Source organism: Streptomyces sp. NPDC085460 (assembly GCF_044541975.1).
Taxonomy (GTDB): Bacteria; Actinomycetota; Actinomycetes; order Streptomycetales; family Streptomycetaceae; genus Streptomyces.
On sequence record NZ_JBITTO010000007.1, the window covers coordinates 218,298 to 275,968 of the forward strand.

At 74.4% G+C, this 57,671-nt stretch carries 43 protein-coding genes (2 of these 43 cut by a window edge); 22 read left to right on the top strand and 21 right to left on the bottom strand.

Going from position 1 to position 57,671, the window contains the following annotated elements; translation table 11 throughout:
* Nucleotides 1–496, top strand: the 3' portion of a protein-coding gene (locus ACIGHB_RS19875; RefSeq protein ID WP_399914675.1) for a maleylpyruvate isomerase N-terminal domain-containing protein. Its footprint begins 383 nt before the window's first position; 496 of the gene's 879 nt are visible here — the last part of the coding sequence; the start codon falls outside the window, past its left edge; the stop codon is at nucleotides 494–496.
* 27 nt (nucleotides 497–523) lie between these two features.
* Here the strand turns inward: ACIGHB_RS19875 and thpR are convergent, their stop codons facing one another.
* On the bottom strand, nucleotides 524–1,108 hold the full coding sequence (thpR, locus tag ACIGHB_RS19880; RefSeq protein ID WP_399914677.1) for an RNA 2',3'-cyclic phosphodiesterase: 585 nt from the start codon (nucleotides 1,106–1,108) through the stop codon (nucleotides 524–526).
* 286 nt (nucleotides 1,109–1,394) lie between these two features.
* Nucleotides 1,395–2,447: a hypothetical protein gene (locus ACIGHB_RS19885; protein ID WP_399914679.1), complete on the bottom strand. Its 1,053-nt coding sequence runs from the start codon at nucleotides 2,445–2,447 to the stop codon at nucleotides 1,395–1,397.
* Between the two features lie 136 nt (nucleotides 2,448–2,583).
* On the opposite strand from ACIGHB_RS19885, the gene ACIGHB_RS19890 reads away from it, so the two are divergent.
* Complete coding sequence (locus ACIGHB_RS19890; RefSeq protein ID WP_399914681.1) at nucleotides 2,584–2,955, top strand: PadR family transcriptional regulator; 372 nt, start codon at nucleotides 2,584–2,586, stop codon at nucleotides 2,953–2,955.
* On the top strand, nucleotides 2,952–3,521 hold the full coding sequence (locus ACIGHB_RS19895; RefSeq protein WP_399914683.1) for an HAAS signaling domain-containing protein: 570 nt from the start codon (nucleotides 2,952–2,954) through the stop codon (nucleotides 3,519–3,521). Before ACIGHB_RS19890 ends, ACIGHB_RS19895 begins: the two co-directional genes overlap by 4 nt.
* 15 nt (nucleotides 3,522–3,536) lie before the next feature.
* Here the strand turns inward: ACIGHB_RS19895 and ACIGHB_RS19900 are convergent, their stop codons facing one another.
* The 5 genes from ACIGHB_RS19900 to ACIGHB_RS19920 all read right to left on the bottom strand — a co-directional run bounded on the left by ACIGHB_RS19900 (nucleotide 3,537) and on the right by ACIGHB_RS19920 (nucleotide 11,053).
* Nucleotides 3,537–3,710, bottom strand: coding sequence for a hypothetical protein (locus ACIGHB_RS19900; protein ID WP_360320288.1), 174 nt, complete (start codon nucleotides 3,708–3,710; stop codon nucleotides 3,537–3,539).
* Between the two features lie 18 nt (nucleotides 3,711–3,728).
* Entirely contained in the window at nucleotides 3,729–5,201 is a 1,473-nt protein-coding gene (locus tag ACIGHB_RS19905; RefSeq protein WP_399914685.1) for a GH1 family beta-glucosidase, read from the bottom strand.
* An 87-nt stretch (nucleotides 5,202–5,288) separates the two neighbouring features.
* A complete protein-coding gene (locus ACIGHB_RS19910) occupies nucleotides 5,289–6,380 on the bottom strand; it encodes a DUF1996 domain-containing protein (protein WP_399914687.1) in 1,092 nt (363 codons plus the stop codon).
* A 41-nt stretch (nucleotides 6,381–6,421) separates the two neighbouring features.
* Nucleotides 6,422–8,581, bottom strand: coding sequence for a discoidin domain-containing protein (locus ACIGHB_RS19915; protein WP_399915028.1), 2,160 nt, complete (start codon nucleotides 8,579–8,581; stop codon nucleotides 6,422–6,424).
* Nucleotides 8,582–8,860: 279 nt separating this feature from the next.
* Nucleotides 8,861–11,053 (bottom strand): discoidin domain-containing protein, encoded by a 2,193-nt coding sequence (locus ACIGHB_RS19920; RefSeq protein ID WP_399914689.1) that lies wholly within the window; start codon nucleotides 11,051–11,053, stop codon nucleotides 8,861–8,863.
* A 190-nt stretch (nucleotides 11,054–11,243) separates the two neighbouring features.
* On the opposite strand from ACIGHB_RS19920, the gene ACIGHB_RS19925 reads away from it, so the two are divergent.
* A complete protein-coding gene (locus ACIGHB_RS19925) occupies nucleotides 11,244–12,263 on the top strand; it encodes a LacI family DNA-binding transcriptional regulator (protein ID WP_399914691.1) in 1,020 nt (339 codons plus the stop codon).
* A gap of 145 nt (nucleotides 12,264–12,408) precedes the next feature.
* Here ACIGHB_RS19925 and ACIGHB_RS19930 read toward each other — a convergent pair whose 3' ends face one another.
* Genes ACIGHB_RS19930 through ACIGHB_RS19945 form a run of 4 tightly spaced genes read right to left on the bottom strand, consistent with a single transcriptional unit; the run spans nucleotide 12,409 to nucleotide 17,000 of the window.
* Complete coding sequence (locus ACIGHB_RS19930) at nucleotides 12,409–13,776, bottom strand: GH1 family beta-glucosidase (RefSeq protein ID WP_399914693.1); 1,368 nt, start codon at nucleotides 13,774–13,776, stop codon at nucleotides 12,409–12,411.
* A 35-nt stretch (nucleotides 13,777–13,811) separates the two neighbouring features.
* Entirely contained in the window at nucleotides 13,812–14,696 is an 885-nt protein-coding gene (locus ACIGHB_RS19935; RefSeq protein WP_399914695.1) for a carbohydrate ABC transporter permease, read from the bottom strand.
* Nucleotides 14,689–15,681 (bottom strand): sugar ABC transporter permease, encoded by a 993-nt coding sequence (locus ACIGHB_RS19940; protein ID WP_360320264.1) that lies wholly within the window; start codon nucleotides 15,679–15,681, stop codon nucleotides 14,689–14,691. Before ACIGHB_RS19940 ends, ACIGHB_RS19935 begins: the two co-directional genes overlap by 8 nt.
* A gap of 11 nt (nucleotides 15,682–15,692) precedes the next feature.
* The gene (locus tag ACIGHB_RS19945; RefSeq protein ID WP_399914697.1) at nucleotides 15,693–17,000 is read right to left on the bottom strand and encodes an ABC transporter substrate-binding protein; all 1,308 of its coding nucleotides are present in this window, start codon (nucleotides 16,998–17,000) and stop codon (nucleotides 15,693–15,695) included.
* A 171-nt stretch (nucleotides 17,001–17,171) separates the two neighbouring features.
* On the opposite strand from ACIGHB_RS19945, the gene ACIGHB_RS19950 reads away from it, so the two are divergent.
* Entirely contained in the window at nucleotides 17,172–18,578 is a 1,407-nt protein-coding gene (locus ACIGHB_RS19950) for an ROK family protein (protein WP_399914698.1), read from the top strand.
* A 53-nt stretch (nucleotides 18,579–18,631) separates the two neighbouring features.
* Here the strand turns inward: ACIGHB_RS19950 and ACIGHB_RS19955 are convergent, their stop codons facing one another.
* Nucleotides 18,632–19,399, bottom strand: a complete 768-nt coding sequence (locus tag ACIGHB_RS19955; protein WP_399914701.1) for an NPP1 family protein — start codon at nucleotides 19,397–19,399, stop codon at nucleotides 18,632–18,634.
* 763 nt (nucleotides 19,400–20,162) lie between these two features.
* Here ACIGHB_RS19955 and ACIGHB_RS19960 point away from each other — a divergent pair.
* The 11 genes from ACIGHB_RS19960 to ACIGHB_RS20010 all read left to right on the top strand — a co-directional run bounded on the left by ACIGHB_RS19960 (nucleotide 20,163) and on the right by ACIGHB_RS20010 (nucleotide 38,386).
* The gene (locus ACIGHB_RS19960; protein ID WP_399915030.1) at nucleotides 20,163–21,089 is read left to right on the top strand and encodes an endonuclease/exonuclease/phosphatase family protein; all 927 of its coding nucleotides are present in this window, start codon (nucleotides 20,163–20,165) and stop codon (nucleotides 21,087–21,089) included.
* Nucleotides 21,090–21,666: 577 nt separating this feature from the next.
* On the top strand, nucleotides 21,667–23,565 hold the full coding sequence (locus ACIGHB_RS19965) for a BTAD domain-containing putative transcriptional regulator (protein WP_360320249.1): 1,899 nt from the start codon (nucleotides 21,667–21,669) through the stop codon (nucleotides 23,563–23,565).
* A gap of 163 nt (nucleotides 23,566–23,728) precedes the next feature.
* Nucleotides 23,729–25,975, top strand: coding sequence for a TOMM precursor leader peptide-binding protein (locus tag ACIGHB_RS19970; protein ID WP_399914704.1), 2,247 nt, complete (start codon nucleotides 23,729–23,731; stop codon nucleotides 25,973–25,975).
* Nucleotides 25,965–27,896, top strand: a complete 1,932-nt coding sequence (locus ACIGHB_RS19975) for a TOMM precursor leader peptide-binding protein (RefSeq protein WP_399914706.1) — start codon at nucleotides 25,965–25,967, stop codon at nucleotides 27,894–27,896. Before ACIGHB_RS19970 ends, ACIGHB_RS19975 begins: the two co-directional genes overlap by 11 nt.
* A 60-nt stretch (nucleotides 27,897–27,956) precedes the next feature.
* Nucleotides 27,957–29,603 (top strand): nitroreductase family protein, encoded by a 1,647-nt coding sequence (locus tag ACIGHB_RS19980; protein WP_399914707.1) that lies wholly within the window; start codon nucleotides 27,957–27,959, stop codon nucleotides 29,601–29,603.
* 10 nt (nucleotides 29,604–29,613) lie between these two features.
* The gene (locus ACIGHB_RS19985) at nucleotides 29,614–32,409 is read left to right on the top strand and encodes a lantibiotic dehydratase (RefSeq protein ID WP_399914709.1); all 2,796 of its coding nucleotides are present in this window, start codon (nucleotides 29,614–29,616) and stop codon (nucleotides 32,407–32,409) included.
* Nucleotides 32,397–33,518, top strand: coding sequence for a lantibiotic dehydratase C-terminal domain-containing protein (locus tag ACIGHB_RS19990; protein WP_399914711.1), 1,122 nt, complete (start codon nucleotides 32,397–32,399; stop codon nucleotides 33,516–33,518). Before ACIGHB_RS19985 ends, ACIGHB_RS19990 begins: the two co-directional genes overlap by 13 nt.
* Nucleotides 33,515–34,618, top strand: coding sequence for a peptidase M50 (locus tag ACIGHB_RS19995; protein WP_399914713.1), 1,104 nt, complete (start codon nucleotides 33,515–33,517; stop codon nucleotides 34,616–34,618). Before ACIGHB_RS19990 ends, ACIGHB_RS19995 begins: the two co-directional genes overlap by 4 nt.
* Nucleotides 34,619–34,665: 47 nt before the next feature.
* Nucleotides 34,666–35,673: an ABC transporter ATP-binding protein gene (locus ACIGHB_RS20000; protein ID WP_360314991.1), complete on the top strand. Its 1,008-nt coding sequence runs from the start codon at nucleotides 34,666–34,668 to the stop codon at nucleotides 35,671–35,673.
* Between the two features lie 2 nt (nucleotides 35,674–35,675).
* Entirely contained in the window at nucleotides 35,676–36,431 is a 756-nt protein-coding gene (locus ACIGHB_RS20005; RefSeq protein ID WP_360314993.1) for an ABC transporter permease, read from the top strand.
* The gene (locus ACIGHB_RS20010; RefSeq protein ID WP_399914716.1) at nucleotides 36,428–38,386 is read left to right on the top strand and encodes a TOMM precursor leader peptide-binding protein; all 1,959 of its coding nucleotides are present in this window, start codon (nucleotides 36,428–36,430) and stop codon (nucleotides 38,384–38,386) included. The genes ACIGHB_RS20005 and ACIGHB_RS20010 overlap by 4 nt, the downstream gene beginning before the upstream one ends.
* Nucleotides 38,387–38,456: 70 nt before the next feature.
* On the opposite strand, the gene ACIGHB_RS20015 is transcribed toward ACIGHB_RS20010, so the two are convergent.
* Nucleotides 38,457–38,627, bottom strand: a complete 171-nt coding sequence (locus ACIGHB_RS20015; RefSeq protein WP_030757923.1) for a thiazolylpeptide-type bacteriocin — start codon at nucleotides 38,625–38,627, stop codon at nucleotides 38,457–38,459.
* Between the two features lie 167 nt (nucleotides 38,628–38,794).
* On the opposite strand from ACIGHB_RS20015, the gene ACIGHB_RS20020 reads away from it, so the two are divergent.
* The 6 genes from ACIGHB_RS20020 (at nucleotide 38,795) to ACIGHB_RS20045 (ending at nucleotide 50,297) form a co-directional block, all read left to right on the top strand.
* On the top strand, nucleotides 38,795–40,024 hold the full coding sequence (locus ACIGHB_RS20020; protein ID WP_399914718.1) for an amidohydrolase: 1,230 nt from the start codon (nucleotides 38,795–38,797) through the stop codon (nucleotides 40,022–40,024).
* A gap of 371 nt (nucleotides 40,025–40,395) precedes the next feature.
* Complete coding sequence (locus ACIGHB_RS20025; RefSeq protein WP_399915033.1) at nucleotides 40,396–42,228, top strand: ricin-type beta-trefoil lectin domain protein; 1,833 nt, start codon at nucleotides 40,396–40,398, stop codon at nucleotides 42,226–42,228.
* A gap of 32 nt (nucleotides 42,229–42,260) precedes the next feature.
* Nucleotides 42,261–45,350, top strand: a complete 3,090-nt coding sequence (locus ACIGHB_RS20030; RefSeq protein ID WP_399914720.1) for a glycoside hydrolase family 3 N-terminal domain-containing protein — start codon at nucleotides 42,261–42,263, stop codon at nucleotides 45,348–45,350.
* Nucleotides 45,351–45,458: 108 nt separating this feature from the next.
* Nucleotides 45,459–46,907, top strand: coding sequence for an argininosuccinate synthase (argG, locus tag ACIGHB_RS20035; protein WP_360315002.1), 1,449 nt, complete (start codon nucleotides 45,459–45,461; stop codon nucleotides 46,905–46,907).
* Nucleotides 46,908–47,118: 211 nt separating this feature from the next.
* The gene (locus tag ACIGHB_RS20040) at nucleotides 47,119–48,681 is read left to right on the top strand and encodes a FadD3 family acyl-CoA ligase (protein ID WP_399914723.1); all 1,563 of its coding nucleotides are present in this window, start codon (nucleotides 47,119–47,121) and stop codon (nucleotides 48,679–48,681) included.
* The gene (locus ACIGHB_RS20045; protein ID WP_399914724.1) at nucleotides 48,678–50,297 is read left to right on the top strand and encodes a flavin-containing monooxygenase; all 1,620 of its coding nucleotides are present in this window, start codon (nucleotides 48,678–48,680) and stop codon (nucleotides 50,295–50,297) included. The genes ACIGHB_RS20040 and ACIGHB_RS20045 overlap by 4 nt, the downstream gene beginning before the upstream one ends.
* A 68-nt stretch (nucleotides 50,298–50,365) precedes the next feature.
* Here ACIGHB_RS20045 and ACIGHB_RS20050 read toward each other — a convergent pair whose 3' ends face one another.
* The 8 genes in view from ACIGHB_RS20050 to hsaD are tightly spaced (at most 45 nt apart) and all read right to left on the bottom strand, a layout consistent with a single transcriptional unit that may run on beyond the window.
* Nucleotides 50,366–51,280, bottom strand: coding sequence for an alpha/beta hydrolase (locus tag ACIGHB_RS20050; RefSeq protein ID WP_399914726.1), 915 nt, complete (start codon nucleotides 51,278–51,280; stop codon nucleotides 50,366–50,368).
* Nucleotides 51,277–52,041: a glucose 1-dehydrogenase gene (locus ACIGHB_RS20055; RefSeq protein WP_399914728.1), complete on the bottom strand. Its 765-nt coding sequence runs from the start codon at nucleotides 52,039–52,041 to the stop codon at nucleotides 51,277–51,279. The genes ACIGHB_RS20050 and ACIGHB_RS20055 overlap by 4 nt, the downstream gene beginning before the upstream one ends.
* Nucleotides 52,038–52,841 carry a glucose 1-dehydrogenase gene (locus tag ACIGHB_RS20060; RefSeq protein WP_399914730.1) on the bottom strand — a complete coding sequence of 268 codons (804 nt, stop codon included), beginning with the start codon at nucleotides 52,839–52,841 and terminating at the stop codon, nucleotides 52,038–52,040. The genes ACIGHB_RS20055 and ACIGHB_RS20060 overlap by 4 nt, the downstream gene beginning before the upstream one ends.
* Nucleotides 52,838–54,508, bottom strand: coding sequence for an FAD-dependent oxidoreductase (locus ACIGHB_RS20065; protein ID WP_399914732.1), 1,671 nt, complete (start codon nucleotides 54,506–54,508; stop codon nucleotides 52,838–52,840). The genes ACIGHB_RS20060 and ACIGHB_RS20065 overlap by 4 nt, the downstream gene beginning before the upstream one ends.
* A gap of 45 nt (nucleotides 54,509–54,553) precedes the next feature.
* Nucleotides 54,554–55,423, bottom strand: coding sequence for a MaoC/PaaZ C-terminal domain-containing protein (locus ACIGHB_RS20070; protein ID WP_360315016.1), 870 nt, complete (start codon nucleotides 55,421–55,423; stop codon nucleotides 54,554–54,556).
* Complete coding sequence (locus ACIGHB_RS20075) at nucleotides 55,423–55,905, bottom strand: flavin reductase family protein (protein WP_360315020.1); 483 nt, start codon at nucleotides 55,903–55,905, stop codon at nucleotides 55,423–55,425. The genes ACIGHB_RS20070 and ACIGHB_RS20075 overlap by 1 nt, the downstream gene beginning before the upstream one ends.
* Nucleotides 55,893–56,786, bottom strand: a complete 894-nt coding sequence (locus ACIGHB_RS20080) for a VOC family protein (RefSeq protein ID WP_360315022.1) — start codon at nucleotides 56,784–56,786, stop codon at nucleotides 55,893–55,895. The genes ACIGHB_RS20075 and ACIGHB_RS20080 overlap by 13 nt, the downstream gene beginning before the upstream one ends.
* 37 nt (nucleotides 56,787–56,823) lie before the next feature.
* On the bottom strand, nucleotides 56,824–57,671 hold the 3' portion of the coding sequence (gene hsaD / locus ACIGHB_RS20085) for a 4,5:9,10-diseco-3-hydroxy-5,9,17-trioxoandrosta-1(10),2-diene-4-oate hydrolase (protein ID WP_399914735.1). The gene runs 22 nt beyond the window's last position; the window shows 848 of its 870 coding nt (coding positions 23–870); its start codon lies off the right edge, out of view — the gene reads right to left on this strand; the stop codon is at nucleotides 56,824–56,826.

The window sequence follows — 57,671 nt, forward strand, 5'->3', positions numbered from 1 at the left end:
CTCGGCGGGACTCGCGCCCGACACGCCCGTGCCCGCGCCCTGGTACGGGCCCGGGCGGACCGTCCCGCTCGCGGCGGCGACCGGTCTGATGCTCAGCGAGACCCTGGTGCACGGGCTCGACATGGCGCGCGGCATCCGCCGGCCGTGGGCCCTCGCGCCCGAGGAGGCGTCCCTGGTGATCGGGCAGGCGATGGTGACGATGATGCCGCTCGCCCTCGAAGCCGAGCGGGCGAAGGGGGTACGGATCGCCTTCGACCTGGCACTCAAGGGCGGTCCGCGGCTCGCCGTCGTGGTGGAGGACGGCGCCGCGACCGTGACCCGCGATCCGGCGCCGCGCCCGTACGACTGCCGGATCACGGCGGACCCCGTGGCGTTCCTGCTCGTCTCCTTCGGCCGCGTGCCGGTCTGGAAGGCGGTCGCCCTGGGCCGGATGCGCGCCGGCGGCCGCAGGCCGTGGCTGGCCACCCGCCTGAACCGCCTGATCACGGCGCCTTGATCACGGCGCCTCGATCACGGCACCCGCTCAGGCCCCGCCCGCGAACCGCCACGATTCCATGTCCCGGTAGCGGGCCGGGGCCGGACCCCGGGCGTAGTCGCTGCCGACGAGGTGCAGCCGGGCGGTCGGCCAGGCACGCCCGGCGAAGCCGTCGAGCACGCCGGCCGCGTCCGGAACGCTGGTGAGGTCCCCGCGCCGGGCCCGGGCCAGGGTCAGGTGCGGGCGCAGCGGGCGCCCCTCGTAGGGGATGCCGGTCTCCTTCACCAGGGTGCGGACGTCGTCGGCGAGCCGGTGGAGACCGGGGACGTCGCCGGCGATGCCGCTCCACAGCACCCGGGAGTCGAAGTGCCCGCCGCCTTCGAGGGACAGGTCGAGGGGGCGGCGCGCGGCGGCGAGCTCCGCGAGGGGGTCGCGCAGCAGGGGCACGGTGGCCGTGGGCAGCTCGCCGAGGAAGGCGAGCGTGATGTGCCAGTCCTCGATGCGGTTCCAGCGCATGCCGGGGTGGGCCGCGTAGGCGGGTGCCAGGGCGCGCGCGAGTTCGTCCTTGGCGTCGTCGGGCGGCGCCAGGGCGATGAAGACGCGGATGGTGGCGGGCTGGATCGAGTCGTTCACACGTCGATTCGTACCGTGCCGCCCCCGGAGCCGTGCGGGCGGGTCCCGGTAGGCGGTGAGTACGGGGCTGGTGCGGGGCCGGTACGGGCCGGTACGGGTACGCGGGATGGTGCCGGTCGGCGTACGGGCTGGTGCGGAGCCTGCGCCGGGACGGTACGGAGCCGGGGACGGGGCGACCCCCGGGTCCGGGGCGGTACGGAGCCGGCACCCGACCCCGTACCGTCCCCGTACCAGCCTCGTACCGCCCCCGCCCCGCCCCCCCGTACCGGCAGTCAGCCCCTGCGGTTCACCAGTCGCCGTCCGCGATCGGCGTGCCGGGCGGGGGCGGCGGCGGGCCGAGCGGCTTGATCTGGGACGGGGAGGGCGGCGTCCACGGGTCGAGGTCGTCGCCCAGCCACTCGCCGACGGGCTTCACGTCGGCGAGGGTGCCGGAGGGTGCGAGGTCGGTGCCGTCGGTGTCGAAGTAGTCGTACCAGGGCAGGCCCGCGCGCGTGTAGGCGGCACGGTCGGCGGGCGACGGCGGGGGCTCCTCGCCGGTGATGCGGCGCCACTCGGGCGGGGTCACCAGGTGGACGAAGACGCGGGCCTCGGCGGTGTCGGACCAGTCGCGGGCCGGCCGGTCGTCCTGGTACACCTCCTGCCGCATGGAGCCGCCCGCGCCGATGCCCATCGCGGCCCCCGCCGGCGGCGCGCCCGCCGGCGCGGCCATGGGCATCGGCGGCGCGCCGCCGTAGCCGAACGACGGCGCGGGCGGCGGGCCCGCGGCCAGGCGCCTGGCCCGCTCCTCCGCCTGGCGCCGCTGCTCCTCGCGCCAGGCGGCGCGGGGCTTCGGGGCGAGCGGGAACGCCTGCAGCTGGAGGCCGCCGACGGTCTCCTCGCCGGTGACCTGGCCCTCGACGGTGGCGCCCATGCCGAGCGGGACGGCGACGAACTGGCGCACCGTGCCGTGGCCCGAGTTGATGCCGTCGAGCCACGGCTGGCGGGGCAGCACGACGTAGTTCTGCGGGCGCCGGGAGAGCCGCCCGGTCCACTTCTCGCCGGAGATCGCGCAGACCTTGCCGACGCCGACCTGGAGCGCGGTGGGCTCCGGGCTGCCGGCGAAGCTGAGCCACATCGCCTCGCGCAGGTAGACCGGGAGCATCACCCCACCCTTGGCGCGCCACTGCTCGGGCACGGTGTCGGGGTAGTCCTCGACCCGGCGCAGCGGGAACGTCCCGAGTCCCGGCGGCAGCCGGTGCGTACCCGTCTCGGGCAGCCGGAGCGTCCGGACGAACCGCACTCGTGCCCCGTCCCCCAGCACCAGACTGTCTCCGTCGATCCTCGCCTCGTTGGCGACCACCGCGTCTCCCCTCGTCCCGTCGTCTCCGTCCCCCGTTACACGTTCGGCCACGGCGGCCGGTTCCCGACCCGCCCCGTGCGCGCCGCCGGCGGGGCGCGACTTGTCGCGGACACCCGTCCGCACTATCTTGCATTGCATGGTTCCTGGTAACGCAAAGAACGAGGCGGGGGGCAGGGTCCCCAGCCAGCTCCGCAAGGGAGTGCTGGAGTACTGCGTCCTCGCGCTGCTCAGGGAGGAGCCGAAGTACGGCGTCGAACTCCTCGCCGAGCTCGCCGCGGTCAGCGTGATGACCACGAGCCAGGGCACCATCTATCCCCTCCTTTCGCGGCTGCGGCGGGAGGGGCTCGTCGACACGGAGCTGCGCGAGTCCCCGAGCGGGCCGCCGCGCCGCTACTACGCGCTCACGCCTCTCGGCCGGGCCGCGCTCGCCGAGTTCGCGGGGGCCTGGCCGGACTTCCGGAACGCCGTCGACCACTTCCTCAACGACCCGCAGGGGGACCCCGCATGAACGCCATCGACCACCCGCTCGTCGCGGCCTACCTCGACTCCGTGGCCCGCGAGACCGCCGCGCTCCCGGCCGACCGCCGGGCCGAACTCCTCGCGGACCTGCGCGAACACATCGAGGTGAGCGACGCCCGGGACGACGCCGGGATCCGCGCGGTCCTCGCCGAACTGGGCGACCCCCGCACCGTGGCCGCCTCCGCCCTCGCGGAGGAGGAGCCGCGCGCCACCGCCTCCCCCGCGCCGACGGGACCGCTCTCCGGCCGCCAGGCCGCCCGGCTCGTCGCGGTGCTGCCCGCGCTCGGCGGCCTGCTGGCCCTGGCCTCCCCGTTCGCGGGCACGCTGGTCCTGGCGATCGGTGTCGCGCTGCTGTGGAGGACCCCGCTGTGGGACGCCCGGCACAAGCGCATCGGCACGGCGACGGCCGTGGCCGTGCCGGCGCTGCTGCTCCTCGGCGGTCTGCTCCTCGCCGGCGGCCGGCTCGGCCCGGTGGAGGTGCTGCTGATCGGCGTCCTCGGCGTCGGCGTGCCGGCCTCGGGCGTCCTGGTCCTCCTCAGGGCGCTCCGCGACTGACGCGACGCCGGGCGGCTACTCCTCGCGGGCGAAGTCGGCCTCGGCGCGTTCCTCGTCGAGGGTGGACTGCGCGTGGGCGTAGAGGTCGTGGACGAACGCCCTGGCGTCGTCCTGGGAGATCCCGGGACCGAGGCGGAGCAGGCGTGCGGTCCAGCCGGCCAGCGGGTCGGTCTGCTCTTCGGCGGCCATGGCGTCTCCTTCGGTCCTTCACGGTGCGGCGCGCCCTCCCTCACCATCGTCCGCCGCGCCGGGGCCGCCCGCAATCGCCGGGTGCGGCTCGCGTCCGCGCACCCGGCGGGCCGTGTCGCGGAGCCAGCGGGCGCTGCGCTTGGGGGTGCGCGCCTGCGTGCCGTAGTCGACGTGGACGAGGCCGAAGCGGGCGGCGTAGCCGCAGGCCCACTCGAAGTTGTCGAGGAGCGACCAGGCGAGGTAGCCGCGGACGTCGGCGCCGGCCTCGCGGGCGCGGGCGACGGCCGCGAGGTGGGCGGAGAGATAGGCGGTGCGGTCCCGGTCGTCGACGTGTCCTGCGGCGTCCGGCTCGTCGTCGTACGCGGCGCCGTTCTCGGTGATCACCATGGGGGTGCCGGGGTAGTCGCGGGCGATGCGCAGCAGCAGGGCGGTGAGGTCGTGGGGCATGACCTCCCAGCCGAGGCCGGTGACCGGGAGGCCGCCGTGCGGGAGGCCGCGGGTGACGGGCCGGCCGAGGGGGTCGGTGGCGGCGCCGTTCTCGTCCGTGCCCGAACTGCGCATCGAGCGGTAGTAGTTGACGCCGAGGGTGTCGATGGGGGTGGCGATGGTGTCCAGGTCGCCGTCGCGGACCGGGATCTCGGTCCCCTGGGCGGCGAGGTCGCGGATCAGGTCCTCCGGGTAGGCGCCGCGCAGGATCGGGTCGAGGTAGAAGCGGAAGCCGAAGGCGTCGGCGCGGCGGGCGGCCTCGCGGTCGGCGGGGCTGTCGGTGGCGGGGGCGCTGGTGCCCAGGAGGTGGGTGACGGCGAGGTCGAGCGGACGCCGGGCGCCGTCGCGCAGGGCGCGGGCGGCGAGTCCGTGGGCGAGGTGGAGGTGGTGGACGGCGGCGACGCCGTCGGCGAGGGACCGTCCGCCGGGCGCGTGGATGCCCTCGACGTGGCCGAGGACCGCCGAGCAGAACGGCTCGTTGAGGGTGGTCCAGTGGGTGACGCGGTCGCCGAGCCGGTCGTGGACGAGCGCCGCGTAGTCGGCGAACCGGTGGGCGGTGTCCCGGGCGGGCCAGCCGCCGGCGTCCTGGAGCTCCTGCGGCAGGTCCCAGTGGTAGAGGGTGAGCCAGGGGGTGATGTCCCGGCCGAGGAGCTCGTCGACCAGCCGGTCGTAGAAGGCGAGGCCCTTCGGGTTGGCGGGGCCGCGTCCGCCGGGCTGGACGCGTGGCCAGGAGACGGAGAAGCGGTACGTGTCGAGGCCGAGCTCCGCCATGAGCGCGACGTCCTCGGGCATGCGGTGGTAGTGGTCGCAGGCGGTGTCACCGGTGTCGCCGTTGTCGACGGCTCCGGGCACGCGGCAGAAGGTGTCCCAGATGGAGGCGGTGCGGCCGTCCTCGGCGGCGGCCCCCTCGATCTGGTAGGCGGAGGTGGCGGCGCCGATGCGGAAGCCGGGCGGGAGCCGCGCGATCAGGGCGTCGTCGGCGGGGAAGCGGGCGTCGGCGGTCATGGGTGGGTGCTCTCCGGTGGAAGCGGTACGGGGGCGGGCCGGACGGCCGTGACGGGCGTCCGGCCCGCCCCCGTACGAAGGGACGGGTCAGGGCAGGCGGTGGTCGGCGTTCAGCACCGTGCCGCGCTCGGGGCGGTACAGGTCGAAGCCCCGGGTGTCGCACTGGAGACCGCCGTTGATGCACTGGTCGACCAGGGCCTTGAGGGTGCGCTCCTCCCACGCGTTGAAGAAGTCGTAGTGGAAGGAGTAGCCGCGGCCGCTGGCCAGGCGGACCTGGCTCATGTCGCCGTTGACCGGCCACGCCATCTTGAACTCGATCATCGGCAGGGCGACCGGGTGGGAGGCCGGGCACATGTTGTCGTTGGTGCCGGGCTTCACGACCGGGTAGGCCATGTGGCTCTTGTGGTCGGGGGTGTCGAGGTGCAGGCCGTTCCAGCAGCTGGGCGCCTGCATGCGCAGGTTGAGCTGGACGTCGGGCCGCTCCGGACAGTGCGCGGGGATGTCGGTGTTGAAGAAGCTGTCACCGCACTCCCAGCCCTCGACGAAGCCCTTGTGGCCGCGGAACTCCTGCTCGGTCTGGTTCGGGTTGCCGACGACGTACCGCAGTCCCTTGGGGAAGGGACGCACGCTGCGGTAGTCGGTGACGCCCGCCTTGTAGTAGATGACCTGCGGGCCCACCGGCAGGATCTTCTGGTCGCCCTTGAAGAGCGTGGGCATCCAGTAGGCGGAGGCGTCCGCGGGTGCCTTGCAGGTGGTGGTGCCGCCGTAGAGGGAGCCGGTGGTGCTGGCGGCGTCGGTGGAGGTGTTGCCCATGAACGTGTGGTCGTGGGACTTGCCGAACTGGCCCGGGTAGACGATCGGGTCGTCCGGGGCGGTGTGGGTGACGGCGCAGCCGGCCTGGAACTCGTGGTGGTAGGCCGGGGGCGGGGTGTCCGTGGACGGGGTGACGCCGGTGACCGGCGGGTTCGCGGGGATGTAGCCGTCTCCGTCGGCGTCGTCGCCCGACGCCTGGGTGGAGGCGGCCATCCGGTGGCCTTCGTGGTGGGCGGCCGCGGCGACGGCGGGCGGGACGCCCTGCTCCGGGTCGGTGGCCTGGGCCATCGTGCCGATGCCGAGGGCGCCGGCGATGAGGGCCGTACTGACGAGAAGTACCGAGAGCCGCTTCGGACTCGATCTCATGGGGATCTCCTCAGTGAGGGGGAGGGGGTGGTGCGTGCCGGTCAGCTGTAGACGCCGAACTCGTGGAGCGAGTAGCCCCATCCGGTGCCGCGCGCGGTCATGTGCAGCCGCACGTGCCGGGCGGTGGCCCCGGACTCGATGGTGTCGATGTCACCGTTGCCGGCGGTCTGGGTGTGGATGGTGCGCCAGTTCTGGCCGTCGTCCGAGACCTGGACCTCGTAGGCGCGGGCGAAGGCCGGGTCCCAGACGAGCTGGAGGCGGGAGAAGGAGCGGACCGAGCCGAGGTCGACCTGGATCCACTGGGGGTCGGCCCAGTCACTGGCCCAGCGGGTGTTCGGGTTGCCGTCGGTGGCGTGGGAGGCGGGGCAGGGGCAGTCGCCGTAGGACGCCTGGGCGGAGGAGGCCGTGGTGGGCCGGCCCTGGGCGATGTTCGTGCCGGTGACGGGCGGGGCGACGACCTTCACGGACTTGGTCTCGATGCCGGCGTTGCCGCGGCCGTCCTCGGCCTGGATGTAGACCTTCCACACGCCGAGCTTCTCGGGCGCGGTGACGGCGAAGGTGTTGTTGCCCAGGGAGCGGTACTGGGCGTCGATCAGGCGCTTGTCGCCGTTGGCGTAGTTCCCGCTGAGGTAGATCTTGGGGGTGATCGGGTCGCCGTCGGGGTCGCGGATGTCGGCGCGGACGGTGAACTCGCGGCCGGCCGGGGCCGACGTGGGCGTGCTGACGGACATGTTCGTGATGACGGGCGGGGTGTTGTCACCCGCCGTCGACCCCGCGTACGCCTTCTTCACGGCGTAGTACGACAGGCGCTTCAGCCCGTCGGGCAGGAGGTTGAACCAGACGCCGCCGAAGTCGTGTTCGAGTCCGTAGTGGAACATCGTCGCGCCCAGGGCCACGCCCTGGTGCCCGGTGATGCACCCCCACGCCTTGGTGTACGCCTCGGCCTTCTGGACGTCGGTCGGCTCGTCGGGGATGCCGTTGACGTCGTCGGGCACCTCCCATTCGCCGGCGTTGCCCGTCTCGGTGATGATGTACGGCTTGTCGTACCCGCCGTTGATCCAGTCCTGGCGCACACCGCAGAGGTCGCCGTAGGCGTTCATGGAGTACAGGTCGAGGTCCGGGGCGTTGCGCTTGTAGTAGGGCCAGGCGCCGGTCCACGCGTCCGTGGAGGTCACGGGGTGGTCGGGGTCGATGGAGTGGATCTTCTTGGCGACGTCGTTGACGAAGGAGGTGTAGGCGTTGCGCTGGTTCTCCAGCTCGGTGCCGCTGTAGCAGTTCTGCAGGCCGAGGACGGACTCGTTGCCGACGTTCCACATGAGCGTCGCCGGGTGGGACTTGTAGGTCTCGACCCACTTGGCGAACTCGGTGAGCATGTTGTTCTTGTATGTGGTGTCGGTGACGTAGTTGACGCAGCCGCCGGAGCCGGGGCCGCCTCCGGGCTGGAGCCAGAAGCCGTTCATCACCTTGAGGCCGTGGGCGGCCGCCGCGTCGAGCAGCGGCTTGCTGGAGGCGTCGGTCCCCCAGGTCCTGACCGTGTTGACGCCCATGGACTTCAGATCCGGCATGTAGCGGGGGGCGTCGGCCATCGCCGGACCCCAGGTGAGGCCCTTCACCGTGTACGGCTGGCCGCCGACGGTCAGCTGCCAGTTGCCCTGGGAGCCCGTCACGCGTACGGCGCCCTGCGGCGGGTTGGTGCCGCCGCTCTCGCCGTACACCTGGAACTCCCAGAGCGAGTAGCCGTAGCCGCTGGAGCGGACGAGGCCGTTCATGCGCACGTACCGGCCCGTACCGGAGATCGCGAGGTCGTCGGTGCCGCCGTCACTGCCGGTGACGGTCTTCGCCGTGCGCCAGTCGGTGCCGTTGTCCGAGACCTGGATGTCGTAGTTCCTGCCGTACGCGCCCTCCCAGGTGAGGACGACACGGCTCAGGTTCCTGGTGGCGCCGAGGTCGACCTGGATCCACTGGGCGTCGCTCCACTGGCTCGCCCACCGGGTTCCGGTGAGGTTGCCGTCGACCGCGGCGGACGCGGGGAATGCCTCGCCCTCGATGGAGGAGGCGGTGGCCGTCCTGCCCTGCGACAGCAGGGTCTCCGCGGCGCTCGCGGCCGGGGCGGTGGCGAGGGTGGTGAGGGAGGAGGCGAGGAGCGCTCCGAGGGTCAGGGCTGCCGCCGCGCCGCGTGTGCGGCGGGCCGGCGCGGCCATGGAGGGGGGATGGGACATTGCGGCTCCTGATGTCTGTGGCGGTGACGTGCGACCGGTGGCCGGCGGGGGCTCGCCCGCCGGCGCGACGCCCTCCGGACCCGAACGGAAAGCTGGCATGCTCCTGTCACTTCGCGTGACGCGCGGGGGTGGAGGCGTCCTGGCCGGTCGCGTGGTGCGGGAAGTGCCCCCGGGCCGGGGCGCGGGGACTGTTCACCCGGCCCGGGGAGTTGCGGTCGGCTCCGTCGCGTTACCGGCTACCGGTGGCGAGGAGACGGCTCGTCACGGGAAGTTGGCGACGGTGGACGGGACGGTGGAGGTGCCGGCGGGGATGGTGGACGCCCCGGTGTCGTTGATGACGTGGTTGTAGTGGCCCATTCCGCCGAGGGAGACCACCAGGAGGCTGTGGAACTTCACCCCCGGCTTGACGGGTGCCTTGAAGCCGTGGTCCTGGACGATGGTCGGGTCCACGTTGTAGTTGCAGTAGCTGCCCAGGCCCCACGCCTCGTGGGTGTTCACGGAGTCGTCGACCCGGTAGGCGGCGTAGCCCTTGGTGGCGCCGTTCTGGATGGCGGCCTGGTTGGGGGCGTCGTACGCCTTCTCGTTCTGGTAGAAGATCGTGCGGCCCCGCTCGCCGTACCACTCGACGTCGTACTTGTTGAAGTGCTCGACGAACAGACCCGTGGCGAGCACGTCGTCGCCGTTGACGCGGACGCCGTAGTCGGCCCGGTTGGTCTCCCAGCCCCAGCCCTCGCCGTGGTCGGCGCGCCAGACCCAGGTGTGGTCGATGATCGTGTCGTCGCTGTTCACCACCATGCTGGTGGTGGCCTTGCCCACGTGGGCGCCGCCGATGCGGATGTAGACGTCCTGCACGGTGGTGGGGTTGGCGGCGTGGTCCGCGGAGGAGTTCTGCGGGCCGAGCTCCAGCAGGGTCGGGGAGTTGACCGGGCCGGCGTCGATGAGGAAGCCGGCGAGGCGGACGCCGTCGACGTCGGCGACCTTCATCGCGGTGACGCCGTTGTCCGGGATGATCGTGGCGAGGCCGAGGCCGAGCACGATGGTGTTGGCGCGGTTCACGTTGATGGTCTGGTCGACGTGGTAGACGCCGGGCGTGAACAGCAGGTGAAGGCCCTGGGCCAGCGCCTGGTTGATCGTGGCGGCGGTCGCGCCCGGCTTCACCACGTAGAACTGGCTCAGCGGGATCGACTCGCCCTGCGGCGTGCCGTTGGCCCAGCTGGTGCCGCGGGCGTTGACGCGCTTGGACGGCGCGAAGACCTTGTACTCGTTGCCGTCGAGGTAGAGGTACGGCTTCTCGCGGGAGATCGGGGTGGTGTCGAGCGTGGTGTAGCGGGGCTCCGGGAAGGAGGTCGCCGGAGCGCCCTCGACGCCCGAGAAGGTCTGGTTCCAGACGCTGTTGGACCAGCCGCCGATGGAGCTCTCCCGGGTGTACCACTGCTGCTGGGAGTAGTTCCCGACCGGGCCGTCGATCTTCGAGTCGGCGATGTAGCCGCCGGAGGCCCAGCCGTAGCCGTTCGGGGCGAGGTTGAGGCCGCCCTTGACGTGCATGCGGCGGAAGGAGGACGCCTGCGAGACGGCCCAGCGGTTGGTGCCGTTGACCGGGTTGAGGGTCAGGCCCTCGGCGCCGCGCCAGAAGTTCTGGGTGGCGTTGCCGTTGAACCAGCCGGCGTCGACGGTCACGTCACCGTTGATGGTGGTGTCGCCGGGGCGCAGTCCGAGGCCGGCTATCTGGGTGTAGAAGCCGATCTGGGCGTTGAGGCCGTTGTACGTGCCGGGCTTGAAGAGGAAGGCGTGCCGGCCGTTGCCGAACTGCGCCGACTCCTGCTCCTGGAACACCTGGTCCAGCTTGGCCTGGATGCCGGGCGTGGCCGGGTCGAAGACGTGCACGTTGGGGCCGAGGTCGCCGCCGCCGGGCAGCGTCGGGCCGGTGCCGTCGTTGTCCCCGTACACCTGGAACTCCCAGAGGGAGTAGCCGTATCCGGTGCCCCGGGTGAGGCCGTTCATGCGGACGTAGCGTCCGGAGCCCGAGAGGGTGACCTCGTCGGTGCCGCCGTCGCCGGCCGAGACGGCGGTGACGGTGCGCCAGTCGGTGCCGTTGTCGGACGCCTGGATCTGGTAGCTCTTGCCGTAGGCGCCTTCCCAGGTGAGGACGGCGCGGCTGAGCCGCTTGCTCGCCCCGAGGTCGACCTGGAGCCACTGGGGGTCCTGCCACTGGCTGGACCAGCGGGTGCCGAGGTCGCCGTCGACGGCGGCCGAGGCCGGGTAGACCCCGCCTTCGAGGGAGGAGGCGGTGGCCGTCTTCCCCTGCGAGAGCAGGGTCTCGGCGGCCTGGGCCGAGGTGGTGGGGACCACCGCGAGCAGGGTGCCGGCCAGGGAGGCGACGAGGGCGCCGACCATGGAGCGGCGGAGGGGGGATGCGGGGCGCCGGCGTGCCGGCGGGGACCCGTTGGAGGACATGGATCTCCTCGGTGATGCGTGACGGACACATGGGAGAGCGCTCTCCGAAACCTTGCATGCGACCGGAGTCGACGGTCAAGCCATGTGACACGACTTTTCTTTTGGCTTGCATTAAGGATCGACCGGATCGGGGGCGGGTCCGTCGCGGACGCCCCACCCACCGGACACGCCGCACCGATAAAGTGCGTGGATGGGGAATCGAGGTCCGACCCTGGAGGACGTCGCGCGCGAGGCGGGCGTGTCACGCGCGACGGTGTCCCGCGTGGTCAACGGCGTGCGGAACGTGGCTCCGGACATCCAGGAAGCCGTCCGCGCCGCCGTCGCCAGGACCGGCTACGCGCCCAACCAGGCCGCCCGCTCCCTGGTCACCCGGCGCACCGGCGCGGTCGCCCTGGTCCTGTCGGCGACCGGCGGCTCCTTCACCGCCCGGCTCTTCTCCGACCCCTTCTTCGGGCGCGTGGTCGACGGCGTGCTCCCGGTGCTCCGCGAGCGCGCGGTACAGCCGGTGCTGCTCGTCGCCGAGTCCGAGCCGGCCCGCCTCCAGCTCGTCGAGTACCTGCGGCGGGGCGGCGCCGACGGGGCCGTCGTGGTGCCGCTCGACGAGGAGGACCCGCTGCCCGGGATGCTGGAGGCGGCCGGGCTCCCCGTGGTGCTCTTCGGGCGCCCGCCCGCCGGGGTCGACTGCGGCTGGGTGGACCTGGACAACGACGCGGGTGCCCGGCTGGCCGCCGAGCACCTGTGGGCGGCCGGACGGCGGCGGCCCGCGGTCGTCGCGGCGCCGGAGTCGGCCCCGGCCGCCGGCGAGCGGCTGAACGGCTTCACGGCGGCGCTCGCCGCGCGCGGGGTGGACCGGGTCCCGGTCGAGCGGGGCCGGTTCACCGAGGAGAGCGGCCGGGACGCGATGGCCCGGCTGCTCGACCGGCACCCGAACGTCGACGCGGTGTTCGCCGCCAACGACCTGATGGCCCGCGGCGCCTGCCGCCTCCTCGCGGAACGCGGCATCGCCGTGCCCGGGAGCGTCGCCGTGGTCGGCTTCGACGACTCGGTGGCGGCCCGCGACGCCGCTCCCCCGCTCACCACCGTGCGGCAGCCGGTGGAGGAGATGGCCGCCGCGCTGGCGGGGCTGCTGCTCGCCCAGCTCGACGCGGGCACGCCGGGGACCGGTTCGAAGGTCTTCGAACCGGTCCTGGTCGTACGGGAGTCGGCCTGACGGGCGGAAAGGTCAGCCGCGCAGGTCTCGGCGGGCGGGGTGACGGTCAGGCGCGCAGCTCTCGGTGGGCGGGAAGGTCAGCCGCGCCGTGCTCTGTGGCCGGGGTGACGGTCAGCCGCGCCGTGCCCGGTGGCCGGGGTGACGGTCAGCCGCGCAGTTCCCGGTGGGCGCGGATGAGGTCGGCGTAGCGGCGGCCGCTGGTCTTCATGGTGCGCCGCTGGGTGGCGTAGTCGACGTGGACGAGGCCGAAGCGCTTGTCGTAGCCGTAGGCCCACTCGAAGTTGTCCAGGAGCGACCAGGCGTAGTAGCCGGCGAGCGGGGCGCCCTTGCGGACGGCGCTCGCGCAGGCGGCGAGGTGCTGCTCCAGGTAGCGGGTGCGGTCGGGGTCGTGGACGGCGCCGTCGGGGGCCACGGTGTCGGGGAAGGCGGAGCCGTTCTCCGTGACGTACAGCTCGCGGACGCCGTACTCCTCGGTGAGCCGCAGCAGCAGGCTCTCCAGGCCGGCCGCCTCGATCTGCCAGTCCATGCCGGTGCGGGGCACGTCGGGGAGGCGGACCTCGCGGGCGTACGGGACGGGGCCCTCGGGGTCGTCGGCGACGGTGACCGGGAAGTAGTAGTTGAGGCCGTGCCAGTCGAGCGGGGCGGCGATGGTCTCCAGGTCGCCCGGCTTCTCGGGGAGGTCGACCCCGTACAGCTCGCGCATGTCGGCGGGGAAGCCGCGGCCGTACACCGGGTCGAGCCACCATCGGTTGCTGTGGCCGTCCATGCGGCGGGCGGCGGCGAGGTCCTCGGGGCTGCTGGAGGCGGGCTCGACGGTGGAGTGGTTCGTCACGAGCCCGATCCGGGCACTGGGGACGGCGGCGCGGACCGCGGCGGTGGCGAGGCCGTGGCCGAGGAGCAGGTGGTACGAGGCGCGGACGGCGGCCGTGAGGTCGGTGAGGCCCGGGGCCATCCGGCCCTCCAGGTGGCCGATCCAGGCGGAGCAGAGCGGTTCGTTGAGGGTGGCCCAGTGGGTGACGCGGTCGCCGAGGCGGCCGGCGACGACGGAGGCGTACGCGGCGAGGTGTTCGGCGGTCTCGCGGGAGGTCCAGCCGCCCCGGTCCTGAAGGGCCTGCGGCAGGTCCCAGTGGTACAGGGTGACGGAGGGCGTGATCCCGGCGTCGAGGAGTCCGTCGATCAGCCGGTCGTAGAAGTCGAGTCCGGCGGCGTTGACGGGCCCGTCGCCGCCGGGGAGGATCCGCGGCCAGGCGATCGACATCCGGTAGGTGTCGACGCCGAGCTCCTTCATCAGGGCGATGTCCTCGGGCCAGCGGTGGTAGTGGTCGCAGGCCGTGTCGCCGGTGTCGCCGTTGTCGATCGCGCCGGGGACGCGGGAGAACGTGTCCCAGATCGACGGCGCGCGGCCGTCCTCGGCGACGGCGCCCTCGATCTGGTAGGCGGAGGTCGCCGTGCCCCAGGCGAAGGAGGACGGGAAGGCCGCCAGGTCGGGCTGCGGGGCGGTGTGGTCGGACACGGGGTCCCTTTCTGCGGTACGGGGCTGGGAGGACGTCACTTGACCGCACCCGCGGTGAGGCCGGCGACGAGGTAGCGCTGGAGGAGCAGGAACCCGACGACGACGGGGACGCTCACCACGAGGGAGGCGGCCATCACCTGGTTCCAGTAGACGTCGTTGAGGGTGGCGTAGCCCTGGAGGCCGACGGCGAGCGTGCGGGTCGTGTCGTTGGTCATGACGGAGGCGAAGAGGACCTCGCCCCAGGCCGTCATGAAGGCGTAGATCGCGACGGCGACGATGCCGGGCCGGGCGGCGGGCACGATCACCCGGAAGAGCGCCTTGATCGGGCCGCAGCCGTCGACCTTGGCCGCCTCGTCCAGCTCGCGCGGGATCGAGTCGAAGTAGCCGGTCAGCATCCAGATCGAGAACGGCAGCGAGAAGGTCAGATAGGTGAGGATCAGGCCCTCGCGGGAGCCGAACAGGGCGATGCCGGTGGCGTTGCCGAGGTTGACGTAGATGAGGAAGAGCGGCAGCAGGAAGAGGATGCCGGGGAACATCTGCGTCGACAGGACGGTCACCGTGAAGACCCGCTTGCCGCGGAAGGTGTAGCGGCTGACGGCGTACGCGGCGAAGATCGCGACGATCACCGACAGGACCGTGGCTCCGCCCGCGACGACGATCGAGTTCACGAAGTAGTCGGCGAGCGGGACCGTCTCCCAGATGTCGAAGTAGGGGGCCACGGTGAGCGCGGACGGGATCCACTCGAACGTGCCCGACACGTCCTCCAGCGGCTTCAGCGAACTGGACACCATCACGTACACCGGCAGCAGCACGAAGACGGTGAGAAGGGTGAGGACGATCCGCCGGGTCCACAGGAAGGACCGGGGCGGGGCCATCGGGGAGCGCGGACGGGCCGTGCGGGCGTGGGCGGCGTCAGACATCGGAGGTCTTCCTTCCGCGGGTGGTGAGCAGGAGGTAGACGCCCGTGACGACGAGGAGGAAGAGCAGCAGGAGCACGGACATCGCCGAGCCGGTGCCGAAGTTCCACGTCTGGAAGGACGACTGGTAGATGTGGAGCGAGATGAGGTCCGCGGCTTCCGGCGCCGCCTCGCCGAAGAGGACGAACGGCGTGTTGAAGTCGTTGAAGGTCCACAGGAAGAGGACCAGGACGAGGACCTGGTTGACGGAGCGCAGGGACGGCAGGGTGATGTGCCGGATCTGCTTCCAGACGCCGGCCCCGTCGAGGGCGGCGGCCTCGTACATCTCCCGGGGGATGTTCTGCAGGCCGGCCATCACGGTCAGGAAGGCGAAGGGCCAGCCCTTCCAGACGGAGACGACGAGCAGGGCCCAGAAGCTGTTGTCCCCGATGAGCCAGAAGGCGGGGCTGTCGCCGATGCCGAGCTGGTCGTGCAGGACGTGGTTGATGACGCCGTTGTCCCGCTGGAGCATGAACGCCCAGGTGATGACGGCGGCGTAGACGGGCAGCGCGTACGGGACGAGGAACAGGGTGCGCAGGAAGCCCCGGCCCCGGAAGTTCTCCTGGAGGAGGACCGCGGCGGCCGTGCCGAGGAGCCAGCACAGGCCGACGGAGAGCACCGTGAACTGGCAGGTGGTCAGGAAGGACTTCAGCAGCGACTTCCCGACGGCCGCGTCGAAGTCGAGCGAGACCGAGAAGTTGTCCAGTCCCGACCAGGGGGCCGACGACCAGTCGCGGATGTAGAACTGGGTGAGCTCCTTGAAGCTCATGCCGATGCCCATGAGCATCGGGACGAGGTGGACGAGGAGTTCGAGGAGCAGGGCGGGCAGGAGCAGCAGGTAGGGCAGTGCGATGCGGCGACGCCCGGAGCGGCGCGGGGTGCGCGCCCCTCCGGGTGTGGCCTTGCGCACCGCCGGCTCCCGCGCGGGGGTGACGGCGGTCTGGGTCATGGGGCCGGTGCCTACTTCTTGGGCATCTGCTGCTGGGCCTTGTCGAGCTTGGCCTTGACGGACTCGGTGGTGACGGGCCGGCCCGCGGCGGCGTCGGCGAAGAGTTCCTTGACGGCGGTGCCGACGACGGTCTCGAACTGCGACTCCTCCGGAACCTGCGGGAGGGCGGCGGCGCTGGAGGCGAGGGTGTCGCGGATGACGGCGAGGGACGGGCCGGAGAAGGCCGCGTCCTTCTGGGCCGTCTTGACCGGCGGCACCGAGCCGTACGTCTTGTTGAGGGCGATCTGCTCCTCGTCGCTGGTCATGTACTTCACGAACTTCAGGGCGCCGTCGAGGTTCTTGGTGTTCTTGAAGACGGCGATGTTGATGCCGGCGACCATCGAGTTGGTGGCGGTGCCGGTGCCCGGCTTGCCCGAGGGGACGGGGGCGGGGACGACGCCCCACTCCGCCTCCGACATGCCCTGGGAGGCGAAGGTCTGGGAGGGGGTCTGCCAGAGGACCATGCCGGTCTTGTCCTTGGCGAAGTCGCTCAGGGACTGGTTCTGGGCGTACTCGGCGTTGCCCGGGGCGACGATCTTGTGGGTGGCCATGAGGTCGACGTACTGCTTCACGGCGGCGACGGCACCGTCGGAGGTGAAGTCGGGCTTGCCGTCGGCGGTGAAGAAGTCGGCGCCGTGCTGCTTGCCGAGGACGAAGACCTGGTGGATGTTGTTGGAGAGGTTGGAGCCCTCGACCCCGATGCCCCACTTGCCGTCCTTGCTGAGCTTCTTGCCGGCGGCGGCCACCTCGTCCCAGGTCGTCGGCGGCTTGGCTATGCCGGCGTCCTTGAACATCTGCTTGTTGTAGTAGAGGGCGTAGGCCATCGAGTACAGCGGGACGGCGGCCGGGTCCTGGCCGGGGGCGCCGGTGGAGCCGAGGGCGGAGTCGACGAAGCGGTCCTTGCCGCCGATGGCCTCGAAGTTCTTCGCGTCCCAGGGCAGCAGGGCGCCGGTGGCCTGGAGGGAGGCGCTCCAGGTGTTGCCGATGTTGAGGACGTCCGGGCCCTGGCCGGAGGTGGTGGCGGTGAGGATCCGGTTGAGCAGGTCGGACCACGGGATCACCTCCAGCTTGACCTTGACGCCGGTACGGCGCTCGAACTCGTCCAGTTCGGGCTGGAGGACCTTCTTGTCGACCTCCAGGCTGGAGCCCTGGTTGGTGGCCCAGTACGTGAGGGTCTTCGTCGCCTGGCCGCCGCCGTCCTCTCCGCCGCCGCAGGCGGTCGCGGTGAGAACGAGGGAGAGGGTGACGGCACCCGTGACGGCGGCTCTGATTCTGCGCATGGCTCCTGGCCCCTTTCAGGGAAGGCGGGAGGACCGACAGGGGGAGCGCCCGGACCGCCCACCACCGCATCGGCTTAATTTAGGATGTGAGTTAAACCCCATGAGAAGGTCGCGTCAAGGCTTGTCGTGCGGGTATGTTGCAGCGGACGACTACGAGGGGCGGGGACGAGAGTGCACGCGAAGAGTGGCCGCACGGTGCGCGACCTGCGGCGCGAGAACCGGACGGCCGTGCTGCGCAGGCTCTATTTCGACGGCCCGACGAGCCGGCTCGCGCTCGGCCCCGCGACCGGGCTCTCCTCGGGTTCGATCAGCAACGTGGTCGCGGAGCTGGTCGCCGAAGGGCTCGTCGAGGAGGCCGGCAGCATCGACTCGGCCGGCGGCCGGCCGCGCACCCTGCTGCGGATCGCGCCGGACTGCGGCTGCATGATCGGCGTCGACATCGGCGAGACCCGGGTGCGGATCGAGCTGTTCGACCTCGCCCTCACCGAACTGGCCCGCGCCGAACGCCCGCTGGCGCCGTCGGGGCCAAGGACCGCGCGGTACGAGGTGGCGGTCGTGGTCGCTCACCTCCGGGACGGCATCGCCGAGGTGCTGCGCACGGCCGGGGTCCCGGCGGAGCGGCTGCTCGGCGTCGGGATCGGCGTCCCCGGCATCGTCGAGCGGACGCCGGAGGACGGGGCGGTGGTGCACGGGCAGACGATCGGCTGGGACGCGGTGCCGCTGGAGCGGCTGCTGCGCGAGACGGTCGAGCTGCCGGCCGAGGTCCCGTACCGGATCGAGAACGGCGCCAAGACCCTGGGCCAGGCCGAGATGTGGTTCGGCGCGGGGCGCGGCGCCCGCAGCGCCGTGGTGGTCCTCTTCGGCTCCGGAGTCGGCGCGTGCGTGGTGACGGACCCGCTGGGCCCCGGACGGGCCCTGGAGTGGGGCCATCTGACCGTACGGGTCCGGGGGCGGCGGTGCCGCTGCGGCGCCCAGGGCTGCCTGGAGGCGTACGCGGGCGCGGAGGCCCTCCTCGCCCGCTGGCGCGAGGCGGGCGGCGCGCCCCCGCCCGGCGCCGACGAGGAGACGGCCCTGACGGCGATGCTGGACGCGGCGTACCCGCCGGAGGCCACGGGGGCGGAGCGGGTGGGCGCCGGGGCGCGGCCTGGCGGGGCGGGGCCGGACGGGGCGGGGCCTGACGGGGTGGAGCCCGACGGGGTGGAGCCCGACGGGGCGGGGCCCGACGGGGCGGCCATCGCGGTCCTCGACGAGACCGCCGAGTACCTCGGGGCCGGGCTCGCCGATCTGATCAACCTCTTCCAGCCGGAGCGGATCCTGGTCGGCGGGTGGGCGGGGCTCCAGCTCGGGAGCAGGTTCCTCGGCTCCGTGGCGGCGTACGCCCGCGCCTACGCGCTCCGCCACCCCGGCGGCCGTACGCAGATCGCGCTCGGCACACTCGGGCCGGAGGCGGTGACCGTGGGGGCCGGGCTGCTGCCGCTGGTGGACTTCTTCGCCCAGGGCGGGCGCCGGCCGGAACGGGCGCCGAGCGCTCCGGCGCCCGCCTGGCAGACCGCGCTGCGGGACCGGGTCACCACCTGAGCCCGGTCCGGCAGCGGCAGCGGCACCGGCACCGGCACCGGCACCGGCACCGGCTACGCGTACGGGTCGAAGGGGATGCCGGCCGGCTTGGCCTTGGCGAGGTGGTCGGCGAAGCTGCCGTCCTTCAGGCCGAAGTGGGCGCTGCCGAAGTTCGCCTGGCTCAGCTTCTCGCGGATGCCGGGCGGGTAGCCGTTCCAGCCGACCAGCGCGGGGAACTGCCAACTGCCCCGATGGTTCTCGGGCGGCTCGTCGTTGGCGTTGGCGGCCCGGAAGCAGTGGGTGCCGATGCCGTCCTTGTGGTAGACGATCTTCGGGTGGGTGCCGTCCCAGCGGATCCGGTCCCGGGCGTGGACGGTGAAGGACCCGTGGTTCGAGGTGGAGACGTACTGGGCCTGGCCGTTCTGGATCCAGACCACGACGTGCTCCCAGTCGTGGCGGTGGCCGCCGAGCCCGCTGCCCCAGACGGCCTGGTCCTTCTCGAAGTAGAGGCCGTAGAGGACCGCGCACCAGCCGTTGTCGCAGAGCGAGCGGGCGTAGCCGTTGGTGCTCGCGAGGTCCGACGCGTCCCGGCACTGCCCGCTGACGGTGCCGGACGGGTTGAGGCCCGGGTTGAGGGTGCCGTCGGGGCCGATCGCCGCCGTCGGGTAGCAGCCGTCGGTGTCGTAGTCGTACGCGGGCTGGTACGTCCGCTCCAGGGCGTCCGCGTTCGCGGGGAGCGCGGGGGGCGGGGCGGCGAGGGCGGCGCCCGGGAACGCGAGGAGCAGCGCGAGGGCGCTCCCGAGGACGGCGGCACCCTTCGTGACGCGGCGCGAGGTCTTCAACTCCGGCTCCCTGAGGGGGTCGAGGGGGTGAGGGTACGGGGGTCGTACCGTGGTCCGGACGGGACGGACGACCGCGCCCTGACATGCCCACCCCAAGTCGCCCCCAAACGGCCGGCAACCGCCGGCCGGCCGGTAACGTCCTGATCAGGGACGCCGGGGGACGAGCGGGGGACGACCGAGGAAAGGACGGGTGCACGTGACGGGGCGGGAAGGAGAACCGGGCGCGCGGTGGCGGCGGCGACGGCTCCGGCGGACGCCGGACGGCGGGCCGACACCGGAGGGCGGGCCGCCCCCGGGCGGCGTGCCGACGCCGGACGGCGTGCCGACCCCGGCGAGCGGGCCAACCCCGGACGGCACGCCGACGCCGGACAGCGGGCCCACCCCGGAGAGCGAGCCGACGCCGAAAGGCGGGCCGCCGTCGAACGGCGAACCGACGCTGAACGCCGGGCCCGAGCCGGACGGCGGGCCCACCCCGGACGGCGGGCCGACACAGAAAAGCGAGCCGACGCCGGACGGCGGGCCCACCCCGGACGGCGGGCCGACACTGAAAAGCGGGCCGACGCCGGACGGCGAGCAGACGCCGGAGAGCGAGCCGACGCCGGACGGCGGGCCGACCCCGGACCGGCCGACGCCGGACGGCGGGCCGGCCCCGGACGGCGGGCCGACGCCGGACGGCGGGCCGACCCCGGACCGGCCGGCGCCGGAGAGCGAGCCGGCGCCGGAGAGCGAGTCGGCGCCGCCGCCCAGGCGCTCGCGCGGGTGGGTGCTCGGCGGCCTCGGGCTCGTGACGGGCGGGGTGCTCGCGCTGCACCGCTTCGTGCCGAACACGCCGGGGCGGCTGGGCAGCCTCCTGGAGACGTTCCTCTTCTGGCTCGGCCCGTTCACCGTGCTCCTGCTGCTCTGCGCGGCGGCGCGCCGCAGCCGCACCGCCCTGATCGCGCTGCTCGTCCCCGTCGTGGCGTGGACCGCCTCCTTCGGCCCCCTGCTGCTGCCCGGCGACCCGCCCGGCGCCCGCGAACTCACCGTGCTCCAGCACAACGTCGCCGACGACAACGCCGATCCGGCCGGCACGGCCCGCGCGCTGGCCGACGCCGGCGCCGACCTGATCGCCCTCCAGGAGCTCGTCGATCCGGCACTCGCGGTCTACCGCCGGGAACTCGCGCCCCGCTACCCGTACCACTCCGTGCACGGCACGGTCGGCCTCTGGTCCCGCCACCCGCTGGGCCCGACGCGGGCCCTCGACATCAAGCCGCCGGACATCGCCGAGCCCTGGCAGCGGGGGCTGCGGGCCGAGGTGCGCACGCCGTACGGGGAGGTGGCGGCGTACGTCGTCCACCTGCCGTCCGTACGCCTCGGGGCCACCGGCCTGGCGTCGGCCCGGCGCGACGAGAGCGCCGCCCTCCTGGGACGGATCCTCGCGACGGAGCGCTCCGCGCGGGTGATCCTGGCCGGGGACCTCAACGGCACGGTCGACGACCGCGGCCTGGCCCCGCTGACCTCGCGCCTCGACGCCCCCGAGCGCGGCCTCGCCCTGAGCTACCCCGCCGCGCTTACGGTCGCGCGGATCGACCAGGTCCTGGCCCGGGGCGGCACCGTGGCCCGGATCCGCCCCCTCCCCGCGACGGGCAGCGACCACCTCCCGGTCCTGGCCCGGATCGCCCTCGACATGGCTCCCCCGAGCGGGGGTTGAGCGAAAAGCGGCCATTGTTCACCCGCGGAACGGGTCCGTCGGCGGCGTGCCCCTCAAGGGGGCACCCTGTCGGTGATCGTCCGCATCGTGGACAGCCGAGGGGCGCGGCCTGGAGGGTTCGCGGCCGGTCCGGCTTCCGGTTCCCCGATCACGCACAGCGGACACCGAACCGTCAAGCGCACAGGGGAGCTTGACCGGAAGCACACGCCCCCTGGTCCGCCCCCCGCGCTCCCTGTACCTTCCGTCCTGACCCCGCCGCCGACCGGGGTCGCGACCCCCACCTTTCCGGCCATTCCCGGCCACGACCGCCCAGCGCATCGCCCGCCCCTCCCCTCCCCCCGGTGGTTCCGCATGCCCGCTGCCCCCGCTGTGCCCGCTCGGCCCCCGACCCCCCGTCTCCGGCGTCCCGGCTCCGCCGGCGTGTGACCCTTCCGCCCGGCCGGACGACCGCCGCCGGGCCGGACCCGCCAGACACGGACGGCCTGCGCACCCGCCACCCGTCCGCCGTACGACCAGGCATCACCGGCCCGCGCCACGACCCGCGGCCGGGTTCGGACTCGGGGAAGACGGAGACATCGTGCGATTCCAACTGCTGGGGCCCCTGAGCATCACCGACGGACGGGACACCGTCGTGCTCCCGCCGTCCAAGCCGACCTCCCTGCTCGCCGCGCTGCTCGTCCGCCCCGGCTCCATCGTCTCCACCGACCGGCTGCGCGGGGCGGTCTGGGGCGAGGAACAGCCGACCACCGCCAAGGCCGCGCTGCAGAGCTGCGTGCTGCGGCTGCGGCGGCTCTTCGCCAAGTACGGCATCGAGGACCAGGCCGTCGTGGCGGTGGCCGGCGGCTACCGCATCGACGCCGACGCCGGAACCCTCGACCTGCTCCACTTCCGCCGGATCGTCGAGCGGGCCACCACCGGAGACCCCGGCTCGGAGCTGTACGAGCTGCGCGCCGCCCTCGCCCTCTGGCAGGGGCCGCTGCTCGCCAACGTGCCCTCCGAACTGCTCCACCGCGACGAGGTGCCGCGCCTCGCGGAGGAGCGGCTGCGGGTCCTGGAGCGGGTCGTCGACATCGAGCTGGAGCACGGCCGATGTCGCGAAGCACTCGTCGACCTGTGGGAGGTTACGCGCGTATACCCGGCGCACGAACGCTTCGCCGAACAGCTGATGACCGCGCTCTACCGGCTCGGACGGCAGACGGAAGCGCTCGCCGAGTACCGGCGCATCAAGGAACAGCTCCGCGACCGGCTCGGCGTCGACCCCCGCGCCGAGCTGCGGAGGCTCGAACTGGCCATGCTGCGCGGCGAGGACCTGGGTCCCGCCGACAGCGGACGAAGACCGCTCCCCCCGTCCGGACCCACCGCCCGGACCACGGTGGAGGGCACGGCCGGAGCCGTCCTGGAACGGACCGCGGCCCCCGGCGCGCGGCGGCCCGCCGGAACCGGCCCCACCGCCGCTTCCCCCGCCCCCTCGGCGATCGCCGCCGCGCCACTGCCGACCGTGCCCGGCTTCACCGGCCGCCAGGACGAGGTCGACGCCCTGGTCAGACTGCTGACCAGGGGCGAGGCCGACGGCGGACGCGCTCCCGTCGCCGTCCTCTCCGGCGCCCCCGGCATCGGAAAAAGCGCTCTCGCCCTCCACGTCGCCCACCTCGTGGCCGACCTCCACCCCGGCGGCAGCGCCCTGGTCCAGCTCACCCACCCGGACGGCACCCCCCGCACGGCCGAGGAGGCCGCCGCCGAGCTGCGCGCGGCCCTGCCCGAGGAACCCGGCGCCGGGCCCGCCCTGCTCGTCCTCGACGACGTGGTCCACCCCGACCAGGTGCGCCCGCTGCTCACCGCGCACGCCGGCGCCGCCGCGCTCGTCACCAGCCGCACCGGGCTCGCCGCCCTGGTCGCCACGCACGGCGGCACCGTGCACCGGCTCGGCCCGCTCGCCCCCGCGGAGTCCCGCGCGCTGCTCACCACCGCGCTCGGCCAGGCGCGGATCGACGCCGAACCGGCCGCCGCACGGCGCCTCGCCGACACCTGCGGCCACCACCCGCTCGCCCTGCGGATCGCCGCCGCCCGGCTGCTGACCCGGCCCCGGCTCCGGCTCGCGGACTACGCCGACTGGCTCGGCCACGATCCGGCGGGCCGCCTCAGCCTCTCCGACGACCCCCGCACCTCCGTGCCGCAGCGCCTCGACGAGGCCCTGGGCCGGCTCTCCCCCGCCCTCGCCGAGGCCCATCTGCGCCTCGCCGCCTGCCCGTTCGAACCGCTCACCGCCGAACGCGCCGCCGCCGCCCTCGACGTGCCCGCGGACACCGCCGAGCTGATCCTCGAACGGCTCCTCGACGCCGGCTTCCTGGAGGAGGGCCTGCCCGGCGCCTTCCGGCCGCTCGCCCTGCTGCGGGCGCACGCCCGCCGGACCGCGGGCGCCCCCGCGGGACCCCCTCCGGCCCCGCCGCGACGGCCGCTGCCCGCCGCGCTGCGCTGACGGCCCGTTCCCCGCACACCGTCCGCTCCCGCCGGCGCCCCAGGCGCACCGCGCCGTCCCGCCGTCCCCACCGCGCCCTCCCCACCCCCTCGGCGACCGGTCCCGCACCCCGGGCCGGCCGTTCCGCCCCGCCAAGACCCGCCACGAGAGGTGTGACGCACGCATGAGCAGCTCCTCACCGTCGTACTCGGACGTCGCCGGAACCCGGCCGCGAGTCCGCCGCGATGTCCTCTACACCCGCACCCCCGACGGCGTGATCTTCCACAACGCCGACGGCGGCTTCCGCCTCACCGGCGCGTCCGGCTACCGCTTCGCCACCCTGCTCCTCCCCCACCTCGACGGCTCCCGCTCCGTCGAGGAGATCTGCGGCGGCTTCGGCGACCGGCAGAAGGCGATGGTGGGCGAGCTGGTGAAGGCGCTGTACGCACGCGGCTTCGCCCGTCCCGTCCCCGAGCCCGCCGACGACCCGGCGGCCCCGGCGACCGACCCCGCGGCGGCCGCGCGCTTCGCACCGCAGATCGCCTACGTCGACCACTACACGGACGACGCCGACGCCCGCTTCGCCCGCTACCGCGCCACCCGGGTCGCGGTCCTCGGCGACGGCCCCGTCGCCCGATGGTGCGTCCTCTCCCTGCTCCGCAACGGCTGCGCCGCCGTCGGCGTCGAACCCGCGCTCGCCGACGGCACCGGCGCCACCACCGCCGAGGACTTCGCCGCCGTCCGCGCCGAGGCCGCCGCGCTCGCCGCCGAGGGCTGCCCGGTGGAGCTCGCGACGCTCCCCGCCGGCGGCACGGGCTGGGCCGCGTACGAGGGGTACGACCTGGTGGTGGCCGCCGCCGCGCCCGGCACCCCGGGCACGGTGCTCGGCCTGCTGCGCGCCGGCGTCCCGGCCGGCCGGTCGCTGCTGCCCGCCTGGACCTTCGGCGACCGCGCGGTGGTCGGCCCGGTGATGAACGACGAGGCCACCACCTGCTGGGCCTGCGCCGCGCTCCGGCTGGGTGCGGCGGGCGCGGCGGCCGACGCCGCCGCGCTGTGGAGCGGGACCGCGCTCGGCACCGGGACGGCGGGTCCCGCGCCGGCCGGGCCGCTCGCCGCCATGCTGGGGAACCTCCTCGGGTACGAGGTGTTCCGGCTGACGACCGGCGTCCTGCCGGCGGAGACCCGGGACAAGCTGCTGGTCCAGCACACCGCGACCTTCGACGTGGCCGCCGAGCCGCTGCTGCCGCACCCGCGCTGCCCGTTCTGCGCGGGGCCCGCCGCCGAACCGGAGCCGGTGGAGCTGACGTCGGCGCCCGCCCGTCCCGCCTTCCTGCCGACGGTCGCCACCGCGCCGGACGACGACGCGGCCCAGGGCCCGCTGGCCGAGCTGGAGCGGCGCTCGGCGCTGGTCCGGCCGCACGCCGGGGTGTTCACCGGCTACGCGGACGAGCGGCTCACGCAGACGCCGCTGAAGGTCGGCGCGGTCACCCTGGGCCTGGGCACCGGAGGCGCCCGGACGATCACCGCCTTCGACACGCACCACACCGCCGGGGCGCGGCTGCGGGCGCTGAACGCGGCGGCCGTCCTCTACGCCGAACACGTGGTGCCCGCCACGTCGCCGGCGGCGCCCGGACTCCCGGAGGTGGCGCCGGAAACCCTCACGATCGCGTCGGGGACGGGCGGTTCCGGTGCCGCGACCGCGTGGACGGCCGGGACCTCGCTGCTGACCAAGGAAGCCGTACGGCTGCCGGCCGGGGCCGTGCGGCCCTTCGGCGCGGACAACGCCGACCGTCGCTTCGAGCCGACCAGGGCGGGTGCCGGGGCCGGCGGCGACCTGCCCGAGGCGGCGGCGGCCGGGCTCCTGTCCGCGCTGGCACACGACGCCCTGCGCCTCGCGCTCGCCGGCCGGGGCCGGGTCGCCGTCCTCGCGCCCGAGGCGTGCGGGGAGGACCCGGAGCTGACGTTCCTGCTGCGCTCGGCCGTCCTGCTCGATCTGGACCTCGAACTGCTCGACCTCGGTGAGCGGGACCGCTCGGGCGTCTCCGTGGTGCTGGCCCGGACCGCCGGGGCCGGTGGCGGTCCGGGCCGCTGGGCGGTCGGCGCGGCGCCCGACCTGCCGGGCGCCGCCGCCGACGCCGTACGGGAGCTGCTCGGCGAGGCCCAACTCGCGGACGAGGGGCCGGAGTCGAGGATCGCCGCCGATCCGGGCGATCCGCTCCTGCGGGACCTCGACCCGGCGCTCGTACGGGTGACGGAGACCGGTGCGGCCGAGGGAGCAGGGGCGCCGGTGGGGTGGGCGCGAGTCCTGGAGCGCCTCGCGGCGGCCGGGCGGGACGCCTTCGTGACGCCCACCCACGCCGCCGACCTGCCGGCGGCGGGCATCGTCACCGTCCGCGTCCTGCTGACCCGGGCGGCCGCCGATGCCGGCTGAGACCAGCGCTCCCCCGGAGCGCGGGACACCCCGGGGTCCGGAGACCGCCTCCCCCGAGCACCCGGCGGCGGACGCCTTCGCCCGGTCCCTCGGCGCCGCTCTCGCCGAACTCGCGGCGGACCGGGAGCTCGACGTGGCGGCGCTCGGGCTCGCGGACGCCTACACGGCCGCGCCCCGGCCCGCCGACCGGGCCGGCGGGCTGCCGGTGCGGCTGTACGGGCGTCAGATCGTGATCGGGCCGCGGCCGTCGGCCGACGGGGCGCCCGGCTGCGCGACCTGTCTGGAGCGGCGCTGGCAGGGCGTACGGTCGGTGCCGCTGCGCGAGGGCCTCGAACTGGGCGGGGACACCCGGGCGGCGGGCGCGTGGCCGTACGGCGTCCCGTTCGCGGCGACGGCCGTGGCCGCGCTGGTGGCGGGGCTCGACGGGGAGCCGGCCGGTCCCGGTCCGTATCCGTACGTCCGGCTGCTCGACCTGGACTCGCTCACGGTCCGCACCCATCCGCTGGTCCCCGACCCGGAGTGCCAGGAGTGCGGCCGGACGGGAGCCGACACGGCGGAGGGCGCCGAGCCGGTCCTGCGGGCCGCGCCGAAGCACCGGCCCGGCGCGTTCCGGGTGCGGCCGGTCGAGGCGTACGGGCTGCCGGTGGACGCCTTCGCCAATCCGCACTGGGGCGCGGTCGGCCCGTCGGTCGTCTTCGACGTGGCCTCGACCACGACCTCCGCCACCGTCGGCTGCTTCTCGACCCGTTCCGGCGACTATCTGCGGGAGACGTTCTGGGGCGGGCACGCGGACACGTACGACCGCAGCCGGAGCATCGGGGTCCTGGAAGGGCTCGAACGGTACGCGGGGATGCGGGCCCGCACCCGGCCCGCCGCGCTCGTCGCCTCCCTCGACGAGCTGGGTCCCGGGGCGGTGGACCCGCGCGAGACCGGCCTGTACGACGACGCCTTCCACCGGGCCAACCCCCGGGTGACGCCGTTCGCGCCGGACCGGCCGATCCCGTGGGTGTGGGGCTGGTCGCTGCGGGACCGCAGGCCCCGGCCGGTGCCGGAGGTGCTCGCGTACTACCACGCGCCGGGTCTGGAGCACCGGTTCGTGCAGGAGAGCTCCAACGGCTGCGCGTCCGGCGGCAGTCTGGAGGAGGCGGTCTACTTCGGCCTGATGGAGGTCGTCGAGCGGGACGCCTTCCTGCTCGCCTGGTACGGGCGGCGGGCGCTGCGCGAGATCGACCCGGCGACCAGCGCCCGGCGCTCCACCCGGCACATGGTGGACCGGCTGGCGATGTACGGCTACCGGGCCCGGTTCTTCGACACCCGCGCGGGGTTCCCGATCCCGGTGGTCACCGCCTGCGCGGAGCGCGTCGACGGCGGCATCGGCCGGATGTGCTTCGGGGCGGGCGCCGGGCTCGACCCGGAATCGGCGCTCGACTCGGCGCTGTGCGAGATCGCCACCGACGCGGTCAACCTGGTCGGCAGGACCGTACGCGACGAGGCCAGGCTGCGGGCGATGGCCGCCGACTTCGACCTGGTCACGAGCCTGCACGACCATCCGATCCTGTACGGGATCCCGGAGATGGGCCGGCACGCCGACTTCCTGCTCCGGCAGGAGGAGCCGTGTCCTCCGCTCGCCGTCGCCGACCTGGCCTGGCCCGACGCCTCGGGGCGGGCCGCGTCGCCGGATCTGCGGGAGGACCTGCTGCGGGCGGTGGACGCGGTGGCGGCGGACGGCTTCGACGTGGTCGTCGTCGACCAGACCCTGCCCGAGCAGCGGGCCCTCGGTCTGCACACCGTCAAGGTCCTGGTGCCCGGACTGCTGCCGATCGACTTCGGGTGGGCGCGGCAGCGCGCCCGCCACATGCCCCGGATGCGGGCCGCGCTCGGACCCGCCGGGCTCCATCCCGCCCCCCATCCCTTCCCTTGAGCCGGCCCGCCGCCCGCCCGACCCGCACGCCATCCGAACGTCCGAAAGGGGGCCGACCCCATGGGGTACGCCCATGAGTACGCCGACGCCGTGCTGCACCGCGGCCGCGTCCCGATGGAACCCGCCGACTTCGTCCCCGACTGGCCGGACGCCCCGCGCAAGGGCAAGTTCTACCCGGGGGTGGAGCCGTACGCCCTGCCGGACGGGGACGACGCCCACGCCCCGGCGGCGGCCGGACTGCTGCCCGCGCCGGGCCGCGGGGCCGAGGGGGGTTTCACGCTGCCGCTGCTGGCCGCGATGCTGAAGGACTCGTACGGCCTGACCGGCCGCCGCCTGGGCGTCCAGGCCAACAGCGACCTGCCGGGCCTGCCGCTGTACCCGCACGCCAACTGGTCGCGCGGGACGGCGGGCGGCGGCGGCCTGTACCCCGTCGGCGTGCACTGGGCCGCCGGGCCGTCCGGGCCGCTCACTCCGGGGCTGCACTACTACGACGTGCACCGGCACGCCGTGCAGCGGGTGCTGACCGGGGACGTGACGGCGCTGGTGCGCGAGGCCCTGGGACCGGACGCTCCGGCCCCGGCGCGGGAGACGGACCAGTACCTGCTGCTGTCGGTGAAGTACTGGCAGACCGCGTTCAAGTACAACAGCTTCGGTTTCCACGTGGTCTGCACCGACGTGGGGACGCTCGTGCAGACCTGGCGGGTCTGGGCCGCCGCGCACGGCCTCGCCGTCGGGCCGGTGTTCTGGTTCGACGAGACGCGGCTGAACGGGCTGATCGGCGCCGGGGGCGAGGAGGAGACGGTCTTCGCGGTGGTGCCGCTGGCCTGGGCCGGACGGCCGGACAGGAACGGTTCTCCCGCCGCGACGGAGCCGCCCGCGGGGCCCGGTCCCGCCGTGGCACGGCCGCTCGCCGCGCCCGATCCCGCCGTCCGCCACCGGGACCTGGAGCGGTCCCGTACCGTCATCGGCTTCCCGACCGTCCGGGCCATGCACGCCGCGACGCTGGCCGGTGCCACCGACCGGCCCGCGGCGGGCGCGCTCGCCGCCGCGGCGGTCCGGCCGCCGGCGGAGGAGCGGGACCGGGTGGCGCTGCCCGCGCCGGCGCTGCCGGAGGTGCCGGTGCGGCGGGTGCTGCGCGAACGGCGGTCCAGCTTCGGCCGGTTCGACGCGGCCCGGCCGCTGACGCCCGGCGAGCTGTCGGCCGTGCTCGCCGCCTGCGCGGCCACCTCGCTGGGCGGCGAGGCCGACCCGGGCGGCGGCGGATCGCTGGTGCGGCTGTACGTCTTCGTCAACCACGTCGAGGGGATCGAGCCGGGCGCCTACGCCTACGACCCCGACGACGGGGGGCTGCTGCCGGTCGTCCCCGGCGCGCAGGGGGACTTCCTCCAGGCGAACTACTTCCTCGCCAACTACAACCTGGAGCAGGCCGGGGCCGTCCTCGTGCCGACGGTCCGCACCGCGGCCGTCCTGGACGCGGTCGGCGACCGGGGCTACCGGATCGCCGTCGGCACGGCCGGCGCCGTCGCGCAGACCTTCTACCTCGCCGCCTCCGCGCTGGGCGTCGGGGCGGGCGTGGCGCTCGGCTTCGACAACGTGTCGTTCGTGGAGCGGCTGGGGCTCGCGGGCACCGAGGAGGCACCCCTGCTGATCATGCCGCTGGGGCACGAGCGGCCCCGGCCCGCCGACTTCCGCCACGAGATCGCCTGAGGGGGCCGGGATGACGACGACGACGGGGAACACGGCGGGCTGGGAGGTCGGGCGGCGCTTCCTGCTGCGGGCCTCCGGGCTGCCCGTGGAGACCGTACGGGGGCTGCGCTGCCCGCGCGCCCTCGCCTGGGCCGACGAGGTCCTGGCGCAGGAGCGGCGGCTGGCCGGCGAGGGCGAGGCCCTGAGCGAGGTGCTGCACGGGCTCGTCGAGGCCGCCGACGCCGCCGGCGACCGGGCCCGCAGGGCGCTGCTCGCGCTGCGCCGGCAGATCTTCAACAACCGGCTGCCCGCCGACCCGGACGCCGCCGAACGGCTCGTCACCGGTCTGGATCCGGCGGCCGGCGCGCGCGTGGGCGGCTGGCTGAAGGACCGGGAGCGGTACGCCGAGCTGCTCGCGGAGGGGCCCGCGCTGCTGGCGGAGGAGGTGCGGCGGGCGCGCGGCGCGCTCCGGTCGGCGCTCGCGGAGGACCGGCTGCGGCTCGGGCTGCTGCTGGCCTCGCCGACGCTGGACTCGCGGCTCGACGCGTACCTCGCGGACCCGGCGGCCGAGCCGAGCAGGCGGATGCGGAAGATCGAGCGGTCCGCGCTGACGTATCTGTACCGGACGGCCTGCAAGACGAGCCCGTTCAGCACGCTGACGCCGGTGGCGTCCGGGGTGTTCACGGACGGAACGGTCGGCGCGGGCGGTGCGGCGGGCGGGGCTCCGGCCGGCGGGGAGCTGCGCCTCGGGGAGGAGTGGTCGAGCCACGTCCGGTTGACGGTGGTGGCGCTCGCCCGCATCGCGGATCTGGTGCTCGCCGATCCCGTGCGGCGCCGGGACCTGCCCGTGGTCCTCTCCCCCGGCTGGGGCCGTGACGAGGACCGGATCCGCTATGTGCGCCAGTGGATGACGGCCGGCGACGACACGGCGGCCGTCACCTTCGACGCGGTCCGCGACCGGTTGTTCTACCTGCGGAGCAGCGGCGCCCTGGAGCGTCTGATCGGCTTCCTCGGCGCCCGCGAGGGGCTGCGGTACGGGGATCTGGTCGCGTGGCTGCGGCGGGAGCACGGGGCGGAGCCGGCGGAGTGCGAGCGGTACGCGGCGGCGCTGCTCGGGGTCGGCATCGTGCAGGCGCCCTCCCTCCGCCCGGACGTGCACGGCCCGGATCCGCTGCGCTCCTTCCAGGAGGCGCTGCGCGGGCTCGGCGCCGGCTGGGCGGAGGCGGTCGCGGACGGCCTGGACGGCCCGGCGGAGTGTCTGGCCCGCTATCCGGCCGCCGGGCTCGCCGAACGGCGGGCGCTCCTGCGGACGCTGCGCGAGGGGCTGCTCGGTGTGCTGACCGCGCTGGGCGCCGAGGAGCCGACGCTGCCGCAGACGCTGCTGTACGAGGACGTCGGCGCGGGGGACGCGGTGCCGGCGGACGCGGCGCTGCTCGGCGGGGAGACCGGTCGGGCGCTGCGCGCGGTGGAGGACGTCCTGCCGCTGTTCGACCTGACGCTGCCGCACCGGATCACGCTGCACGGCTTCTTCCTGGCCCGGTACGGGCGGGGCGGGCGCTGCGACGACCTGCTGGGGCTTGTGCACGACTTCCACGAGGACCTGTTCGACCAGTACCTGTCGTTCACGGCCAAGCGGGTCCCGTTCGACGCGGACGGGGCCTATGTGCCGGAGGAGAACTGGCTCGGGCAGCCGGCGCTGCGGAGCCTGGACGAGGCGCGGCGGCGGTTCTCGGCCGGGATGCGGGAGGCGTGGGAGCGGGACGGCGGAGCGGAGGAGCTGCGGCTCCCGGCCTCTCTGCTCTCCGGTGTGGCGTCGGAACTCGCGCCGCTGAAGGGGGACTTCGTCCCGCAGAGCCACCACCTCCAGTTCGACCTGGGCGGCGGGGGCGGCGGGCGCCGGGTGGTGCTGAACCGCTCGTACGGCGGGCTGGCCTTCCCGTTCAGCCGGTTCACCCACGTCTTCGACGGCGGGGACGGGGCGGGGGGCGCCGGTCTTTCGGAGCGGCTGCGGGAGGAGCTGCGGGAGCGGCAGCCGGAGGGCGCCGTCTTCGCGGAGCTGACCGGCGGCCCGGTGACCAGCAACCTCAATCTGCACGGGAGGCTCACGGGCCACCAGATCGTCTGCCCGGGCGAGACCTCGACGGTGCCGGAGGAGGCGCGGATCGAGCTGGACGACCTGTATCTGACGCACGACGAGGAGGCGGACCGGCTGGTGCTGCGGTCGCGGCGGCTCGGCTGCCGGGTGATCCCCGTCTACCTCGGCTATCTGGTGCCGGTGGCGCTCCCGGCGATCCCCCGGACGCTGCTGCTCCTGTCGCCGAGCACGATGACGCCGGCCGATGTGTGGGGCGGGGTGCCGGTGGGTCCCGCGGTGGACGGGGTGACCCGCAGGCCCCGGGTCGCGCACGGTGACGTGGTTCTCGCGCGGCGGGAGTGGACGGCCGCGGCGGCGGTGCTGCCGGTGCGCGGGCCGGGCGGCGACGAGTCGGCGTGGTGGCTGGAGTGGCGCCGCTGGCAGCGGGCGCACGGGCTGCCGGACCGCGTCTTCGCCACCCCGCAGCGGGACGGACGGCGGGTGCCGGGCGCGAAGCCGCTGTACGTGGACTTCGAGAGCCCGCTGTCGCTGGCCGCCTTCGACGCCCTGATCGACCGGGGCGAGGGGGCGTCGGTGGTGCTGCGCGAGATGCTGCCGGCCGAGGACGGGCTCCAGCTCGTCTCCGGGCGCGGCCGGCACGTGGCCGAACTGGCCGTCGAGACCTTCACGTTCCCCGCTTCCCCCGCCCCTGCCCGTACGGCTCCCGAGGACGGCCCGACATGCCGGAACTGACCACCCCGCACCCGACCCCCGCGTCCCCCGGCCCCTGGCTGGCGCTGCACGTCTTCTACGCGGCCAGCCCCCGGCCGCTGCTCGTGGACTGCGTGCGTCCGCTGGTCGCCCGGCTCTCCGGGGAGGGGCTGCTCGACGGGTACTTCTTCATCAACTACTGGCTGGAAGGGCCGCACGTGCGGCTGCGGCTGCGCCCGTCGAGCGCGGCCGCGGCTCCCGAGGTCCGGCGGCGGGCCGAGGAGGCGCTCACCGCGTTCCTGGCGAGCCGGCCGGCGCTGTACGAGGTGGACTCGGGCTTCCTGAAGGACTTCTACAACGCCCTGTTCGACATCGAGTTCCCCGGCGAGGACCGGACCCGGTACATGGGCGAGGACGGCCGGATGCGGCTGCGGCCGAACAACTCCTTCCGCGAGGAGCCGTACGCCCCCGAGTACGCCAAGTACGGCGGGCCGGCCGGAGTCGAGCTGGCGGAGTGGCACTTCCGGCACTCCAGCGACCTCGTCGTGGACGCCTTCCGGACGATGAACCTGCATCTGCGCACGGTGCTGCTCGGCACCTCGGCGCAGCTGATGATGGTGATGGCGAGCTGTTTCCTGCCGGAGGAGGACCGGCTCGCCGACTATCTCGACGGCTACTACCGCTTCTGGCACCGGGCGTTCCCCGACGGCGGGTTCATCGGCTCGGAGGAGTACGAGCGCGGCTACGCGGAGCTCGCGCCGTCGCTGGGCCGCCGGTTCGCCGCGGTCCGCGCGGCGGTCGGGGCCGGGGAGCCGGAGCGGCTGCCGTCCTTCCTGCGCGGCTGGGCCGAACACTGCCGGGAGCTGCGGTCGCGGGTGGAGGAGCTGACGGCGCGGGGCGATCTGCTGTTCCCCGTGTGGGAGGGGCCGGCCCGCGAGGACACCGGGCAGGAGCGGACGGAGCCCGTGGACGCGGCGCCGCTGGTGCCGCTGACGGAGGTGTCGGCGGTGCTGCCCCGGCTCCTGTCCCCGTACATGCACATGACCAACAACCGGCTCCATGTGACGATCCGGGACGAGGCGTACCTCTCGTTCGTCCTGGGGCGGGTGCTGCGCGAGGGCGTGCCGGACCGGGCGGGGGCGGGCGCGTGACGGCGGCCGCCGCCCGGCGGGCGTATCGGCCGGAGCTGCGGCCGGGGGTGCGGTTCAGCCCGGCGCTGCTGCGCGGGCCGAGGACCGTGCGCCTGATCCGGCACCCCGTCACGGGGGCCGCGTTCGAGGTCGGGGAGAAGGAGCACTTCCTCATCGCCCGGCTCGACGGCACCCGCACCCTGGACGACCTCGCGCCGCTGTACGCGGAGCGGTTCGGGCGCCGGGTCGGGGAGGAGCACTGGAACCGGCTGCTCGGCCTGCTCGGCACCCGGGGGCTCCTCGTCGGTTCCCCCGACCCGGTGGCGCCCGCCCCGGAGCCCGCGCCGCCCAACTCCCTGTGGCGGGGCAGCCGTCCGATGGTGAAGGACGCCGACGCCACCACGGCGCGGCTGCACCGGGTGCTGCGTCCGGTCCTCCACCCGGTCGTCCAGCTCCCGCTCGCCGCCGCCGTCCTCGCCCTGCTCGCGCTGCTCGCCTGGCAGGCGGGGGCGCTGGTCGCGGCGGCCGGCGGGCTGACCGGGCAGCCCGCGGCGCTCGCCGGGATCGCGCTCTTCCTCTGGTTCAGCATCACCGCGCACGAGCTGGCCCACGGGGTCGCCGCCCAGCACTACGGCGGGCACGTCACGGAGATCGGGCTGAAGTGGCGGCTGCCGGCCGCGCTGCTGTACTGCGCGGTCGACGACTATCTGTTCCTGCCGGGCCTGCGGGCCAAACTGGTGATCGCCGGAGCGGGCGCGTACCTCAACATGGTCCTGCTGCTGCCGTTCGGCGCCTGGTGGCTGCTGCTCCCGGGGGGTGCGGCCGAACGGCCCTTCGTCGCGGGCCTGTTGCTGCTCGGTACGATTCAGGGTCTGGGCAATCTGGTGCCGTTGCCGCCGCTCGACGGCTACCGGATGCTCGGGCACGCCCTCGGCACCGCCCGGCTCGCTCCGGAGACCCGCGCCTATCTGGCGCTGCGCCGGAGCGGCGGGGCGGAGGCGGTGGCCGGCTACCCGCCACGGGCCCGGCGGCTCTACACGGCGTACGCGTCGGGGGCGGTGCTCCTGGTGCTGCTCGCCGTGACGGCCACCGCCGCCCTGCTGTTCCTGCTGCTGCGGTGACCGCCGCGGCCCCCTTCCCTCCCCTCCGTCGAAGGATCACGCACCACATGAGTGAGGTACAGGCCATGTCGTCCCACCCTGCCGCCGGCGGACCGCCGCCCGCGGCCGTCCGCGTCGAGTCGGTCTCCAAGCGGTACGGGGACCGGCTCGCCGTCGACGGCGTCTCCCTGGAGATCCACGAGGGCGAGTTCTTCGGGCTGCTCGGCCCCAACGGGGCGGGGAAGTCCACCCTGGTGGAGATCATGGAAGGGCTGCGCCGGGCCGACACGGGCTCGGTCGCGCTCTTCGGCCGCTCCCCCTGGCCCCGGGACACCGGCCTGCTCCCCCGGATCGGGGTGCAGACGCAGTCCTCGGCCTTCTTCGTCCGGCAGACCGCGCACGAGCACCTGCGCACGGTCGCCGCGCTCTACGGGGCCCGCCCCGACAGCGTCGACACCACCCTGGAGTCGGTCGGTCTGACCGCGCAGCGGAACGTCCGGGTGGAGAACCTCTCCGGCGGGCAGCGGCAGCGCCTCGCCATCGCCTCGGCCCTGGTCCACGGGCCCGAGCTGATCTTCCTGGACGAGCCGACGGCCGCGCTCGACCCGCAGGCCCGGCGAGCGTTGTGGGAGGTGCTGCGCGGGCTCAAGGCGGCGGGCCGCACGATCGTCTACACCACCCACCACCTCGACGAGGCCGAGGCGCTGTGCGACCGCATCGCGATCCTGGTCGACGGCCGGATCGCCGTGACGGACTCCCCGCACAACCTGGTCGCCGCCGCGCACGCCCCGAGCCGGCTGCTGCTGCCGCTGGGCCGGCTCGACCGGCTGCGCGCGGCGGAGATCGAGGGCGTGGAGGCGGTGAGCGAGCAGGGCGGTTCGCTCGTCCTGGAGACCCACACGCCCGGCCAGGTGCTGTCCGCCGTCGACCGGCTCGCCGGACTCGACGGGGTGCAGACCCGCACGCCGAGCCTGGAGGACGTCTACCTGGACCTGACGTCGCGCCTCGCCGGCGCCCCTGCCGCCGGCACGCCCGCCGGGACGCCCGCCGCCGAGACCACCACCACGGAGCAGTGACCATGAGCGCCTACGCCGCACTGACCGGGGCGGGCTACCGCGCCCAGGTCCGGGACAAGACCACCCTCTTCTTCACCTTCGCCTTCCCGCTCCTCTTCCTCGTCGTCTTCGGCCTGATCTTCAAGGGCCAGGCGGTGGAGGAGAGCGGCCTGTCCTACCTCTCCTACACGGCGGCCGGCGTGCTGTCCTGGGGCGTGGCGAACGCCGCCGTCTTCGGGATCGCCTTCACCCTGATGCAGTGGCGGTCGGACGACATCCTGCGGCTGATCCGGATGTCCCCGGCGCCGCTGTCGGCCGTCATCGGCTCCCGGTACGTCATCGCCCTGGTCGTGGGCGCCGTGCAGTCGCTGCTCTTCGTCGGGGTGGCGATGCTGCCGGTCTTCGGCCTGGAACCCGCCTCGGGCTGGCCGCTGCTGATCCCGGTGCTCGCGCTCGGCGTGACGACCTTCCTCCTCCTCGGGGTGATCATCGGCTCCTTCGCGGACACCCCGGAGTCCGTGGCCGCCGTCGCCAACTTCCTGATGCTGCCCATGGCGTTCCTCTCCGGCTCCTTCTTCCCGCTCGACTCGATGCCCGACTGGCTCCAGAAGGTGTCGCTCGTGATGCCGCTGCGCTACCTCAACGACGCCGTCTCGCACGCGCTCGCCGGGCGCGGCGACGCCTCCGACGTCTGGGTGGGCTGCGCCGCGCTCGTGGGGTTCGCGGTGGTCTTCGGGGCGGTCGCGGTGAAGACCTTCCGCTGGACGAGGTCGTCATGAGCGCCCCGGTGGCGGAGCGGCCCGTGGAGCCGCCCATGGACCGGGCGCGGGCGGAGCTGCGGGCCGCGCTGACCCTGCGGCTCGGCACCGACGTGCCGGTGGCGCCGGTCGGGGTCACCGACGCCGCCGCCCCGCTGGGCGGCCCCGGCGCGCCGGACCCGTGGGCGGCCGAACGGGCCGCCGCCCGCGTCCACCTCACCGCCTCGGCGGTCCTCGTCGGCCCCTGGGGCGGCGACGGCACCGCGCCCGCCTGCGGGCGCTGTCTGGCCGTGCGCTGGCAGCGGCTGCGCAGCCGCAGCGAGCGGGACGCGCTGGAGACCGGCGGGCCCGAGGGCCCGCGCCCGGCCGGGGCCTGGCCGCTGCTCACCCCGCACGTGTACGACGCGGTGGCGGCGGTCTGCGCGGCGGTCCTGGGCGGGGCGGGGGCCGAACCTCCGGCGGCCCTGCCCGCCGACCGGGCGCTGCCCCAGGTGACCCGGATCGACCTGGCGACCCTCGCCGTGCACACGTATCCGCTGCTCGCCGAGCCGCTCTGCCCGGACTGCGCGCCCGCGCCGGAGGGGGCGGAGCCGCGCGCGCTGGAGCCGGTGGAGCGGCGGAAGCCGGACCCGGGAGCGTACCGGCTGCGGTCCGCCGGCTCGTACCCGATCCCCGAGGAGGCGCTCGCCAATCCGGTGTGCGGGGCGCTGGGCGGGGGGACCTGGCTCAGCGTCACCTCGCCGACGACGGCGCCGGTCGCGGGCAGCGTCTTCGTGCGCGGCTACGCCGGGCTGAACGACGTGACGTGGAGCGGGCAGGAGAACGTCTTCGCGACCAGCCGCACGCTGGCCTTCCTGGAGGGCCTCGAACGGTACGCCGGCACGCATCGGCGCGCCCCGCGCGCGCCGGTCACCGGCTCCTGGAACGAGCTGCGGGACCGGGCGGTCGACCCGGCGGAGTGCGGCTTCTACGCCGAGCGCACCTACCGGGAGGACCCGCTCGTCGCGCCCTTCGACCCCGACCGGCCGATCCCCTGGGACTGGGGCTGGTCGCTGCGCGACCGGCGGCCCGTCCTGGTGCCGTCCCGGCTCGTCTACTACAGCGCGGGGCTCCAGGCGGACAACTTCGTCTTCGAGTGCTCCAACGGCTGCGCCATCGGCGGGAGCCTGGAGGAGGCGGTGCTCGGCGGACTCCTCGAACTCGTGGAGCGGGACGCCTTCCTGAACGCCTGGTACGGCGCGGCCCGGCTGCCCGCCGTCGACCTGGCGACGGTCGGCGGCCGGGCCTCGGCGGCGATGGCGGAGCGGGCCTCGCTCCAGGGGTACGACGTGCACGTCCTGGACAGCCGGATCGACCTGCCGGTGCCGGTGGTGACGGCGGTCGCGGTGCGCCGGGACGGCGGCCCGGGGCTGCTGTCCTTCGCGGCGGCGGCCTCGCTCGATCCGCGCGCGGCGGTGGAGGGGGCGCTCTCCGAGGTCCTCACCTACATCCCGCACCTGTCCCGGCAGACGCGCGAGCGGCGGGCCGAACTGGAGGCGATGGCCGACGACTTCGACCGCGTACGGCACCTGAAGGACCACGCCCAGCTGTACGGGCTGCCGCGGATGGCGGCGCACGCGCGGGCCTTCCTGGAGCCTCGGGAGGTGCGCTCCTTCGGAGAGACCTACCGGGAGTGGGAGGAGTCGGGGCGGCCCCGGACGCTCGACCTGCGGGACGACCTGCGGGTGGTGACGGAGGCGCTGACCGGGGCCGGGCACGACGTGGTCGTGGTCGACCAGACGACGCCGGAGCAGGAGCGGATGGGGCTGCGCACGGTCAGCACCCTGGTTCCGGGACTGCTGCCGATCGACTTCGGCTGGAACCGGCAGCGGGCCCCGCTGATGCCCCGGCTGCGGACCGCGCTGCGGCGGGGCGGCCACCGGGCGACGGACCTGACGGACCGTGAGGTGCACCGGGTTCCGCACCCGTTCCCGTAGCCCTCACGCGGCGGCGCCCGCCGTCCGTGGAGGTCACGGACGGCGGGCGCGCGGCGGACCCGGACGGGGGTCAGGCGGAGCAGGAGGTGGTGCTGGTGGTGGAGCTGCAGGTCGAGGTGGAGCTGGTGCTGGTGGAGCCGGCGAGGACGACCTCGCTGGCGTCCGAGTAGTCGGAGATCTCGAAGGTCTCGGCCTCCAGCTCCAGGATCTCGTCGGCGAGGGTGCTCAGGTCCTTGTTCATGGTGCCTCCTCAGGGTCCGCGGCCCCGGCCGGGGCCGTCTGCCGTACGTCCATTGCAGCGCCCGCCGCTCACCGTTCGGCCCGCCGCCCGCTGGCATCCCGCTGGCACGCGACGCCAGCGGGGCCGCCCTCACCGACACCCGACCGCCCGACCGAAGGAGAACGCGCGTGCGCGAGTCCCGCCGTCCCTGCCCGCCCCTTCCCGGGGACGTGCTCCGCTCCGCCCTCACGCTCTACCTGGACGTGCACTCCTCCCCCGAGCCGTCCGGCGCGGAGGAGCGGACGGCCCGGGTGTTCGGCGACCGGCTCGCGGCGCTCGGCCTGGAGGAGACGCGGGGCGTCGGCGGTCACGGCGTCGTCGGGGTGCTGCGCAACGGCCCCGGCCCGCGGGTGTTCCTGCGGGCCGAGCTGGACGCCCTGCCGCTGGCGGAGGAGACGGGGCTGCCGTACGCGAGCGGGAACGGCGCCATGCACGCCTGCGGGCACGATCTGCACCTGGCCGCCGCGTGCGGGGCCGCGGAGCTGCTGGCGAGGACCCGGGGGGAATGGCGGGGGACGGTCGTGGTGGTCGGTCAGCCGGCGGAGGAGACCCTGACGGGGGCGCGGGCCATGCTGGCGGACGGCCTGTACGAGCGGTTCGGCCGGCCCGACGTGGTCCTCGCGCAGCACGCGGCGCCGCTGCCGGCCGGGATGGTGGCGCACGGTACGCCCCGGGCCCCGGTGACGGCGGCGAGCGCCGCCCTGGAGGTGACGGTGCACGGGCGGGGCGGTCACGCGGGGACGCCACACCTCACGGTGGACCCGGTCGTGACGGCGGCGGCGATCGTGCTGCGGCTCCAGGCCGTGGTGTCCCGGGAGTCCGCGCCCGGCGAGCACGTGACGCTGACGGTGGGCACGCTGCGGGCGGGCACGGCGGTGAACGTCGTCCCCGCGACGGCGTCCCTCGGCATCGGCGTGCGGGCGCTCTCCGAGGCGTCGCTCGACCGGTCGCTGGCGGCGGTGGAGCGGATCGTGCGCGCCGAGTGCGCGGCCTCGGACTGCCCGCGCGACCCGGACGTCACCGTGGCGACGCGCGTGCCGGCACTGTGGGGGGCGACGGCGGAGACGGCCGCGGTCCGGGCCGCCCACACGGCCCTGTTCGGGCCCGAGCGGGTCACGGACTGGCCCCCGTCGGCGGCCTCGGAGGACTTCGCGCTCTACGGCGGAGCGGGCGAGGTGCCGCTGGTGTACTGGATGACGGGAGTCACGGGCGCGCGCCAGTGGGCCGCCACCGGCGGCCGGGTCCCCCCGAACCACTCCCCGCGCTTCGCTCCCGACGTCCGCTCGGCCCTGCCGCCGGCGATCACGGCCCTGACGGCGGCGGCCCTCGACCGGCTGAACGGGCCCTCGACCGCTTGAACGCGCCCGCGGCCGGTTGAACGCGCCCTCGACCGCTTGAACGGACCCGCGGACGGCGGCACCGCCCGGCGGTCACCTCCCGAACGCACTGAGGGTCGGGAGCGGGTGTACGGGCCGTCAGCGCGCGCGGCCGCTTCGGGACTTGGAGGCGGGAGGGGTTGACGGGCGGTCCGGGCGTCCATAAGTTCACAGCTTGATCAAAGGCTTACCGCCTTGCGGGACACGGACGGATCCGGGCGGGCCGGATCCGGACGGCACCGCGGTGGCCTCGACGAAAGGGTTGTCAGGTGCAGCTCAATCCTCTGCGGGGCGCGCGCCACGGGGCGCGCCCACGCCGTCGTACGCTCGCCACCCTCCTCACCGGCGCCCTCGTGGCGACCGGGCTCGTCCTCACCGCGCCCACCCCCGCGCGGGCCGCCGGCGAGCGGGTGGACGTCTGGCTGACCACCACCTCCGACGCCGGAGGCCGTACCGTCACACGGGGACTCGCCCCGCAGGCACCGCTCGCCTTCGGACCGGCCGGCGGCGGCGCGGGCCACACCATCACCGTCGACGAGTCCACCACCTACCAGCGGTTCGAGGGCGGCGGCGCCTCGATCACCGACACCACCGCCCACCTCCTGCGCGGCGGCGCGATCAGCGCCGCCACCCGCGACGAGGTGATGCGCAGGCTCTTCTCCCCCACGGACGGCATCGGGCTCTCCTTCGTCCGCAACCCCATCGGCGCCTCGGACCTCTCCCGCCCCGGGCACGTCTCCCTCGACGACACCTGCTGCGACCTGAACGACTTCGGCACCAACGGCTACGACACGAACGTGCGGCTGCTGACCTCGCAGGCCAAGCGGCTGAACCCGGCGCTGCGGGTCAAGGGCGTGCCGTGGAGCGCGCCCGGCTGGATGAAGGACAACGGCCGGATGGACCAGATGGGCTGGCTGAAGTGGGAGCATTACCCCACGTACGCCCAGTACCTGGTCAGATACGTCCAGAGCTACCGAGCGGCGGGCGTCGAGGTCGACTACCTGTCGGTGCAGAACGAGCCCAACTGCTGCCAGGCCGGCAACCCCACCGCCATGAACTACCCGGGCATGAGCTGGAATCCGTCCGGCCTCGTCGAGTTCACCAAGAACCACCTCTACCCGGCCCTGCGGGCCGCCGGCCTCACCACCAAGGTCCTGGTGCACGACTGGAACTACGGCGACTACGCGAACTTCGGCGCGGCGGTCCTCGGCGACGCGGGCGTCCGGAACGACCCGCTCTTCGGCGGCATCGCCTGGCACGGCTACTTCGGCGACCCCGCCGTCGGCAGCCAGGTCCACGACCAGTACCCGTCGGTGCCGCAGTTCAGCACCGAGCACTCCGGCGGCACCTGGATCGGGAACCAGCACGACGAGGACCTGAAGGACATCGTCTCCTACGCCCGCAACTGGAGCGGCAGCCTGGTCAAGTGGAGCCTGGCGCTCAACCAGCACATGGGCCCGCACAACGGCGGCTGCGGCACCTGCACCGGGCTGATCACCGTGCAGGAGGGCGGGGCCAGGGCCGGGCAGGTCGACTACACGATCGAGTACTACACGACCGGTCACCTCACCAAGTTCGTGAAGCCGGGCGCGTACCGGATCGCCTCGACCGACAACGCGACCGTGCGGAACGTGGCCTGGCGCAACCCGGACGGCTCCAAGGCGCTGATCGCGCACAACGGCGGCGGTTCCGCTCAGTCCGTCCGCGTCGACTGGGGCGGCCAGTCCTTCACGTACAGCCTGCCCGCCCGTACCACCGCCACCTTCACCTGGTCCGGGACGCCGGGCTCCGGAGCGCCCTCCGGCGCGCTGACCGGGCTGGCCGACAAGTGCCTGGACGTGGCGGGCGGGTCGAGCGCCGACGGCACCGCCGTCCAGCTGTATACCTGCAACGGCACCGCCGCGCAGCGGTGGACGCTCGCCGCCGACGGCAGCGTCCGGGCCCTCGGCAAGTGCCTCGACGTCACGGGCGGCGCCACCGCCGACGGCGCCACGGTGCAGCTGTACACGTGCAACGGGACCGGGGCCCAGCGGTGGAACTACAACGCGACCACCCACGACGTGGTGAACACCGCCGCCGACAAGTGCCTGGACGTCACCGGCAACAGCCCGGCCGACGGCACCCGGGCACAGATCTGGTCCTGCACCGGCGGCGCCAACCAGAAGTGGAGCCACCAGCCGTCCTGACCGCCTCCCCTCCCCCGTCCTCAGGAGGACGCATGCCGCACCCGCACCACCGGCGCCCGACGCGCCGGCACCGCACCCTGGCCGCCACCGCCGTCACCGCCCTGCTCGCCGGGCTCTTCGGGGCCGGGCCCAGCGCCGCCGCGCCCGCCGCCGACGACCCCGCGCCCCGTGCCGTCGACCGCTTCGAGGGCGAGGTGCCCTTCGCGAACCCGCCCGCCGAGGGGATCTTCCCCTGGGGCGGCGACGCCGACGACCACCCGGCGCTCGCGCTCGCCGAGCGCGCCGACGCCCCCGAGGGCGCCCAGGTCCTCGAAGGCCGCTACGACATCAGCGGCTGGGGCGGCTTCACCCACGACTTCGCCTTCGACCGGCCCGCGCAGGACTGGACCGCCCACCGGGGCATCCGCTTCTGGTGGTACGGGCAGAACACCGCGCCGCTGCCGCCCGGCTCGGGCAAGCGGATCAACTTCGAGCTCAAGGACGGCGGCGCGAACGGCGAGGCGTCCGAGCTGTGGACGACCTCCTTCACCGACGACTGGGAGGGCTGGCACCTCGTCGAACTCCCCTTCTCCTCCTTCCAGTACCGCGCCGACTACCAGCCGGTCGGCGGGATCGACCAGGTGCTCGGCCTGGACCGGATGTGGGGGTACGCGCTGACCCTGCCGACCGGCGCGCCCGGCTCCTTCGCCCTCGACGCCGTCGAGCTGTACGGCACGGCGGAGCCGGCGCTGACCACGCAGGTCGTCACCGGGGCCGCCGTGCACCCGGTCGCGGAGGGCGGCGCCGCCCGGATCGACGTCACCGTGAACACCACCGGCGCGCGGCCGACCGACCAGCCGGTCACCGTCGCGTACGCGACGCGGGACGACGGCCCCGCCGAGGCCGGGCGGGACTACCGGCCGGTGGCCGGCAGCCTCGTCTTCCCCGCCGGGACACCGTCCGGCACCACCCGGTCGATCACCGTCGAGACGCTGAGGGACCGTTCCGGCGAGGTGGCCGAGACGATCCCGGTGGAGCTGACCGTCGAGGGCGCCAAGGCGCCCGCCGAGCACCCGGTCGTCGTGGTGGACGCGCACGGGCTGCCGTACCTCGACAAGCGGCTGCCGGTCCAGCGGCGGGTCGCCGACCTGCTGTCCCGGATGACCCCGGAGGAGAAGGCCGGGCAGATGACCCAGGCCGAGCGGAACGCGCTGCGGGCGCCCGGCGACATCGCCGGGTACGCGCTCGGCTCGCTGCTCTCCGGCGGCGGTTCCGTGCCCTCGCCCAACACGCCCGAGGCGTGGGCGCGGATGATCGACGGCTACCAGCTGCGCACCCGGGCGACCCGGCTCCAGATCCCGCTGATCTACGGCGTGGACGCGGTGCACGGGCACAACAACGTGGCCGGGGCGACGATCATGCCGCACAACATCGGCATCGGCGCCACCCGCGACCCGGCGCTCGCCGCGCGGACCGGCGCGGTCACGGCGAAGGAGGTGCGGGCGACGGGGGTGCCCTGGGACTTCGCGCCGTGCCTGTGCGTGACGCGGGACGAGCGGTGGGGCCGGTCGTACGAGGCGTTCGGCGAGGACCCGGCGCTGGTCACCGCGATGGAGACGGTGATCAACGGCATGCAGGGCGCGGCCGACGGGCGCGACCTGGACCGGAACGACAAGGTGCTGACCAGCGCCAAGCACTTCGTCGGCGACGGCGGCACGGAGTTCGGGTCGTCGACGACCGGCTCGTACACGATCGACCAGGGCGTCACCCGGGTGACCCGCGAGGAGCTGGAGGCGGTGCACCTGGCGCCGTTCGCGGAGGCGGTGGAGCGCGGCGCGGGCACGGTCATGCCGTCGTACTCCTCGCTCGACGTCATCGGGGACGACAAGGGTCCGGTGAAGATGCACGCCCACGCCGAGATGATCAACGGGGTGCTGAAGGACCGGATGGGCTTCGAGGGCTTCGTCATCAGCGACTGGCAGGCCATCGACCAGATCCCCGGGGACTATTCGAGCGACGTGCGGACCTCGGTCAACGCCGGCCTGGACATGATCATGGTGCCGACGAACTACCAGGAGTTCACCCGGACCCTGGTGGCCGAGGCCGGGGCGGGCCGGATCCCGGCCGCCCGGATCGACGACGCGGTGTCCCGGATCCTGACGCAGAAGTTCCGGCTCGGGCTGTTCGAGAAGCCGTACGCGGACACCACCCACCTGCCGTCGGTCGGCTCGGCCGGACACCGGGCGGTGGCCCGCGAGGCGGCGGCCGCCTCGCAGGTGCTGCTGAAGAACGACGGCGGGGTGCTGCCGCTGCAGGCCGCGCAGAAGGTGTACGTCGCCGGGTCCAACGCCGACGACCTGGGCAACCAGACCGGCGGCTGGACGATCAGCTGGCAGGGCGCCCCCGGGAAGCGGACCACCGGCACGACGATCCTCGAAGGGATGCGGAAGGTCTCGCCCGGCCTCACCTGGTCCAAGGACGCCTCCGCGCCGGTGGAGGGGTACGACGCCGGGGTCGTGGTGGTCGGCGAGACGCCGTACGCCGAGGGCGTCGGCGACGTCGGCAACGGACACGACCTGGAGCTGAGCGAGGCCGACAAGGCCGCGGTGGACCGGGTGTGCGCGGCGATGCCGTGCGCGGTGCTGGTCGTCTCCGGACGGCCGCAGCTGATCGGCGACCGGCTGCCCGCGATCGACGCCCTGGTGGCGTCCTGGCTGCCCGGCACCGAGGGCGACGGCGTCGCGGACGTGCTGTACGGGCGGAAGCCCTTCACCGGGCAGCTGCCGGTGACCTGGCCCCGCTCGGAGGCGCAGCTGCCGGTGAACGTGGGCGACTCCTCGTACGACCCGCAGTACCCGTACGGCTGGGGGCTCACCACCCTGACGGCGGCGCCGAAGGGCGGGGAGCCGGCGCTGAAGGCGCTCGGTCTCGCGGCCCGGGTGCTCCAGGCGGCCGGCCGGGGCGATTCACCCGAGGCGCGGCGTCTGGTGGCCCGGGCCCGGCTGCTGGTGCAGGATCGCATCGGACAGCGGGTCACGGAGGCGGTGGCGAAGCCCTTCGCCGAGGCCGACCACCGGCTGCTCTCCGGTGATCCGGCGGGCGCGGTGGCGCGGCTGACCGCGGCCTGGCGCGCGGCCGGCTGAGTGCGGGGCCCGGTGGACCGGCGCCTCGCGGGAGGCCGGTCCACCGGGCCCTCGGTCGCACACCAGGACGACGTTGCATAGCCATGCGGATTCATGCATACTATTGCCATGTCCAAGGTTCTCACCTCCCTTCCCGTCGGCGAGCGCGTCGGCATCGCCTTCTCCGGTGGTCTCGACACCTCCGTCGCGGTCGCGTGGATGCGTGACAAGGGCGCGGTCCCCTGCACGTACACCGCCGACATCGGCCAGTACGACGAGCCCGACATCGCCTCGGTGCCCGGGCGCGCCCAGACCTACGGCGCCGAGGTGGCCCGCCTGGTCGACTGCCGCGCCGCGCTGGTCGAGGAGGGGCTGGCCGCGCTCACCTGCGGCGCCTTCCACATCCGCTCCGGCGGCCGGGCCTACTTCAACACCACCCCGCTGGGCCGCGCCGTCACCGGCACCCTCCTGGTGCGGGCGATGATGGAGGACAACGTCCAGATCTGGGGCGACGGCTCGACCTTCAAGGGCAACGACATCGAGCGGTTCTACCGCTACGGCCTGCTGGCCAACCCGCACCTGCGGATCTACAAGCCGTGGCTGGACGCCGACTTCGTCACCGAGCTCGGCGGCCGCAAGGAGATGTCGGAGTGGCTCGTCGCCCACGACCTCCCCTACCGGGACTCCACCGAGAAGGCGTACTCCACCGACGCCAACATCTGGGGCGCCACCCACGAGGCGAAGACCCTGGAGCACCTGGACACCGGCGTCGAGACCGTCGACCCGATCATGGGCGTGCGCTTCTGGGACCCCTCGGTCGAGATCCACCCCGAGGACGTGACCATCGGCTTCGAGCAGGGCCGCCCGGTCACCATCAACGGCAAGGAGTTCGCCTCCGCCGTCGACCTCGTGATGGAGGCCAACGCCATCGGCGGCCGGCACGGCCTGGGCATGTCCGACCAGATCGAGAACCGGATCATCGAGGCCAAGAGCCGCGGCATCTACGAGGCCCCCGGCATGGCGCTGCTGCACGCCGCCTACGAGCGCCTCGTCAACGCCATCCACAACGAGGACACCCTCGCCCAGTACCACAACGAGGGCCGCCGGCTCGGCCGCCTCATGTACGAGGGCCGCTGGCTGGACCCGCAGGCCCTGATGATCCGCGAGTCGCTCCAGCGCTGGGTCGGCGCCGCCGTCACCGGCGAGGTCACCCTGCGGCTGCGGCGCGGCGAGGACTACTCGATCCTCGACACCACCGGCCCGGCCTTCAGCTACCACCCGGACAAGCTGTCCATGGAGCGCACCGAGGACTCCGCCTTCGGCCCGCTGGACCGGATCGGCCAGCTGACCATGCGGAACCTCGACATCGCCGACTCCCGCGCCAAGCTGGAGCAGTACGCCGGCATCGGCCTCATCGGCGCCGGCGGCCCCGCCATCGGAGCCGCGCAGGCCGCCGCCACCGGCCTCATCGGCTCGATGCCCGAGGGCGGCGCCGAGGCGATCGCCTCGCGCGGCGAGACCCCCGACTCCGAGGAGAAGGCGCTGGACCGCGCCGCCATGGAGACCGGCACTGACTAGGTCCCGCTGATCCCAGCGACCCGAGGAGGGGCGGCCCCGGCCGCCCCTCCTCCGTCGTTCCCACGGTTCCCGCCACGCCTTCCCGCCGTGCCTTCCCGGTGAGCGGGAAACGGCTCCTGCGCCGGGCCGCCCCTCCCTGCCAGGCTCCCTCCGTCGTGGATCCACGCCCGCGCCCCGACGGGACGGGCCCGCAAGGAGGTCGTGACGGATCATGAGGGGCGCTGAGACTCTGGCCCGGCTCGCGGACTGGGCCGCCGAGACGTACGGCGACGAGGAGGCCCTCGTCTTCGGCGGGGAACGCTGGACCTTCCGGGAGCTGCGCGACCGCGTCGACGCGACGGCGCGCGCGGTGATCGCCCAGGGGGTGCGCCCCGGCGAGGCGGTCGCCGTCTGGGCGCCGAACAGCGCCCGGTGGGTGGTGGCCGCGCTCGGCGCGGTGACCGCCGGGGCCGTCCTCGTCCCGGTGAACACCCGCTACCGGGCGGCCGAGGCCGCCGACATCCTGCGCCGCTCCCGCACCAGGCTGCTCTTCACCGAGCACGACTTCCTGGGCACCGACTACCGGGCGCTGCTCACGGAGGCCGGCGAGCAACTGCCGCTCCTCGACCGGACCGTGGCCCTGCACGCGGACGACTGGCCGGAGTTCCTGGCCGGCGGGCGGGCGGTGACGGCGGAGCGGCGGCTCGCCCGCTCGGCGGCCGTCCGTCCCGACGACCCCGCCGACGTCCTCTTCACCTCCGGGACCACCGGCCGGCCCAAGGGCGTCCCCACCGCCCACGGGCAGAACCTGCGCGTGTACGACGCCTGGGCCCGCACGGTCACCCTGCGGCGCGGCGACCGCTATCTGCTGGTCAACCCGTTCTTCCACACCTTCGGCTACAAGGCGGGCGTCCTCGCCTGCCTGCTGCACGGGGCGACGATCGTGCCCGAGGCGGTCTTCGACGCGGAGACGGTCCTGCGCCGGATGCGGGACGAACGGATCTCCGTCCTCACCGGCGCGCCCACCGTCTTCACCTCGCTCCTCCACCACCCCGGGCGCGCCTCGTACGACCTGAGCGCGATGCGGATGGCGGTCACCGGAGCGGCGAACATCCCGACCGCGCTCATCGAGGAGATCAGGTCCGGCCTCGGCGCCCGCTCCGTCTCCACCGCGTACGGCCTGACCGAGTCGACCGGCGTGGTCGCCATCTGCCCGCCGCACGAGTCCCCCGAGACGCTGGCCCGGACCTCCGGCACCGCCCTGGAGGGCACCGAACTGCGGATCGACGCGCCGCCCGGCGAACCCGGCGAGATCCTGACGCGCGGCTTCCACGTCATGCGCGGCTACCTCGACGACCCCGCGGCCACGGCCGAGGCGGTGGACGCCGACGGCTGGCTGCGCACCGGCGACGTCGGCGTGCTCGACGCACGCGGGTTCCTGCGGATCACCGACCGGCTGAAGGACATGTTCGTGGTGGGCGGGTTCAACGTGTACCCGGCCGAGGTCGAGCAGGTCCTGCGGACCCATCCGGCCGTCCTGGACGCGGCGGTCGTCGGCGCGCCCGACGGACGGCTCGGCGAGGTCGGCGTCGCCTACTGCGTCCCCGCGGAGGGCACCCGGATCGACGGCGCGGAGCTCACCGCCTACACCCGCGAGCGGCTGGCCAACTTCAAGACCCCGCGCGCCTTCCACGCCCTCCCGGCCCTTCCCCACAACGCGGCGGGCAAGGTCGACAAGGGGGCGCTGCGACGGCTGGCGGGACCCACCACCACCGGACGAGGAGCACGATCGTGAACGACAGCACCCCCACCCCCACCGACGTGGACGTCATCGTCGTCGGGGCCGGTGTCACCGGCCTGTACGCCGTGCACCGGCTGCGCGCGCTCGGCCACCGCGTGCGCGGCTTCGAGCGCGGCGACGACGTGGGCGGGGTCTGGTACTGGAACCGCTACCCGGGCGCCCGCTGCGACGTGGAGTCGGTCGACTACTCGTACTCCTTCGACGAGGAGCTCCAGCAGGAGTGGGAGTGGAGCGAGCGGTACGCCACCCAGCCCGAGATCCTGCGCTACCTCGCCCATGTCGCCGACCGTCACGACCTGCGCCGCAGCTACTCCTTCGCGACCTCGGTCCTCTCGGCCGAGCTCGACGAGGAGGCGCTGACCTGGACGGTCCGCACCGACCGGGGCGAGACGGTGTCGGCCCGGTACTGCGTCTTCGCCGTCGGCTGCCTCTCCGCCGCGCACCGCCCGGACATCCCCGGGGCGGACGGGTTCGCCGGCCCCGTGCACCACACCGGGGCGTGGCCGCACGAGGGCGTCGACTTCACGGGGCTGCGCGTCGGCGTCATCGGCACCGGCTCCTCCGGCATCCAGGCGGTGCCGCTCATCGCCGAACAGGCCGCGCACCTCACGGTCTTCCAGCGCAGCGCCAACTACAGCGTCCCGGCCGGGAACCGGCCCCTCGACGCGGCGACCCGCGCCCGGCAGAAGGCGGGGTACGCGGAGCGGCGGCGCCTCTCCCGGCTCAGCGGCGGCGGCTCGCCGCACCAGGTCCACCCGGCGGCGACCTTCGAGGTGTCCGAGGAGGAGCGGCGGTCCGCCTTCGAGGAGCGGTGGCGGCTGGGCGGGGTGCTGTACTCCAAGACCTTCCCCGACCAGCTGACCGACCTCGCGGCGAACGACGCGGCGCGCGCGTTCTGGGAGGAGAAGGTCCGGGGTGTCGTCGAGGATCCGGCCGTCGCCGATCTGCTCGTCCCCACCGACCACCCGATCGGCACCAAGCGGATCGTCACGGACTCCGACTACTACGCCACGTTCAACCGCCCGGACGTGAGCCTCGTCGGGCTGCGCGGGAACCCGATCGAGCGGATCGAGAGCCGCGGGGTCGTCCTGGCCGACGGCACCCTGGTCGAGCTGGACGCGCTCGTCTTCGCGACCGGCTTCGACGCCATGACGGGCGCGCTCGACCGCGTCGAGGTGCGGGGGCGCGGCGGACGGCGGCTGAAGGACGACTGGGCCGCCGGCCCCCGGACGTACCTGGGTCTCGGCGTGGACGGCTTCCCGAACCTGTTCAGCCTCACCGGGGCCGGAAGCCCGTCCGTCATGGCCAATGTGGTCCTCTGCGCCGAGCAGCACGTCGACTGGCTGGCGGAGTGCCTGCGCCACCTGGACGCGCACGGCTACCGGGCGATCGAGGCTCGTGAGGAGGCCGTCGAACGGTGGGTCGCGGAGTGCCGCGACCGGGCCGCCGCCACCCTCTTCCCGGCGGCCGACTCCTGGTACCAGGGCGCCAACATCCCTGGTAAGCCACGGGTGTTCATGCCGTTCATCGGCGGCTTCGGGGTGTACGGGGAGATCATCGAGCGGGTGGCGGAGGCGGGGTACGAGGGGTTCGAGCTCATCAAGGGGTGACCCGCCGGCAGAAGCGCGCCCCCGCGCCCACCGGTCGGGTGGGGGCGGGGGCGCGGGTGCGGGGCGGGTCAGGAGGGGTCGAGCGCGGCGCGCAGCACGGCGAAGGCGGAGTCGCGGGCCGTGGCCCCCTCGGGGAGGGCGCCGGCCATCGAGAGGAAGCCGTGGAACATGCCCGGATGGTGGTGGTGCTCCACGCTCACCCCGGCGGCGGCGAGCGCCTCGGCGTACGCGATCCCCTCGTCCCGCAGCGGGTCGAGACCGGCGGTGACCACATGGGCCGGCGGGAGGCCCGTGAGGTCGGCGTGGGCGAGCGGGGACGCGTACGGGTGGGTGCGGTCGGCCGGTGCGGGCAGGTAGGCGTCCCAGTACCAGCGCAGGTGGTCGGCGGTGAGGAAGTACCCCTGGGCGTTCTCCCGGTGGGAGGGGCGCGAGCGGGTGGGGTCCAGCATCGGGTAGTACAGGGCCTGGAAGGCGATCTCGGGGCCGCCCCGGTCGCGGGCGAGCAGGGTGAGGACGGTGGCGAGGTGGGCGCCCGCGCTGTCTCCGGCGACGGCGAGCCGGCGCCCGGGGTGGGTGCGGGCCGCCCAGCGCAGGGCGGTGTGGGCGTCCTCGGGGGCGGCGGGGAAGGGGTGCTCGGGGGCGCGCCGGTAGTCGGCGGCGACGACGGTGGCACCGGTGGCGGCGGCGATGCTCCGGCAGAAGGCGTCGTGGCTGTCGAGGTCGCAGAGGACGAAGCCGCCGCCGTGGCAGAAGACGACGACGGGCGCGTCCGCCCGGGTGCCGCCCTCGTAGACGCGGACGGGCACGCCGTCGGCGTCCCGGTCCGTGACGCGGGCGACGGGCGGCGGGGGGACGGCGGGCCGGGGGCGTGCGGCGAAGAAGGCGCGCACCTCGGCGATGTCGGTCATCGCGGTGCCGATCGGGGGGAACTGCGCGGTGGCCTGGTCGATGAGGGCCCGGACCTCGGGGGTGGGGTGGGTCACGCGTCGGTCTCCTTCGCGGGGAGCAGGGGCATGCGGCCGGCGGACGCCCCGCCGTCCACGGCGAGTTCGGCGCCGGAGAGGTAGGAGGCCGCGTCGGAGGCGAGGAAGGCGACGAGCCGGGCGACCTCCTCGGGCCGGCCGACCCGGCCGAGCGGGGCGCCCGGGTGGTGGGCGGTGCCGAGGTGGGCGGTCATGGCGGTGGCGATGGCGCCGGGGTGGACGGAGTTGACCCGGATGCCGTCCGGGCCGAGTTCGAGGGCGGCCGTCTTCGTCAGTCCGCGCAGCCCCCACTTGGCGGCGCCGTAGGCGCCGTGCCCCCAGATGCCCTGGAGGCCGGCCTGCGAGGAGATGTTCACGATGGAGCCGCCGCCGCTGTCGCGGATCGCGGGGGCGGCGGCGCGGATGCCGAGGAAGGGGCCGGCGAGGTTGACCCGCAGGAGGGTGTCGAGGCGGGCCGGGTCCTCGTCCACGATCGGGGACGTGGAGTAGACGGCGGCGTTGTTGACGAGGACGTCGAGCCGGCCGAAGGCGTCGAGGGCGGCGGTCACGGCGGCCGCCCAGGAGTCCGCGTCGGTGACGTCGTGGCGGACGAAGCGGGCGGCCGGGCCGAGGGAGGCGGCGGTCGCCTCGCCCTCGGCCTCGCGCACGTCGGTGAGGACGACGCGGGCGCCGAGGGTGGTGAAGAGGCGGGCCTCGGCCTCGCCCATGCCCCGGGCCGCGCCGGTGATCAGCGCGACCTTCCCGGTCAGGTCGACGGTCATCGGCGGTCCTCCTGGAGGGGGTCGGTGCGGGGGGTCGTGAGGGCGGGTCCCGTGGTCCAGCCGCCGTCGACGGCGAGCTCGGCGCCGGTGACGTACGAGGCGGCGTCGGAGAGCAGGAAGACGACCGCCCGGGCGATCTCCTCGGGCGCTCCGACGCGTCCCATGGGCGCGGCGGGGAAGCCGCCCGCGCCGCCGGGGAGGCCGAGGTGGGCGGTCATGGGGGTGTGGATCATGCCGGGGTGGACGGAGTTGACCCGGATCCGGTCGGCGGCGAGCTCCACGGCGGCGATCTTGGTGAGGCCGCGCACGCCCCACTTGGCCGCCCCGTAGCCGGCGGTGCGGGCCAGGCCCATCAGGCCGGCCGCGGAGGAGACGTTCACGACGGAACCGCCGCCGTTCGCCCGCAGCGCCGGGATCACGGTGCGCAGGCCGAGGAAGACGCCGGTGAGGTCGATGTCCACCACGCGGCGGAACGCCTCCGCCGTCTGCTCCTCCAGGGCGTGCGAACCGCCGGAGATCCCGGCGTTGTTGACCAGGCCGTCGACCCGGCCGTACGTCCGCGCGGCCAGGTCCACGACCGCGCGCCAGGCGTCCTCCGAGGTGACGTCGTGCCGGGCGAAGCGGGCGTGGTCGCCGAGCTCCCCGGCGAGCGCCCGGCCCTCCTCCTCGCGGAGGTCGGTGACCAGCACGCGGGCCCCCGCCCCGGCGGCCGCGCGGGCGGCCGCCGCGCCGAGTCCCCGGGCGCCGCCGGTGACGATCACCACGCGGTCGCGCAGGGTGTCGTCGGGCCGGCCGGTCACGCGCGGTCGCCCGCGATGTCGTCGACGGCGAGCCAGCTGAACGTCATGGCGGGGCCGATGGTCGCGCCGGGCCCCGGATAGGTCTCGCCCATGACGGCGGAGGAGACGTTGCCGGAGGCGTACAGGCCGGGGACGGGGGTGCCGTCCTCGCGCAGCACGCGGGCGGCGGCGTCGGTGACCAGTCCGCCCTTGGTGCCGATGTCGCCGGGGTGGACGGGGATCGCGTGGAAGGGGCCCTTCTCCAGCGGCGCCAGATTGGGGTTGGGGAGCGTCGGGTCGCCGTAGTAGCGGTCGTAGACGCTGTCGCCGCGGTGGAAGTCCTCGTCCCTGCCCGCGCGGGCGAAGCCGTTGAAGCGGTTCACGGTGGCGCGCAGCCGCTCCGGGGCGGCGCCGATGAGCCCGGCGAGCTCCTCCACGGTCGCGGCCTGCTTCACGAAGCCGCTCTCCCGCCACGGGCGGGGGAAGGACTGGCCGGGGAAGAGGCCCATGAAGATGTACCGGGACTTCGCCGTGGCGTCGAGGATCAGCCAGGACGGTACGGCGGTGGCGCCGCCGCGGGCCTGGTGGGCGTACATGGCGTCGACGAACTCGTGGTAGGGGGCGGCCTCGTTGGCGTACCGCTCCCCCGCCGAGTCGACGATCACCATGCCGGGGATCCCTCGGTCGGCGACGAGGAAGAAGGGCTTGGCGTCCGGGGGGACGACGGTCGGCGCGCCCCACACCTTGTCCATCAGGTCGACGGCGGCGCCGAGGGCGAGGGCCGGTTCCAGGGCGTCTCCGGTCTGGCCGTCGGCGGCGGCGCTCCACGCGGTGGAGGTGGGGGCCGGCAGGTGCTTCTCGCGCAGCGCCTGGTCGTGGGAGAAGCCGCCGGAGGCGAGGACCACGCCGCCGGTGGCCCGGACGGTGAGGTCGCGGCCGTCCCGGCGCACTCGTACGCCGGTGACCCGGCCGTCCTCCTCGACGAGGCCGGTGAGCGGCGCGGAGAGCCACAGCTCGCCGCCGAGGCGGTCGAGCGAGTGGCGCATGCGGGCGATCAGGGCCTCGCCGAGGGAGAGCGGCTTCCGGCCGGTGAGCAGCGCCTTGGCCGCGCGGGCGCCGACCTTGAGGGCGGTGCGCCGGCCGGCCCAGGTGCGGCCGACCATGTTGAGGTCGTGGAAGTCCTTGGAGGTGATGGTGAGGCCGTACGTGGGGAGTCCGGCGCGGCGCATGGTGGCGCGCCGTCCGGGGGCGAGCCGCGTGAAGTCGAAGACCTCGGGTTCGATGGAGCGGCCCTGCGGGTAGCCGCCCATGCGCTCGGGGTAGTAGTCGGAGTAGCCGGGGGTGTAGACGAAGCGGACGTCGGTGCGGTCGTGGAACTCGCGGACCATGCGCGGTCCGTACCGTACGTAGGCGTCCTTGCGGCTGTCGGGGACGCGGTCGCCGACGGTGGCGTCCAGGTAGGCGCGGGCCTTCTCGGGGGTGTCGCCGAGTCCGGCGGCGTCCAGGTGGAAGTTGCCGGGGACCCAGATGGCGCCGCCGGAGAGGGCGGTGGAGCCGCCGTAGGCGTCGGTCTTCTCGACGATCAGGGCGGTGAGCCCGCGCAGCCGGGCGGTGAGGGCCGCGGCCATGCCGGCGGCGCCGGAGCCGACCACGACCACGTCGTAGGTGTGGTCCCAGGTGCTGTTCATCGCGTTCTCCCTCGGGGAGTCGGTCCGGCGGTCGGGGCCGGTTGTTCAGCGGGTGGTGACGCGGGCGTCGGTGAGGACGGGGGCGTCGTCGCGTTCCGCGGCGCCGGCGGTCAGCAGGTGGCCGCCGGCGGTGTGCCACACCCGCAGCCGGAGCGTCTCGCCGGGGAAGAACACCCCGGCGAAGCGGGTGCGGCAGCCGGTGACGGCGGCCGCGTCGCCGTCGAGCAGGTGGTCGGTGACGGCCTTGACGGCCATGCCGAAGGTGCACAGTCCGTGCAGGACGGGACGGTCGTAGCCGGCCCGGCGGGCGGTGGCCGGATCGGCGTGGAGGGGGTTCCAGTCGCCGGTGAGCCGGTAGAGCAGGGCCTGCTGGGGAAGCGTGGGGAGGTCCACGACGAGGTCGGGTTCCCGGTCCGGGGCGGGCAGGCGGTCGGAGGGGCCCCGGTCGCCGCCGAAGCCGCCCTCGCCGCGGACGAAGACGTGGTTGCGCTGGGTGAGGAGGGGGGCGCCGTCCTCGCCGAGGAGGGTGGACTCCTGGACGAGGACGGCGGCGCTCCCCTTGTCGTACACGTCCGTCAGGCGGGTGACGGCGGTGGCGCGGGCGGCGGCGGGCAGCGGGCGGTGCACGGTGATCTCCTGGCCGCCGTGGAGGACGTGCGCCAGGTCGATGTCGACGCCGGGCGCCTCGAAGACCTGGAAGCCGACGCCTCCGGTGCCACCGGCGACGACACCGAAGGTGGGCAGGATCGTCAGGCCGTCCTCGTGGCCCTCGTACACGTAGCGCAGGGCGCGCGGATCGGTCTCGGGGACGCCCGCGCCGAGCGCCAGGTGGTACAGGCGCACGGCGCGGTCGTCCCAGACGACCTCGGTCCGCACCGGGGGCGCGGCCTTCGCCCGGTCGGGGTCGAGGGGCATCAGAAGGCCCCGACGGCGTAGCGGCTGCGGTAGTAGAGCAGCGGCCTGCGGTCCTCGCCGGCGTCGAGGGCGACGACGTGGGCGGTGACGAGGTGGTGGTCGCCTGCCTCGTACACCTCGTGCAGTTCGCACTCGACGTGGGCGAGGGCGCCGTCGATCCGCACGGTGCCGTGCTCGCTGACGCTCCAGGGGACGCCGGCGAACTTGTCGGGGCCGCTGCGGCCGAGGGCGGCGCAGGTGGTCCGCTGGTCCTCGGCGAGGATGGTGACGCAGAAGCGGCCGGCCCGTTCGATCCTCGGCCAGCTGGTGGAGGAGCGGCCGACGGCGAGCATCACCAGCGGGGGGTCGAGGGAGAGGGAGGCGAAGGACTGGCAGGCGAAGCCGGCGGGCTCGCCGCCGTCGAGGGCCGCCACGACGGTGATGCCGCTGGCGAAGCGCCCGAGGACGTCGCGGAAGACCGCGGGGTCGATCAGCCGTTCCACTGGTGGCCCCAGACGCTGTCGGCGGTGATCTCCTTGGCGACCCAGGTGGCGGGATCGACGATCAGGCCGTCCCAGCCGTACTCGACCTGGAAGCCGCCGGGGGCCTGGGCGTAGAAGGAGACCATGCGGTCGTTGGTGTGGCGGCCGAGGCTGGAGGCGATGGGGATGCCGGCGGCCTGCGTGCGGTCGAGGCCGAGGCCGACGTCGTCCAGGGTCTCCAGCTCCACCATGAAGTGCACGATGCCGGGGGGCAGGGCGCCGGGGTAGAGGCCGAGGCTGTGGTGGCGGCGGTTGGGGCTCAGGAAGTGCATCCAGTGGAAGTCGCGCTGCTCGGCGGCGGTGGGGACGGCCTGCGGCGGGAGCTTCATGGAGTCGCGGAGCTGGAAGCCGAGCAGCTTCTCGTAGAAGTCGAGGGCGGCCTCGATGTCGGGGACCGGCAGGACGACGTGGCCGAGGCCGAGGTCGCCGGTGACGAAGCGGTTGCCGTACGGGGTGGCGAGCGGGGTGTGGTCCTGGGCCTGTCCCCAGTAGAGCTCCAGCGGGTTGCCGCAGGGGTCCGTGAGGTGGATCAGGCCCTGGACGCGCCGTTCGGCGAGTTCGGCGGCGTCGGCGGTCTTGACGGCCACGCCGGCCGCCTCCAGCTCGGCGGCGGCGTCGGCGAGGGCGGTGGCGTTCGCCAGCTCCCATCCGGCGGCGAGGAGCCGGTCGCTCTCGCCGGCCTGGATCACCAGGCGGTACGCCCGGTCGTCGACGCGCAGCAGGAGGGTGGTGTCGGTGGAGCCGGGGGCCTCGGCCATGCCGAGGATGTCGAGGGTGTAGCGCCGCCACTCGTCGAGGCGGGTGGTCTCCAGGCGCAGGTAGCCGAGTGCGCGAATGTCCATGGGGAACCTCTGTGTTCGCTGAGGGGGTTCGGCGGGGTCAGTGGGTGAAGAAGTCGACGGCGAGGCGGTTGAACGCGTCGGCCTGTTCCGTCTGGGCCCAGTGGCCGCAGTGCGGGAAGACGTGCAGGCGCGCGTCGGGGATCGCCTTCAGGGCGACGAGGGCGCCGTCGAGGGGGTTGACGCGGTCCTCGCGGCCCCAGGTGAGCAGCACGGGCCGGGTGATCCGGTGGGCCTCGCGCCAGAGCATGGTGGCCTCGGCCCAGGCGGGGTTGGCGAAGGAGGCGGCCATGCGGGCGGCGCCGAGCCGGGTCTCGGGGTCGGTGGCGGAGGCCCAGCGCTCCTCGACCAGGGCGTCGGTGACGACGGACTGGTCGTAGGCCATGACGGAGAGGAAGGCGCGCAGCTGTTCCTTCGTCGGCTCGGGGGCGGCGTTGAACTCGAAGAGCCGCTTGATGCCCTCGGTCGGGTCGGGGGCGAAGAGGTTGACGGAGATGCCGCCCGGTCCCATCAGGAGGAGCTTGTCGGCCTTGTCCGGGTGGTCGAGGGCGATCCGCACGGCGGTGCCGCCGCCGAGCGAGTTGCCGACGAGGTGGGCGCGCTCGATGCCGAGTTCGTCCATGAGGGCGGCGACGGCGCGGGCGCTGTAGCTGAAGTAGTCGCGGTCGAGTTCGGGCTTGTCGGAGCGGCCGTAGCAGGGCTGGTCGACGAGGAGGGTGCGGAACGCGCGGGCGAGGACGGGGAGGTTGCCGCCGAAGTTGCTCCAGCCGGAGGCGCCGGGGCCGCCGCCGTGCAGCATGATCACGACGGGGGCGTCGGGCCGGTCCGCGGGCCGGGCCTCGTGGTAGTGGAGGGTGAGTCCGGCCGCCTTGGCGGTGCGGGAGGTCG

Bases quoted from the DNA above. Each gene is read 5' to 3' on its own strand.
- ACIGHB_RS19890 (WP_399914681.1), top strand. From the start codon at position 2,584: ATGGTTCCTGGTAACGCAAAGAACGAGGCGGGGGGCAGGGTCCCCAGC.
- ACIGHB_RS19895 (WP_399914683.1), top strand. From the start codon at position 2,952: ATGAACGCCATCGACCACCCGCTCGTCGCGGCCTACCTCGACTCCGTG.
- ACIGHB_RS19900 (WP_360320288.1), bottom strand. From the start codon at position 3,710: ATGGCCGCCGAAGAGCAGACCGACCCGCTGGCCGGCTGGACCGCACGC.
- ACIGHB_RS19905 (WP_399914685.1), bottom strand. From the start codon at position 5,201: ATGACCGCCGACGCCCGCTTCCCCGCCGACGACGCCCTGATCGCGCGG.
- ACIGHB_RS19910 (WP_399914687.1), bottom strand. From the start codon at position 6,380: ATGAGATCGAGTCCGAAGCGGCTCTCGGTACTTCTCGTCAGTACGGCC.
- ACIGHB_RS19915 (WP_399915028.1), bottom strand. From the start codon at position 8,581: ATGGCCGCGCCGGCCCGCCGCACACGCGGCGCGGCGGCAGCCCTGACC.
- ACIGHB_RS19920 (WP_399914689.1), bottom strand. From the start codon at position 11,053: ATGTCCTCCAACGGGTCCCCGCCGGCACGCCGGCGCCCCGCATCCCCC.
- ACIGHB_RS19925 (WP_399914691.1), top strand. From the start codon at position 11,244: ATGGGGAATCGAGGTCCGACCCTGGAGGACGTCGCGCGCGAGGCGGGC.
- ACIGHB_RS19935 (WP_399914695.1), bottom strand. From the start codon at position 14,696: ATGTCTGACGCCGCCCACGCCCGCACGGCCCGTCCGCGCTCCCCGATG.
- ACIGHB_RS19940 (WP_360320264.1), bottom strand. From the start codon at position 15,681: ATGACCCAGACCGCCGTCACCCCCGCGCGGGAGCCGGCGGTGCGCAAG.
- ACIGHB_RS19945 (WP_399914697.1), bottom strand. From the start codon at position 17,000: ATGCGCAGAATCAGAGCCGCCGTCACGGGTGCCGTCACCCTCTCCCTC.
- ACIGHB_RS19970 (WP_399914704.1), top strand. From the start codon at position 23,729: ATGAGCAGCTCCTCACCGTCGTACTCGGACGTCGCCGGAACCCGGCCG.
- ACIGHB_RS19975 (WP_399914706.1), top strand. From the start codon at position 25,965: ATGCCGGCTGAGACCAGCGCTCCCCCGGAGCGCGGGACACCCCGGGGT.
- ACIGHB_RS19980 (WP_399914707.1), top strand. From the start codon at position 27,957: ATGGGGTACGCCCATGAGTACGCCGACGCCGTGCTGCACCGCGGCCGC.
- ACIGHB_RS19985 (WP_399914709.1), top strand. From the start codon at position 29,614: ATGACGACGACGACGGGGAACACGGCGGGCTGGGAGGTCGGGCGGCGC.
- ACIGHB_RS19990 (WP_399914711.1), top strand. From the start codon at position 32,397: ATGCCGGAACTGACCACCCCGCACCCGACCCCCGCGTCCCCCGGCCCC.
- ACIGHB_RS20000 (WP_360314991.1), top strand. From the start codon at position 34,666: ATGAGTGAGGTACAGGCCATGTCGTCCCACCCTGCCGCCGGCGGACCG.
- ACIGHB_RS20005 (WP_360314993.1), top strand. From the start codon at position 35,676: ATGAGCGCCTACGCCGCACTGACCGGGGCGGGCTACCGCGCCCAGGTC.
- ACIGHB_RS20010 (WP_399914716.1), top strand. From the start codon at position 36,428: ATGAGCGCCCCGGTGGCGGAGCGGCCCGTGGAGCCGCCCATGGACCGG.
- ACIGHB_RS20015 (WP_030757923.1), bottom strand. From the start codon at position 38,627: ATGAACAAGGACCTGAGCACCCTCGCCGACGAGATCCTGGAGCTGGAG.
- ACIGHB_RS20030 (WP_399914720.1), top strand. From the start codon at position 42,261: ATGCCGCACCCGCACCACCGGCGCCCGACGCGCCGGCACCGCACCCTG.
- argG (WP_360315002.1), top strand. From the start codon at position 45,459: ATGTCCAAGGTTCTCACCTCCCTTCCCGTCGGCGAGCGCGTCGGCATC.
- ACIGHB_RS20040 (WP_399914723.1), top strand. From the start codon at position 47,119: ATGAGGGGCGCTGAGACTCTGGCCCGGCTCGCGGACTGGGCCGCCGAG.
- ACIGHB_RS20055 (WP_399914728.1), bottom strand. From the start codon at position 52,041: ATGACCGTCGACCTGACCGGGAAGGTCGCGCTGATCACCGGCGCGGCC.
- ACIGHB_RS20065 (WP_399914732.1), bottom strand. From the start codon at position 54,508: ATGAACAGCACCTGGGACCACACCTACGACGTGGTCGTGGTCGGCTCC.
- ACIGHB_RS20070 (WP_360315016.1), bottom strand. From the start codon at position 55,423: ATGCCCCTCGACCCCGACCGGGCGAAGGCCGCGCCCCCGGTGCGGACC.
- ACIGHB_RS20080 (WP_360315022.1), bottom strand. From the start codon at position 56,786: ATGGACATTCGCGCACTCGGCTACCTGCGCCTGGAGACCACCCGCCTC.